44 protein-coding genes and 1 tRNA gene are annotated in these 49284 nt (G+C 62.2%); 31 read left to right on the plus strand and 14 right to left on the minus strand.

What is annotated here, in order from left to right; genetic code table 11:
- Nucleotides 1-183: 183 nt before the first annotated feature.
- The 15 genes from PG898_RS17740 (at nt 184) to PG898_RS17810 (ending at nt 15858) form a co-directional block, all read left to right on the plus strand.
- Nucleotides 184-259: transfer RNA gene (locus PG898_RS17740), tRNA-Thr, on the plus strand.
- A gap of 234 nt (nt 260-493) precedes the next feature.
- Nucleotides 494-1738, plus strand: coding sequence for a cytosine permease (gene codB, locus PG898_RS17745; RefSeq protein WP_270824751.1), 1245 nt, complete (start codon nt 494-496; stop codon nt 1736-1738).
- The gene (locus PG898_RS17750; protein ID WP_270824752.1) at nt 1732-2997 is read left to right on the plus strand and encodes a cytosine deaminase; all 1266 of its coding nucleotides are present in this window, start codon (nt 1732-1734) and stop codon (nt 2995-2997) included. The genes codB and PG898_RS17750 overlap by 7 nt, the downstream gene beginning before the upstream one ends.
- Nucleotides 2998-3091: 94 nt before the next feature.
- On the plus strand, nt 3092-3469 hold the full coding sequence (gene crcB, locus PG898_RS17755) for a fluoride efflux transporter CrcB (RefSeq protein ID WP_005328863.1): 378 nt from the start codon (nt 3092-3094) through the stop codon (nt 3467-3469).
- 65 nt (nt 3470-3534) lie between these two features.
- Complete coding sequence (gene ubiE / locus PG898_RS17760; RefSeq protein WP_043132473.1) at nt 3535-4287, plus strand: bifunctional demethylmenaquinone methyltransferase/2-methoxy-6-polyprenyl-1,4-benzoquinol methylase UbiE; 753 nt, start codon at nt 3535-3537, stop codon at nt 4285-4287.
- Nucleotides 4288-4295: 8 nt separating this feature from the next.
- Nucleotides 4296-4904, plus strand: a complete 609-nt coding sequence (locus PG898_RS17765; protein ID WP_270824753.1) for a ubiquinone biosynthesis accessory factor UbiJ — start codon at nt 4296-4298, stop codon at nt 4902-4904.
- Nucleotides 4904-6544, plus strand: coding sequence for a ubiquinone biosynthesis regulatory protein kinase UbiB (gene ubiB / locus PG898_RS17770; protein ID WP_005328868.1), 1641 nt, complete (start codon nt 4904-4906; stop codon nt 6542-6544). The genes PG898_RS17765 and ubiB overlap by 1 nt, the downstream gene beginning before the upstream one ends.
- Nucleotides 6545-6584: 40 nt before the next feature.
- Nucleotides 6585-6833 carry a Sec-independent protein translocase subunit TatA gene (tatA, locus tag PG898_RS17775; protein ID WP_025328841.1) on the plus strand — a complete coding sequence of 83 codons (249 nt, stop codon included), beginning with the start codon at nt 6585-6587 and terminating at the stop codon, nt 6831-6833.
- Between the two features lie 3 nt (nt 6834-6836).
- Nucleotides 6837-7304 carry a Sec-independent protein translocase protein TatB gene (gene tatB, locus PG898_RS17780; protein WP_218410835.1) on the plus strand — a complete coding sequence of 156 codons (468 nt, stop codon included), beginning with the start codon at nt 6837-6839 and terminating at the stop codon, nt 7302-7304.
- Entirely contained in the window at nt 7301-8056 is a 756-nt protein-coding gene (tatC, locus tag PG898_RS17785; RefSeq protein ID WP_270824754.1) for a twin-arginine translocase subunit TatC, read from the plus strand. Before tatB ends, tatC begins: the two co-directional genes overlap by 4 nt.
- A 111-nt stretch (nt 8057-8167) precedes the next feature.
- Nucleotides 8168-8953 (plus strand): TatD family hydrolase, encoded by a 786-nt coding sequence (locus tag PG898_RS17790; protein WP_161507780.1) that lies wholly within the window; start codon nt 8168-8170, stop codon nt 8951-8953.
- A 3-nt stretch (nt 8954-8956) separates the two neighbouring features.
- Nucleotides 8957-9976 (plus strand): porphobilinogen synthase, encoded by a 1020-nt coding sequence (hemB, locus tag PG898_RS17795; RefSeq protein ID WP_161507779.1) that lies wholly within the window; start codon nt 8957-8959, stop codon nt 9974-9976.
- Between the two features lie 221 nt (nt 9977-10197).
- Entirely contained in the window at nt 10198-12240 is a 2043-nt protein-coding gene (gene prlC, locus PG898_RS17800) for an oligopeptidase A (protein ID WP_270824755.1), read from the plus strand.
- Between the two features lie 240 nt (nt 12241-12480).
- Nucleotides 12481-15048 (plus strand): sensor domain-containing phosphodiesterase, encoded by a 2568-nt coding sequence (locus tag PG898_RS17805; protein ID WP_043132457.1) that lies wholly within the window; start codon nt 12481-12483, stop codon nt 15046-15048.
- A gap of 51 nt (nt 15049-15099) precedes the next feature.
- A complete protein-coding gene (locus PG898_RS17810; protein WP_408750773.1) occupies nt 15100-15858 on the plus strand; it encodes a class I SAM-dependent methyltransferase in 759 nt (252 codons plus the stop codon).
- Between the two features lie 110 nt (nt 15859-15968).
- Here the strand turns inward: PG898_RS17810 and PG898_RS17815 are convergent, their stop codons facing one another.
- The 4 genes from PG898_RS17815 to rhlB all read right to left on the minus strand — a co-directional run bounded on the left by PG898_RS17815 (nt 15969) and on the right by rhlB (nt 20194).
- Entirely contained in the window at nt 15969-16181 is a 213-nt protein-coding gene (locus PG898_RS17815) for a Rho-binding antiterminator (protein ID WP_270824756.1), read from the minus strand.
- 30 nt (nt 16182-16211) lie between these two features.
- Nucleotides 16212-17198 (minus strand): DUF4382 domain-containing protein, encoded by a 987-nt coding sequence (locus PG898_RS17820; protein WP_042648689.1) that lies wholly within the window; start codon nt 17196-17198, stop codon nt 16212-16214.
- Between the two features lie 202 nt (nt 17199-17400).
- Nucleotides 17401-18891 (minus strand): guanosine-5'-triphosphate,3'-diphosphate diphosphatase, encoded by a 1491-nt coding sequence (gene gppA, locus PG898_RS17825; protein ID WP_005328890.1) that lies wholly within the window; start codon nt 18889-18891, stop codon nt 17401-17403.
- A gap of 13 nt (nt 18892-18904) precedes the next feature.
- Nucleotides 18905-20194 carry an ATP-dependent RNA helicase RhlB gene (rhlB, locus tag PG898_RS17830; RefSeq protein WP_161507775.1) on the minus strand — a complete coding sequence of 430 codons (1290 nt, stop codon included), beginning with the start codon at nt 20192-20194 and terminating at the stop codon, nt 18905-18907.
- Nucleotides 20195-20307: 113 nt separating this feature from the next.
- Between rhlB and trxA the strand changes: the two genes are divergently transcribed.
- The 5 genes from trxA to fre all read left to right on the plus strand — a co-directional run bounded on the left by trxA (nt 20308) and on the right by fre (nt 25575).
- On the plus strand, nt 20308-20634 hold the full coding sequence (gene trxA / locus PG898_RS17835) for a thioredoxin TrxA (RefSeq protein ID WP_025328829.1): 327 nt from the start codon (nt 20308-20310) through the stop codon (nt 20632-20634).
- Between the two features lie 206 nt (nt 20635-20840).
- Nucleotides 20841-22106: a transcription termination factor Rho gene (gene rho, locus PG898_RS17840; protein WP_041206691.1), complete on the plus strand. Its 1266-nt coding sequence runs from the start codon at nt 20841-20843 to the stop codon at nt 22104-22106.
- 107 nt (nt 22107-22213) lie between these two features.
- The gene (locus tag PG898_RS17845; RefSeq protein ID WP_270824757.1) at nt 22214-23218 is read left to right on the plus strand and encodes a hypothetical protein; all 1005 of its coding nucleotides are present in this window, start codon (nt 22214-22216) and stop codon (nt 23216-23218) included.
- Between the two features lie 33 nt (nt 23219-23251).
- Nucleotides 23252-24721: a 4-hydroxy-3-polyprenylbenzoate decarboxylase gene (gene ubiD / locus PG898_RS17850; protein ID WP_005328898.1), complete on the plus strand. Its 1470-nt coding sequence runs from the start codon at nt 23252-23254 to the stop codon at nt 24719-24721.
- Between the two features lie 155 nt (nt 24722-24876).
- Nucleotides 24877-25575 (plus strand): NAD(P)H-flavin reductase, encoded by a 699-nt coding sequence (gene fre / locus PG898_RS17855; protein WP_042648685.1) that lies wholly within the window; start codon nt 24877-24879, stop codon nt 25573-25575.
- Between the two features lie 103 nt (nt 25576-25678).
- Here the strand turns inward: fre and ubiK are convergent, their stop codons facing one another.
- On the minus strand, nt 25679-25936 hold the full coding sequence (gene ubiK / locus PG898_RS17860) for a ubiquinone biosynthesis accessory factor UbiK (RefSeq protein ID WP_041206692.1): 258 nt from the start codon (nt 25934-25936) through the stop codon (nt 25679-25681).
- Between the two features lie 301 nt (nt 25937-26237).
- Here ubiK and PG898_RS17865 point away from each other — a divergent pair, with 301 nt between their 5' ends.
- Entirely contained in the window at nt 26238-28655 is a 2418-nt protein-coding gene (locus PG898_RS17865; RefSeq protein WP_270824758.1) for a VolA/Pla-1 family phospholipase, read from the plus strand.
- 199 nt (nt 28656-28854) lie between these two features.
- On the opposite strand, the gene glpG is transcribed toward PG898_RS17865, so the two are convergent.
- Both glpG and glpE read right to left on the minus strand, forming a co-directional pair.
- A complete protein-coding gene (gene glpG, locus PG898_RS17870; protein WP_270824764.1) occupies nt 28855-29688 on the minus strand; it encodes a rhomboid family intramembrane serine protease GlpG in 834 nt (277 codons plus the stop codon).
- A gap of 29 nt (nt 29689-29717) precedes the next feature.
- Nucleotides 29718-30041, minus strand: a complete 324-nt coding sequence (gene glpE, locus PG898_RS17875) for a thiosulfate sulfurtransferase GlpE (RefSeq protein WP_005330007.1) — start codon at nt 30039-30041, stop codon at nt 29718-29720.
- 167 nt (nt 30042-30208) lie between these two features.
- On the opposite strand from glpE, the gene PG898_RS17880 reads away from it, so the two are divergent.
- A complete protein-coding gene (locus tag PG898_RS17880) occupies nt 30209-30802 on the plus strand; it encodes a LysE family translocator (protein ID WP_270824759.1) in 594 nt (197 codons plus the stop codon).
- Here the strand turns inward: PG898_RS17880 and PG898_RS17885 are convergent.
- The 6 genes from PG898_RS17885 to PG898_RS17910 all read right to left on the minus strand — a co-directional run bounded on the left by PG898_RS17885 (nt 30781) and on the right by PG898_RS17910 (nt 36500).
- Nucleotides 30781-31626 carry an AraC family transcriptional regulator gene (locus PG898_RS17885; RefSeq protein ID WP_161507773.1) on the minus strand — a complete coding sequence of 282 codons (846 nt, stop codon included), beginning with the start codon at nt 31624-31626 and terminating at the stop codon, nt 30781-30783. The genes PG898_RS17880 and PG898_RS17885 overlap by 22 nt on opposite strands.
- A 2-nt stretch (nt 31627-31628) precedes the next feature.
- Complete coding sequence (locus PG898_RS17890; RefSeq protein ID WP_005330014.1) at nt 31629-32330, minus strand: ABC transporter ATP-binding protein; 702 nt, start codon at nt 32328-32330, stop codon at nt 31629-31631.
- Between the two features lie 10 nt (nt 32331-32340).
- Nucleotides 32341-33126, minus strand: a complete 786-nt coding sequence (livG, locus tag PG898_RS17895; RefSeq protein WP_043132444.1) for a high-affinity branched-chain amino acid ABC transporter ATP-binding protein LivG — start codon at nt 33124-33126, stop codon at nt 32341-32343.
- Complete coding sequence (locus PG898_RS17900) at nt 33123-34391, minus strand: high-affinity branched-chain amino acid ABC transporter permease LivM (RefSeq protein ID WP_161507772.1); 1269 nt, start codon at nt 34389-34391, stop codon at nt 33123-33125. Before PG898_RS17900 ends, livG begins: the two co-directional genes overlap by 4 nt.
- Nucleotides 34388-35314, minus strand: coding sequence for a high-affinity branched-chain amino acid ABC transporter permease LivH (gene livH, locus PG898_RS17905; RefSeq protein ID WP_005330030.1), 927 nt, complete (start codon nt 35312-35314; stop codon nt 34388-34390). Before livH ends, PG898_RS17900 begins: the two co-directional genes overlap by 4 nt.
- Before the next feature lie 64 nt (nt 35315-35378).
- Nucleotides 35379-36500, minus strand: a complete 1122-nt coding sequence (locus PG898_RS17910; protein ID WP_041206698.1) for a branched-chain amino acid ABC transporter substrate-binding protein — start codon at nt 36498-36500, stop codon at nt 35379-35381.
- A 435-nt stretch (nt 36501-36935) separates the two neighbouring features.
- Here PG898_RS17910 and PG898_RS17915 point away from each other — a divergent pair, with 435 nt between their 5' ends.
- Nucleotides 36936-37940, plus strand: coding sequence for a substrate-binding domain-containing protein (locus PG898_RS17915; protein ID WP_005330032.1), 1005 nt, complete (start codon nt 36936-36938; stop codon nt 37938-37940).
- A gap of 88 nt (nt 37941-38028) precedes the next feature.
- On the opposite strand, the gene norR is transcribed toward PG898_RS17915, so the two are convergent.
- Complete coding sequence (norR, locus tag PG898_RS17920; protein ID WP_161507771.1) at nt 38029-39552, minus strand: nitric oxide reductase transcriptional regulator NorR; 1524 nt, start codon at nt 39550-39552, stop codon at nt 38029-38031.
- 171 nt (nt 39553-39723) lie between these two features.
- Here norR and norV point away from each other — a divergent pair, with 171 nt between their 5' ends.
- From norV to PG898_RS17960, 8 genes are all read left to right on the plus strand, one after another.
- Entirely contained in the window at nt 39724-41205 is a 1482-nt protein-coding gene (gene norV, locus PG898_RS17925) for an anaerobic nitric oxide reductase flavorubredoxin (protein WP_161507770.1), read from the plus strand.
- Entirely contained in the window at nt 41202-42368 is a 1167-nt protein-coding gene (gene norW, locus PG898_RS17930) for an NADH:flavorubredoxin reductase NorW (RefSeq protein WP_161507769.1), read from the plus strand. Before norV ends, norW begins: the two co-directional genes overlap by 4 nt.
- Before the next feature lie 51 nt (nt 42369-42419).
- Nucleotides 42420-42761: a DUF1971 domain-containing protein gene (locus PG898_RS17935; RefSeq protein ID WP_005330036.1), complete on the plus strand. Its 342-nt coding sequence runs from the start codon at nt 42420-42422 to the stop codon at nt 42759-42761.
- A 117-nt stretch (nt 42762-42878) separates the two neighbouring features.
- Nucleotides 42879-44090 carry a 4Fe-4S binding protein gene (locus tag PG898_RS17940; RefSeq protein WP_161507768.1) on the plus strand — a complete coding sequence of 404 codons (1212 nt, stop codon included), beginning with the start codon at nt 42879-42881 and terminating at the stop codon, nt 44088-44090.
- A gap of 139 nt (nt 44091-44229) precedes the next feature.
- Nucleotides 44230-44337 carry a tryptophanase leader peptide gene (gene tnaC, locus PG898_RS17945; RefSeq protein ID WP_081805816.1) on the plus strand — a complete coding sequence of 36 codons (108 nt, stop codon included), beginning with the start codon at nt 44230-44232 and terminating at the stop codon, nt 44335-44337.
- A 203-nt stretch (nt 44338-44540) separates the two neighbouring features.
- Complete coding sequence (tnaA, locus tag PG898_RS17950) at nt 44541-46007, plus strand: tryptophanase (RefSeq protein ID WP_005330038.1); 1467 nt, start codon at nt 44541-44543, stop codon at nt 46005-46007.
- 70 nt (nt 46008-46077) lie between these two features.
- Nucleotides 46078-47301, plus strand: coding sequence for an aromatic amino acid transporter (locus PG898_RS17955; protein WP_270824760.1), 1224 nt, complete (start codon nt 46078-46080; stop codon nt 47299-47301).
- Between the two features lie 543 nt (nt 47302-47844).
- Entirely contained in the window at nt 47845-49068 is a 1224-nt protein-coding gene (locus PG898_RS17960) for an aromatic amino acid transporter (RefSeq protein WP_270824761.1), read from the plus strand.
- Nucleotides 49069-49284: the final 216 nt, after the last annotated feature.

Consider the following 49284-nt stretch of genomic DNA (forward strand, 5'->3'; position numbering starts at 1 on the left):
GCCGAACTCAGAAGTGAAACGCGGTAGCGCCGATGGTAGTGTGGCATTCGCCATGCGAGAGTAGGACACTGCCAGGCTTCAATTAAGCAACTACAGCGATGTGGTTGGTCGCGATACAACGTCAGGTTGTATTGGACAGAAGATTTAGATAGCGCACACAGTGCGGTCTTTACCGGTTAGTGTGCTGATATGGCTCAGTTGGTAGAGCGCATCCTTGGTAAGGATGAGGTCCCCAGTTCGACTCTGGGTATCAGCACCATGAAAGCAAAAGCCTCCCTGAAAAGGGAGGCTTTTTTGCTTCTGTCAGTTTCTTCATTTCTTATGATATTACTTGTCCCATGCTCCCTATGCTTGCAATCAGCGTTTTTTAAGCTGATGTTACTCGCTTGACTGCTATTGATATTTTTATCCAAATATTTGGCCGTGCTTGATTGACGTAAAACGTTTTACCTGTAAAATCCGGCGCGTTTTGCCTATTACGTGGAGAGAGAGCATGACGCAGGATAATGAATACTGTTTGGGGGCGGTTCCCGCCAAAGGGCGCAAAGGTGTGCTGTCGCTGATGTTGGTGATGCTAGGCTTGACGTTCTTCTCTGCCAGCATGTGGACTGGCGGGGCGCTGGGTACCGGGCTGGCGTTCGATGACTTCATCAAGGCGGTACTGATCGGCAACTTGTTGCTGGGGATCTATACCGCCTGTCTCGGTTATATCGGTGCTTCAACCGGTCTCTCTACCCACCTGCTGGCCCGTTACTCCTTTGGGGTGAAAGGTTCCTGGCTACCTTCTTTACTCCTGGGCGGCACTCAGGTCGGCTGGTTCGGTGTTGGCGTGGCGATGTTTGCGCTGCCGGTGCAGAAGGCGACCGGGATCGATGTGAACTGGCTGATCGCCATTTCGGGCATTCTGATGACGGTGACCGTCTACTTCGGTATTTCTGCCCTGATGGTACTGAGCTTTGTCGCCGTACCAGCCATTGCACTGCTTGGTGGCTACTCGGTCTGGCTGGCGGTGACCTCGACCGGTGGCATGGCGGCGTTGCAGCAAGTGCAACCAAGCAATCCCATCGAGTTCTCCACGGCGCTGACCATGGTGGTCGGTTCCTTTATCAGTGCAGGAACCTTGACCGCCGACTTTGTTCGATTTGGTCGTAAACCCTGGGGCGCCGTCATGATTACCATGGTGGCGTTTTTTTTGGGCAACACTCTGATGTTCGTCTTCGGTGCGGCTGGTGCGGCGGTGACCGGGCAGGCTGATATATCGGAAGTGATGCTGATGCAAGGGCTGCTGATCCCCGCCATTCTGGTGCTGGGTCTCAATATCTGGACCACCAACGACAACGCCCTCTACGCCTCTGGCCTCGGTTTTGCCAACATTACCGGCCTCAAGAGCAAGCCACTCAGCGTGATCAACGGGTTGATTGGTACCGCATGTGCCCTCTGGCTCTACAACAATTTTGTCGGCTGGCTGGCCTTTTTGAGTACGGCAATCCCGCCGATCGGTGGCATTATCATCATGGATTTCCTGCTCAATCGTGAACGTTATCGCCAGTTTGCCGATCAACAGTTCGAGGCGGTACGTTGGCAGGCACTGGTCGCCACGGCAGTCGGGGTGGCTGTTGGTAAATGGCTGCCAGGCATAGTGCCACTCAACGCGGTATTGGGCGCCGCCTTCATCTATTTCATTCTGGTTCGCCTCACCCAGCGACCGGTTCTGGTACAGGAAGCTAGCAAATGCTGATTCAACATATTCGTTTTGCCGATCGGGAAGGGTTGTGGCAGATCCGCTGTCAGGATGGGGTCATCACCGCCATCGAACCCCATGACGAACATGCTGTCGCCGGTCGGGTGCTGGACGGGGAGGGGGGATTGGCCATCGCGCCCTTTATCGAGCCCCATATTCACCTCGATACCACCCAGACGGCGGGCGAGCCGAGCTGGAACCTCTCCGGTACTCTGTTCGAGGGGATCGAGCGCTGGGCCGAGCGCAAGGCGCTGCTGACCCACGAAGATGTAAAGCGGCGCGCCATCCAGACGCTGAAATGGCAGATCGCCAACGGCATCCAGTTCGTCCGCACCCACGTCGATGTCTCCGACCCCAATCTGGTGGCCCTGAAAGCCATGTTGGAGGTGAAGGAGGAGATGAAGGCGTGGGTCGAACTGCAGATCGTCGCCTTCCCGCAGGAGGGGATCCTCTCCTATCCCAATGGCAAGGCCTTGCTGGAAGAGGCACTCAGGTTGGGAGCAGACGTGATCGGCGCGATCCCCCATTTCGAGTTTACTCGGGAGTATGGGATAGAAAGTCTGCATTACGTCTTCGATCTTGCCGAGAAGTATCAGGTTCTGGTCGATGTGCACTGCGACGAGATCGATGACGAGCAGTCTCGCTTCATCGAGACGCTGGCGACCCTGGCTTACGAGCGCGGTATCGGTCATAGAGTCACCGCCAGCCACACCACCGCCATGCACTCCTACAACGGAGCCTATGCCTCTCGCCTGTTCCGCCTGCTCAAGATGGCGGACATCAACTTCGTGGCCAATCCGCTGGTGAACATTCACCTGCAGGGGCGCTTCGATACCTATCCCAAGCGCCGCGGCATTACCCGGGTGAAGGAGATGCTGGAGGCGAACATCAACGTCTGTTTCGGCCACGACGATGTGTTCGATCCTTGGTATCCCATGGGCACGGCCAACATGTTGCAGGTGCTGCACATGGGACTCCATGTCTGCCAGATCATGGGTTATGAGCAGATCAATGACGGCTTGAAGCTCATCAGCAGCCACAGTGCGCGCACCCTGAACGTGCAGGATCGCTATGGCATCGAGGTGGGCAAACCGGCCAACCTGCTGATCCTGCCCGCCGACAACGGCTTCGATGCGGTGCGTCGTCAGGTGCCGGTGCGCTATTCGATCCGTCATGGCAAGGTGATCGCCCAGACCCGACCGGCCCAGACCGAAATCATGCTGGGTCAACCCGAGACGATCGATTTTCGTCGCTGAGTTTTCAATCAGGGAGTGTGGCGATTAGTTCCGCCTCTGGGCACAAGGGCTGCCATTGCGCATAATGGCGGCCTTATCCTGAGGGAGTGACTCCATGCAAACCTGGTTATTTGTTGCTGCCGGCGGAGCCATCGGCGCCTGCCTTCGTTTTGGTATCGCCGAGTTGATGGCACTGCTGCTGGGACGCCACTTTCCTTACGGGACTCTGGTGGTCAACGTGGTAGGGTCTTTCATCATGGGCATTGCTTTTGCGCTCATCAGTCAGGGCCACGTGGTGGAACACCCCATGAAACCACTGCTGATGGTGGGTATCCTCGGTGCCCTGACCACATTTTCTTCTTTTGCCCTCGATACCGTGGTGCTGGCTCAACACGGAGCCTATCTGAAGGCACTGCTCAATATCGGTCTCAATCTGTTCCTCTGTCTGGCCATGGTGATGCTGGGGATGCAGTTGGTTGCCAGCCGGGTTTAAGGTGTCCGCGGGTCACCGGCTCTGGTAAACTGGCGGCCATTCTTTGCTCTATGGGTGTTTTAGGGATGTCGGAACAGACTAATACTACGCATTTTGGCTATAAAACCGTGGCGGCGACCGAGAAGGAAACTCTGGTGGCTGGCGTCTTCCATTCGGTGGCGGCCAAGTATGATCTGATGAACGATCTGATGTCATTCGGCATTCACCGCCTGTGGAAGCGCTTCACCATCGACTGCTCCGGTGTGCGCAAGGGTCAGAAGGTGCTGGATCTGGCCGGTGGCACCGGCGACCTGACCGCCAAGTTTTCCCGCATCGTCGGCGAGTCCGGTCAGGTGGTGCTGGCGGACATCAACGACTCCATGCTCAAGGTGGGCCGCGACAAACTGCGCAACCTGGGGGTGGCGAACAACGTCTCCTACGTGCAGGCCAATGCCGAGGCACTGCCCTTCCCGGACAATCACTTCGACGTCATCACCATAGGGTTCGGCCTGCGCAACGTGACTGACAAGGACAAGGCGCTGGCCTCCATGTTCCGGGTGCTCAAGCCGGGTGGTCGCCTGCTGGTGCTGGAGTTCTCCAAGCCTTCGACCGAAGTGATCGCCAAGCTCTACGATCTCTACTCCTTCAAACTGCTGCCGAAAATGGGCGAAATCGTCGCGAACGACGGAGAAAGCTACAAGTACCTGGCGGAATCCATTCGCATGCATCCGGATCAGCAGACCCTGGCGGGCATGATGGAGCAGGTCGGCTTCGAGCAGGTGGAGTTCTACAACCTGACTCAGGGCGTGGTCGCCCTGCACCGTGGTTACAAGTTTTAAGGTCACCTATGCCGATGGATGCCATGGTCACCGCGGTGATCGAAACCAGCCTCAACCAGTTGCTGAGCCTCGACAAGCAGAGCCCGGCGCGGCTGCGCAAGCTCGTGGGCAAGGTGCTCAAGCTGGAACTGCGTGAACTCAAGCCGCTCTGGTTTGTCTTCTCCGAACGTCGACTGGACGTGCTGGCCCGCTATGAGGGGGAACCCGACGCCGTGCTGAGCCTCTCGCTGACGGCGATCGGCCTGCTGAAAGACCCTTCCGCCCTGACCCGCTATATCCGCGAGGAGAAGCTGGACTTGAGCGGCGACCCCCAACTGGTGCAAGCCTTCAGCGCCCTGCTGGGGGAGCTGGACATCGACTGGGAAGAGGAGCTGTCGCGCTATACTGGCGACGTGCTGGCTCATACCCTGTGTGGCGGCGCCCGGCAGGCCCGTCGCGTGATAGGCCGCGAGCTGTGCCGCTCCCAGCGTCAGCTGGCCGAATTCCTCACCGAGGAGGCCCGTCTCGCTCCCGGCCCGCTGGAAGTGGCCAGCTTCAACGATGACGTCGAGGTGCTGGCACAGCAGATGAAGGCGGTCGAGTTACGGCTGGCCCGCTTCGAACAGCAGGTGAGCTGATGACCCCGAAGGAGTTCAAGCGCCTCTATCGCATCGTCAGCATCCTGTTGGAGCAGGGCATCGACGAGCTGGTTCCCGCCCGCTATCAACCCTGGCCAGGACGCCTGGTGCGCCGCAGCCTGTTCTGGCTCAAGAACAAGCAACCTGAGCTGTGCCGGGGCGCCCGCATTCGCCTCGCCTTCGAGGCCCTGGGCCCCATCTTCATCAAGTTCGGCCAGATGCTGTCGACCCGCCGGGATCTGCTGCCGCCGGACATCGCCGAGGAGCTGGCCCTGCTGCAGGACAGGGTGCCCCCCTTCTGCGGACAGGAGGCCAGACGCCAGATCGAGGCGAGCCTGGGCTGCTCCATCGAAACCCTGTTTGACGACTTCGACGAGACGCCGCTGGCGTCTGCTTCCATTGCCCAGGTGCATACCGCCCGCCTGAAGGAGAATGGCCGGGAGATCGTGATCAAGGTGATCCGTCCCGACATCGAGCCCATCATCGAGGCCGACCTGCGCCTGATGCAGGCGCTGGCCCGTCTGGTGGCCCGTTTCGTGCCCCAGAGCGCACGGCTGCGCCCCGTCGAGGTGGTGGAGGAGTACCGCAAGACCATACTCGACGAGCTGAACCTGATGCGCGAAGCCGCCAACGCCATCCAGCTGAGGCGCAACTTCACCGGTTCGGAGGCACTCTATGTGCCCGAGGTGTACACGGATCACTGCCGCGAGCAGGTGCTGGTGATGGAGCGAATCTACGGCATTCCGGTCTCCGACATCGCTGCGCTGGAGGCCAACGGCACCAACATGAAGCTGCTGGCTGAGCGCGGGGTGGAGGTGTTTTTCACCCAGGTGTTCCGTGACAGCTTCTTCCATGCGGACATGCACCCCGGCAACATCTTCGTCTCCTATGAGCACCCGGAGAATCCACTCTGGATTGGCATCGACTGCGGCATCGTCGGCACCCTGAACCGGGAAGACAAGCGCTACCTGGCGGAGAACTTCCTCGCCTTCTTCAACCGTGACTATCAACGGGTGGCGCAGTTGCACGTGGAGTCCGGCTGGGTACCGCCCGACACCAAGGTGGACGAGTTCGAGTTCGCCATCCGCACCGTGCTGGAACCCATCTTCGAGAAGCCGCTCTCCGAAATTTCATTCGGTCACGTGTTGCTCAACCTGTTCAACACCGCCCGTCGCTTCAACATGCAGGTACAGCCCCAGCTGGTGTTGCTGCAGAAGACCTTGCTCTATGTAGAGGGGCTGGGGCGTCAGCTCTATCCCCAGCTAGACCTGTGGCAGACCGCCAAGCCCTACCTGGAAAGCTGGATGCACCAGCAGGTGGGCCCCAAGGCGGTGCTCAATGCGATCAGGGAGAAGGCCCCCTTCTGGGCGGAGAAGCTGCCGGAGCTGCCTGAGCTGGTCTACGAGACCCTGCGCCAGGCGCGGCATCAGCAGCACCACTTCGAGCAGATGTTCGCCGATTTTCGCCTGCACAGCCGCCGTCAGGGGCAGGCCCGCTACCTCTTAGGGGTGGGAGCCAGCCTACTGTTGGTGGGTGTATTCTTGCTGACCCAGAAACAACATATTGAGTGGGGACAAATCAGTCTCGCCGGCGCTGGGTTATGCTGGCTGCTGGGCTGGTTGAAGACCCGCATTCATTAATTAAACTGCGCCATCAGGCGCCTATCCTGGAGAGAAAGTCATGGGTGGTATCAGTATTTGGCAATTGTTGATCATCGCAGTCATTGTCGTGCTGCTGTTCGGTACCAAGAAGCTGCGCGGTATCGGTGGCGATCTGGGGGCGGCGGTGAAGGGGTTCAAGAAGGCGTTGTCCGATGATCCGGCCGATGCCAAGCCTGAGCAGAAGGATGCGGAGTTTCCGGCCAAGCAGCTGAACGAGACGGCCAGCAGTGCCGAGACCGCTAAGCAGAAAGACAAAGATCAGGCCTAAGCCATGTTCGACATCGGTTTTTGGGAACTGGTCGTCATCGGTGTCGTCGCACTGGTGGTGCTGGGGCCAGAGCGGTTGCCGGTCGCCATCCGTACCGCCAGCCACTGGATCAGGCTGATCCGCAGTACCGCCAACTCGGTCAAGACAGAGCTGGAGCAGGAGCTCAAGTTGCAAGAGCTGCACAATGATCTGAAGAAGGCCGAGCAGTTGCAGATGAACAACCTGAGTCCAGAGCTGCAGGAGTCCATCGAGCAGTTGAAGGCGGCGGCTCAGTCGGTGAACCGTCCTTATCAGCCACAGCAGGAAGCGCAGAACGAGATCCGCCCGCCACGCCCCGAGCCGGTCGCCCAGGCTGAACCCGTCGCCCCGGTGGCGCCTGCGGTGCAGCTGACCGCGGTGCCGCCGGTCAACAGCCAGCGCGAGAGCGAGCCAGTCAGCGAGTCGGCTGGCAAAGGGGAGGTGAAGCCATGAGTCAGGCCGAGCAACCCCTGATCAGTCATCTGATCGAGTTGAGAACCAGGCTGATGCGAGCCCTGGTGGCTATCCTGCTGGCGTTCGTCGCGCTCATCTATTTCTCCAACGACATCTACGATTTCGTGGCCCAGCCGCTGCTCAGCCAGTTGCCTGAAGGGACCAGCATGATAGCGACGGATGTGGCGACCCCCTTCATCACGCCCATCAAGCTGACCCTGGTGGTCTCCTTCTTCCTGGCCATCCCCTATCTGCTCTATCAGGCCTGGGCCTTCATCGCCCCTGGCCTGTACCAGCACGAACGACGCCTCGTCATGCCGCTGGTGGCTTCCAGTGCCGTGCTCTTCTATGCAGGCATGGCGTTCGCCTATTACGTGGTGTTCCCCCTGGTGTTCGGCTTCTTCACCAGCACGGCCCCCGCCGGGGTGACGGTGGCGACCGACATTGCCAGCTATCTGGACTTTGTGCTGACCCTGTTCTTCGCGTTCGGGGTGGCGTTCGAGATACCTGTGGCCACCATACTGCTGTGCTGGACCGGGGTCACCACCCCCAAGAGCCTGAAGGAGAAGCGCCCCTACGTCATCGTCGGGGTGTTCGTGGTCGGCATGCTGCTGACCCCGCCCGATGTCTTCTCCCAGACCCTGCTCGCGATCCCCATGTGGGCCCTGTGGGAGATAGGTCTGTTCTTCGCCCGCTTCTATGTGAAGAAAGAGGACGAGGAGGAGCAGGAACAACCGGAAGAGGGGAGCTGAGGCTCCCTTCCTCTTTTCATGCATCCGTTCGAGGCGTATGGTAAGGCCCCATTGAGTAGATGGTTTTCAAATACCTGATATGTCTTCCTTTTATTCGGACCCGCTAACCTCATGATCGACATCGGTGTAAACCTGACCAGCAGCCAGTTTGCAGGCGAACAGGCCGACCTGGTGGCCCGCGCCCGCGCCGCCGGGGTGGAGGCGCTGATCCTGACCGGCACCGATCTGGCCGGCAGCCGTGAGAGCGCGGAGCAGGCCGCCGAATGGCCCGGTTACTGTTTCTCCACCGCCGGGGTTCATCCTCACGATGCCAAGAGCGTGGATGAACAGACCCTGCCCGCCTTGCGCGCGCTGGCGGCGCTGCCGCAGGTGGTGGCCATCGGTGAGTGCGGTCTCGACTACAACCGCGACTTCTCCCCCCGTCCGGTGCAGGATGCGGTATTCGACGCCCAGCTGGCGCTGGCGGCCGAGCTCGGGATGCCGGTGTTTCTCCACTGCCGTGATGCCCATGCCCGTTTCATCGAGATCCTCCGTCCCTGGTTGCCCAGGCTGTCGGGAGCTGTGCTGCACTGCTTCACTGGGTCGGATGAGGAGCTGGACGAGTGTCTGGCGCTGGGACTGCATATAGGGGTGACCGGCTGGCTGTGCGACGAGCGCCGCGGCCAGTTGCTGCGCGAGCAGGTGGCGCGCATTCCCGCCGGTCGGCTGATGATCGAGACCGATGCTCCCTATCTGGTGCCACGGGATCTGAAACCCAGACCGAAACGCAACGAACCCGCTTTTTTGCCGCACATCGCCCAGGTGGTGGCGGCCTGCCGTGGTGAAGCGCCCGAGGCCTTGCTGGCCCATACCCGGGCCACCTCCGCCGCATTTTTCCAACTTCCTCTTTTGGAGTGATTCATGGCCATAACTCTTCCGGGCGCCTTTCCGGGTCGCCGCCTGCGCCGGGTGCGCAAACATGATTTCAGCCGTCGTCTGGTGCGCGAGAACCAGCTGACCGTCAACGATCTCATCTATCCGGTGTTCGTGCTGGAGGGGGAGGGTCAGCGTGAGGCCGTCGCTTCCATGCCGGGGGTGGACAGGCTATCCATCGATCTGCTGCTGGTGGAAGCCGAAGAGCTGGTGGCCCTTGGCGTTCCCGCCATCGCCTTGTTCCCGGTGACGCCGTTGGAGCAGAAGAGTCTGCTGGCGGAAGAGGCCTACAACCCGGACGGGCTGGCCCAGCGGGCCACCCGAGCCCTCAAGGCCCGCTTCCCGGAGCTGGGTGTCATCACCGACGTGGCGCTGGATCCCTTCACCACCCACGGTCAGGACGGCATCATCGATGACGAAGGCTATGTGCAGAACGACATCACCACCGAGATCCTGGTAAAGCAGGCGCTCTCCCACGCCGCCGCCGGGGCCGACATAGTGGCGCCGTCCGACATGATGGATGGCCGCATCGGGGCGATCCGTGCCGCACTGGAAGAGAACGGCTTCGTCAACGTCCAGATCATGGCCTACTCCGCCAAGTACGCCTCCAGCTACTACGGCCCGTTCCGCGATGCGGTAGGCTCCGCCGCCAATCTCGGCAAGAGCAACAAGGCGACCTACCAGATGGATCCGGCCAACGGCAACGAGGCGTTGCACGAGGTGGCGCTGGACATCGCCGAAGGGGCCGACAGCGTCATGGTCAAGCCGGGCATGCCCTACCTGGACGTGATCCGTCAGGTGAAGGATCAGTTCGGGGTACCGACCTTCGCCTACCAGGTGAGCGGCGAGTACGCCATGCACATGGCGGCGATCCAGAATGGCTGGCTGAAGGAGCGGGAGTGCGTGCTGGAGTCCCTGCTCTGCTTCAAGCGGGCCGGTGCCGACGGCATCCTCACCTACTTCGCCAAGCGGGTTGCCCAGTGGTTGAAAGAGGACGCCCAACGCTGAGGCGGGTAGCGTCCATGCCCACACAATGCCGGCCAAAGTGCCGGCATTGTCGTCTCCGGACGCCGAATTGCTGCATTAATGAGCAGGTTTTTGCGAAATGTGGGCAGCTAGCCCGGCTCTCGGCGGCAAAGGCTTGATAAATGGGGTTTCTGCCTACATCTTAGATGGTCCAAGCAGGCTTCTGGACGGCAGGGGCTGCAGAGCATTTAGAGGTACCGCAGATGACTAACCCTTTGCTGACAATGGACTCGCTGCCCCCTTTCAGCCAGATCCAGCCCGATCAGGTGCAAGCTGCCGTGACGCAGGCCATCGCCGATTGCAAACAGAAGATTGAGGATGTGCTGACTCAGCGGGATCCCCACACCTGGGACAGCCTGATCGCCCCGCTGGAAGAGGTCAACGACCGGCTGTCTCGAGTCTGGTCGCCGGTCAGCCACCTCAACGCCGTGCTCAACAGCGAGGCGCTGCGCGCCGCCCATGACGCCTGCCTGCCGCTGCTGTCCGAATTCCAGACCTATGTCGGTCAGCATGAAGGCCTCTATCAGGCCTACCTGACGCTCTCCGAGAGCGACGATTTCCCCTTGTTGAGTGGTGCCCAGCGCAAGGAGATCCTGAATACCCTGCGCGACTTCCGCCTGTCCGGTATCGGTCTGCCCACCGAGGCGCAGCAGCGCTACGGCGAGATCCAGGCCCGCCTCTCCGAACTGGCCTCCCGCTTCAGCAACAATGTGCTGGACGCGACCCAGGGCTGGAGCAAGCTGGTGACCGACGGGGCCGAGCTGGCCGGTCTGCCGCAGAGTGCGCAGGCCGCCGCCCGCCAGCTGGCGGAGCAGAAGGGTCAGCAGGGCTGGCTGTTCACCCTGGATATTCCCTCCTACCTGCCGGTGATGATGTATGCCGACAACCGTGCATTGCGCGCCGAACTGTATGAGGCCTTCACTACCCGCGCCTCGGATCAGGGCCCCAATGCCGGCAAGTGGGACAACTCCGCCATCATGAGCGAGCTGCTCACCCTGCGTCGCGAGCTGGCCCAGCTGCTCGGCTTTGCCAACTACGCCGAGCTCTCCTTGGCCACCAAGATGGCGGACAAGCCCGAGCAGGTGGTGAACTTCCTCACCGATCTGGCGGCCAAGTCCCTGCCGCAGGGCAAGGCCGAGCTCGAAGAGATCCGCGCCTTCGCCGCCGAGCAACACGGTCAAAACGAGCTGGCGGCTTGGGATCTCGCTTACTACGCCGAGAAGCTCAAGCAGCACAAGTTCTCCATCTCCGACGAGCAACTGCGCCCCTACTTCCCCGCCAACAAGGTGGTGAAGGGGCTGTTCGAGGTGGTGAGACGGGTATTTGGCATCAAGGTGCGCGAGCGCCTCGGTATCGACACCTGGCACCCGGACGTGCGCTTCTACGACATCTTCGATGCCGAGGACGAGCTGCGCGGCAGCTTCTACCTCGACCTCTATGCCCGCGAACACAAGCAGGGCGGCGCCTGGATGGATGTCTGCCTCGGCCGTCGCTACCGTCAAGATGGCTCCCTGCAAAAGCCAGTGGCCTACCTGACCTGCAACTTCAACGGCCCGGTGGACGGCAAACCCGCCCTGTTCACCCACAACGAGGTGGTCACCCTGTTCCACGAGTTCGGCCACGGCATTCACCACATGCTGACCCGCATCGACGTGGCTGGTGTCGCCGGCATCAACGGCGTGGCCTGGGACGCAGTGGAACTGCCGAGCCAGTTCCTGGAGAACTGGTGCTGGGAGTCCGAGGCGCTGGCCTTCATCTCCGGCCATCACGAGACCGGCGAGCCGCTGCCTGCGGATCTGCTGGAGAAGATGCTGACTGCCCGCAACTTCCAGGCGGCGATGCAGATGCTGCGCCAGCTGGAGTTCGCCCTGTTCGACTTCCGCCTGCACCGGGAGTTTGACCCGGCCAATCCGGAGCAGATCCCGGCCTTGCTGAGCGAAGTGCGCAGCCAGGTGGCGGTGATGACGCCGCCGGCGTTCAACCGCTTCCAGCACAGCTTCTCCCACATCTTCGCCGGGGGTTATGCGGCGGGCTACTACAGCTACAAGTGGGCCGAGGTGCTCTCCGCAGATGCCTTCTCCCGCTTCGAGGAGGAGGGGATCTTCAATCCGGCCACCGGCCAATCCTTCCTGAAAAACATTCTCGAGAAGGGTGGCTCGAAAGAGCCGATGGAGCTGTTCCGTGCCTTCCGCGGTCGCGAGCCCAAGGTGGATGCCTTGCTGCGCCACAGCGGGATCGCCGCGTGAGGCGCCGTCTATGCTGCGGGCGAGAGCCCCAACTGGATGTTTTACCGTTCGATGGCGAGAGCTTCAAGCAGGTACACATTTGCGGCATAGTGGGATCGAAACGTGATTTTTGAGAGAAAAAGGGACCTTTTGGTCCCTTTTTTCAAGGCTTTTTAATATCTTGCGGAGTGCATGTTTGCACTGTCCCCGCCTCTTCAGTAGAGTCGGGTTCTACCTTCTTGGGAGAGAAAGAACCTTGCCATGAGGCGAGCACTCGAGTCTGTCTATCAAATCATCTCAAGCCTGTCTCATTCGAGTGGTCAGGGATATTTCGATACCTTTGTGAGTGAAATCGCCAACGCGGTCGGGGCTGACTTCGTCCTGATTTCAGGCAAGGATCAGGCCGGGCTCTTCTTTACCGTGCATGCCGCCTATCCCGCCTCCCTCGACATCAACTCCTACAGTTTCCCTCTCGCGGATACCCCGGGTGAGATCGTCATGCAACAGGGGGAAGCCTGGTTCAGCGATCGCACCCGAGAGCTGTTCCCCCATGCAGCCGTGCTGGAGCGCTGCCAGGTCAGGAGTTATGCCGGCGTTGCACTGAAGAGCGCCGAGGGCGAGACGCTGGGGTTGTGCAGCGTCATGTTCAAGCGGGCCACCCCCAGAATGGACAAGATCATGGGGTTGCTGCGCCTGTTGGCGCCGCTCGCCGGCCGTGAACTGGCCCTGATGTATCAGCAGCAGTTGCTGGCGCCGTCACCAGCTCAGCCGGAATATCCCCACTTCCTGGACACCATGATGTCCCATGCGCCGGTCGGCATCGGCAAACTCGACCTGAACGGCAGGATCCTCTGGGTCAATCCGGCCATCGAAAAGATGCTGGGTTACAGCCAGCAGGAGCTGCAGCAGCTCACTGTCGCCGAGCTCAACCACCCCGACGACTGGCTGACCAGCATCCCTCTCTACGATGGGCTCAAGCGGGGAGAGCGCCCCGCCTTTACCCAGGAGAAGCGCTACCTGCACCGGGATGGCTCCGTGCTGTGGGGCCGGGTGACGGTGACCCTGATCCGCAACGAGCAGATGCATCCCGACTACCTGATGGTGGTGCTGGAGAATATCGACCCCATCAAGCGCCATGCGGAACAGCTCAAGCTCTCCCACCGGGTCTATGACAACCTCTCCGAGGCGATCCTAGTGTGCGACGCCGACAGCCGCATCATCTCGGTGAATCCGGCGTTCGAGAAGATCACCGGCTACAGCGAGGAGGAGGCCTGCGGCCAGCGCCCCAGCATGCTCAAGTCCGGGCTGCACGATCAGACCTTCTACGCCGACATGTATCACGCCCTCGAGCGCGTAGGGATCTGGCGTGGTGAAGTGTGGAACAAGCGCAAGAACGGCAAACTCTATCCTCAGCAGCTGATGATCAGCGCCTTGCGCGAGGGGGGGCGGATCAGCCAGTACATCGCCATCTTCAGCGATCTCTCCCAGACCAAGCTGGCGGAGCAGAAGATCGCGGCCCAGGCGAACTACGACAACCTCACCGGATTGCCGAACCGCTGGTTGTTTGGTCGCTGCCTCACCCGCTTCTGCGAGCGGGGGGAGCGCTTCGCCCTGATGGTGCTGGATCTCAACAACTTCAAGGCGGTCAACAACAGCATGGATCACCATGTGGGCGACGCCCTGTTGCGCGAGGTGTCGGATCGGCTGGTGAGCCGGGTGCGCACCGAAGATCTGGTGGCCCGCATCGGCGGCGACGAGTTTGCCTTTCTGGTGCCAGGCATCGTCAACCGGCGCCAGGCCGAGGTGTTCGCCAAGCAGGTGATCGGCGGCTTTGCCCGGCCCTTCATGCTGGCGAACCAGCATCTCTATGTGACGGCGACCATGGGCATCACCCTCTGTCCCTATGACGGCGGTGATGGTGACGAGCTGCTGCGCAACGCCGAGCAGGCGCTGTTCGTTGCCAAGCGGCAGGGACGCTCCCTCGGTACCTACAGCGCCTCCATGCGCGAAGAGGTGAGCCAGCGCCACCAGATGCAGCAGGATCTGGCGGAGGCCATCAAGCTGGCGCAGCTGACCATGGCCTATCAGCCCATCTGGGACAATCGCAGTGGTCGGGTCGCCAAGCTGGAGGCCCTGGTGCGCTGGTATCACCCTCACTGGGGGCAGGTCTCACCGGCGGACTTCATTCCGCTGGCGGAGGAGGCGGGGCTCATCCAGGGATTGGGGGCGCTGGTGCTCTGGCAGTCGTGCCGGGATCTGGCCCGGCTGCAGAAGTCCGGCTTCCCTGATCTGCAGATGTCCATCAACCGCTCCACCCTGGAGTTCCAGACAATTGATCCCGAGGCGAACGAGTGGCTCAGGGTGATCCGTCACTTCGACCTGGACCCGGCGGACATCATCATAGAGATCACCGAGTCCCTGTTGATGGAGAGCAGCGATCAGCACAGGGTGCGGATCGATGCCCTGCGCGAGGCGGGCTGCAAGCTGGCAATCGACGACTTCGGCACCGGCTACTCGGCGCTCAACTACCTGCGCACCTTCCCGGTGGATCTGGTCAAGATCGATCGCTCCTTCGTGCGCCACATCCCCTTCAACGAGCAGGACAGGTTGCTGCTGGACGGCATCATCAACATAGTGCACAACCTCGGCATGCAGGTGGTGATCGAGGGGGTGGAGACCCGGGAGCAGCTCAACTTCCTGTGTCAGAAGGGCTGTGCCTTCACCCAGGGCTATCTGCTCAGCCGCCCGCTGCCCTATGACGATCTGGTGGAATACCTGACCCTCAACCGCCAGGGGATGAACCTGGCCAACCTGACCACGGTGAGCTGATCCCCTGCTTCTGCTATCATGCCCGCTTCCGTGCCGCCATGAGTCTTCGTTATGCCCCATATCCAGGTTTTCAGTGAAGTGCCCGCCCGCGATGGCGAGCTGGACGCCCTGCGACTGCGTCTGGCCGAGGTGGAGTTTCCCGCCCCTTTTGCGCTGGTGCTGACTGACGCGCGGCTGGAGCTGCGCAAGCTGGACGAACCCAAGCTTGGCGCCGTCTATGTGGACTTCGTGGAAGGGGCCGTGGCCCACAGGCGCAAGTTCGGTGGTGGCCGCGGCCAATCCATCGCCAAGGCGGTGGGGCTGAAATCCGGAGCCATGCCGACCGTGGTGGATGCCACCGCCGGGCTCGGCCGCGATGCTTTCGTGCTGGCCTCTCTCGGCTGCAAGGTGACCCTGATCGAGCGCAGCCCCGTGGTGGGGGCCCTGTTGCAGGACGGCCTGGCGCGGGCGGCGCAGGATCCCGAGATAGGCTCCTGGGTCAGCGAGCGCATGCATCTCCTGCAGGGGCCTGCGGTAGACAACCTGCTGGCGTTGCCCGAGCGGCCCGAGGTCATCTACCTGGACCCCATGTTCCCCCACAAGCAGAAGTCGGCGCTGGTGAAAAAGGAGATGCGGGTGTTCCAGTCCCTGGTGGGGCCGGATCTTGATGCGGATGCCCTGCTGCCGGCGGCACTGCAGATGGCGGACAAGCGGGTGGTGGTGAAGCGGCCGGACTACGCGGGCTGGCTCAACGAGCACAAACCCAGCATGGCCATCGAGACCAAGAGCAACCGCTTCGACGTCTATGTGATGGCGGCGCTGGCGGGTTAAGGCCAGCCGGGGTCGAGATACAAAAAAGGAGGGCCAACATCATGTTGGCCCTCCTTTTTACCTTGAGGTCAGCTGGTGGGGGCGAAGCGGATATGCCGCGCTTCCCCCTGTCAGACGAGATCCAGGGTCGCCAGATCGACGAGGCTGAAGCGCTCACCGCTCTCCAGCAGCAGATACTCGACGCCGTCACTGGCCTCTATGGTGCGAACCCTGTCATCCCACCTGCGACCGTCGCGGCTGGCGAGGGTCACCGGCAGTTGCCAGCGGGCGGCGATCTCGAGCCAGTCGTAGAGGTCACAGCTGATGGGTTGATAGTCAGCCATGATGCTTCTCGCTCCTGATCCCCTGGCCCGTTACTGGAAGTTGATGCTGGTGGTGGGAGCCACCACCGCCTGAGCCTTCAGCACCTGCTCCAGTTGCAGCGGGTCGCCGGCCAGTTCCGGATCATCCTCGTCGCCGTTGCAGACCAGCGTCATGTCGTAATTGCCGAGGTTCACGAAGCCCAGCTCGTAGCCGTAGCCACCACCAGCCAGGGGCAGTACGGGGGCGCTAGCATAGAAGCCGTTGTCGAGGTCGGCCATGTCGGGATAGGCATCATCCCCCACCGGCCGCAACTCGTCGTAGAAGTAGACGAAGGCCTTGTCGGTCAGCAGACCACCGCAGAGCCCCTCGGCCACAGTGCCACTGACGGTCGCTACCTCGGTATTGTTCACCAGACGCACGCCTCTGGGTTTGAGCTTGTAATACTCCTCATGGCCCGGCAATACCATGGAGTGACGCAGGTCGAACTCGGTGGTGAAGGCGCTGAGACCGTTGGCGGCAATGGTGAAGGCATCCAGCTTCAGTTCATTGCTGGGGACCTCCAGCGGCTTGATCACACCATCATCCTGCCTGACGTAGGAGTAGGGGGTGCCATCCAGAAACTGGTTGCCCGCATCCCGGCCATCCAGGACCCGCAGCCGCATCTGGCTGTATTCGCCGGGAACCACGCTCTGGCTGGCCAGCAGGGGGCGGCTGGCGGAGCCCGGGTATTTCAGCAGGTCGATGTAGGTAAACAACGGGTGTCCCGAGCTGTCGAGGGGGATGAGTTCCCCTGCCGGCGTGCAGCCATCGTCCTGGGCCGAGGTCAGGAAGCTGGCGGTGCTCCATGCCTGCTCTGTGCCTGAGACGGGATGGATGCTGATGTTGGAAACGGCGATGCAGACCTTGCTGACCGAATCCACCGGGGCGTCGGAGAAGGCCAGGGACATCTGGGCGTTCTGTGGGTTGTCGTTGCTGTCGCTGCCGCCACCACAGGCGGTCAGCAGGGCGGTCAGGCCGATCAGGGTCAAATGTTTCATGGTTTCCGTTCCTATGGGAGAGACAATCCAACTCTAGCCGAGCTGGCGATAGAGGCTAGATGGCTGGAGGGAACGGAGATCCGGGGTTTGGTTAAAAATTAAATAAAATCAAAGGAAAGGCCTTGAATGGTGCCGAACCTGGCTGCGAAAGAGATTGTCGGAACAGATGGGAAAAGGAGCAGAGTGGGCGCGTGGCGCCCAATCAGGCTTCCTGCACGCGGGTGGGCCAGCCCATCTTCTGCTGGCGTTCCATTTCGAGTCGCAGTTCGCTGGCGCGCAGGTAATGTTCGTCCATCCATCCCTTGGGCAGAGTCAGAGTCAGTGACTCCTCCTCGGCCTGCAGGGTGAAGCTGGGCACAGTGCCCTGGGTGCGGCGCATGCAGAGGATCAGCGCGATGCGCAGGATGCGGGCCAGCCGGATCGCCTGGCGACCGGTGACTGCGCCCTGTTTTTCCAGGGTATCCAGCTTGAAGTCGTCCCGCTGGTTGAACAGCAGGGCCGACAGCAGCTTCTTCTGCGCGGGGGTGAAGCCCGGCATGTCGATGTTGTCGATGATGTAGGCAGCGTGTTGCGGCGCCTTCTTGTACTCGATGCAGAGGCCGATCTCGTGCAGCAGAGCCGCATAACGCAGGATCGGGCGTCCGTAACGCTTGGAGAGACGCCAGGCCGGCTGTAACTGGGTGAAAGCCAGGACGGCGGTATCGCGTACCCGCTCGGCGTGCTCTTTATCCAGCTGATAGCGGCTGATCAGGCTGTCGGCGGTTCTGTCCCGGGCATCACAGTCGTGATTGTTGCCGAGCAGACCGTAGATCAGGCCTTCCCGCAGGGCGCCGCCCGCCAGGGTCATGCTCTCTATCCCCAAGGTCTCGAAGATGGCGATCAGGATGGCGAGGCCGGAGGGGAACACGGTCAGCCGCTCGGCCGCCAGCCCTTCCAGCTGAAGTTGATCCAGCTTGCCACAGGCGATGGCCTGACCCATCAGCTCCTGCAACTTCGGCAGGGTGACCCGCTCGCTCTTCCCTTGCGCCAGCATGATCTCCTGCAGCGCTTGCACCGTGCCTGAGGCGCCGACGCAGGTGCGCCAGCCGAGGGCACGGTAATCTTCCGCCACCTTCTCCAGCACCGCCTTGGCGGCGGCAATGGCCTGCTGGAAACGGGCCTCGGAGAGCTCACCGTCACCGAAATGATTGTTGAGCCAGGTGACGCAGCCCATGTGCAGGCTGTTGAGCAGTTTTGCTTCGCTGTGCTCGCCGATCACCAGTTCGGTACTGGCGCCGCCGATGTCGATCACCAGCCGGTTGCCTTCCCCTGCAGAGGTCCAGGAGACCCCTTCATAGATGGTCTTGGCCTCTTCCTCGCCCGAGATGATCTCGATGCTGTGGTTGAGTACCCGTTCCGCTTCGCTGAGGAACTCATCGACGTTGGTGGCGAGGCGCAAGGTGGCGGTACCCACCACCCGGATGTTGTCAGACGGAATGTCCTGCAACTGCTCGGAGAACAGGCGCAGACAGTCCCAGCCCCGCTCCATGGCGGCACGGCTGAGACGAAATTCCGGATCGAGACCGGCGGCGAGGCGAACCTTGCGCTTGACCTTGGTGACGGTGCGCAGGGCACCGGCGACCTCGCGCACCACCAGCATGTGAAAGCTGTTGGAGCCGAGGTCGATGGCGGCATAGAGAGGCGAGTTGTGCAACTGGGCCAGTCCCTCAGTTCTTGCGTGGCGGACGGCGGCGGTTGTTGCTGTTGCCACCACCCTGGCGATCCCGCATGTTGCGGTTCACCGGCTGGCGGTTGCGGAACACCCGTTTCGGGGCGGTTACGTCATCCAGCAGGGATTCACGATCGTACTTGCTGACCGGGATGGGGTGGTGGATGTACTCCTCGATGGCCGGCAGGTTGAAGGCATAGTCTTCACAGGCCAGGCTGATGGAGTGACCGCTCTTGCCGGCACGACCGGTACGACCGATGCGGTGTACATAGTCTTCGGCGTCGTCGGGCAGGTCATAGTTGAAGACATGGGTCACGTCGGGGATGTGCAGACCACGGGCGGCCACGTCGGTGGCGACCAGGATGTCCAGCGTTCCCTTGGTGAAGTCTTCCAGGATCTTCATCCGCTTCTTCTGCGGCACGTCACCAGTCAGCAGGCCGACGCGGTGGCCGTCGTTCTCCAGCCACGCATGCACGTCTTCGCAGACATGCTTGGTGTTGGCGAAGACGATGGCTTTTTCCGGCCACTCCTCTTCCATCAGGGAGAGCAACAGCAGCATCTTGTCTTCGTTGGAAGGGTAGAACAGCTCCTCCTTGATCCGCACGCCCGTCATCTGCTCCGGCTCTATCTGCACGTGTTCCGGGTGGTTCATGTGCTCGTAGGCCAGCTCCTGCACCCGCAGGGAGAGGGTGGCGGAGAACAGCATGCTCAGACGCTCGGTGGCGGGCGGCATGCGGCGGAACAGGAAGCGGATGTCCTTGATGAAGCCGAGATCGAACATGCGATCCGCTTCATCCAGCACCACGACCTGGATGTTGCCCAGATCGATCACATTGGACTTGAAGTAGTCGATGATGCGGCCCGTGGTGCCGATCAGGATGTCGACACCCTGTTCCAGCACGGCCAGCTGCTTGTCATAGCCTTCGCCACCATAGGCGAGGCCGAGCTTGAGCCCGGTAGAGGCGGACATGCCTTCTGCATCGTTGTAGATCTGGACCGCCAGCTCCCGGGTCGGGGCCATGATGATGGCGCGGGGCTGGTTGACGAGGCGCGGCCTGGTCAGCGGATGGGTCAATAGATAGTTGAAGGTCGCGGCCAGGAAGGCAAGGGTTTTGCCGGTCCCCGTCTGGGCCTGACCGGCGAGGTCATGGCCTTCTACCAGCAGCGGCAGAGACAGTGCCTGGATGGGCGTACAATAGTGAAATCCCTTTGATTCCAGACCAGCCAGAACTTCGGGTTCGAGGCCCATATGGGCGAATTTTTCGGTCGTTAGATGTGTTTTGCTCATGGCGGTAGGTTATCAGGTTAGGCTTGCAATAATAAACAGGATCATTTCAAATAGGGCAACTATTGCCTTTGTTGAACCATCAATAAAGCCTTAATTACTGACTGGAGTTGGAGATGAGTGACAAGATTGTTCAGCTGAGCGATGCCAGCTTCGAGGCCGATGTAATCAAAGCCGACAGCCCCGTTCTGGTCGATTTCTGGGCTGAATGGTGCGGTCCGTGCAAGATGATTGCCCCGATCCTGAACGAAGTCGCCCAAGAATATGCCGGTCGCGTGACCGTGGCGAAATTGAACATCGATCATAACGCCGACACTCCGCCCAAGTATGGCATTCGCGGTATCCCGACCCTCTTGCTGTTCAAGAATGGCGAAGTGGCAGCGACCAAGGTCGGCGCCCTGTCCAAGACTCAGCTGAAAGAGTTCCTGGACGGTAACCTGTAATAATCAAGAAGGAGCGCATTGCAATAATGCGCTCCTTGTGTTTTATCACCTAGACGCTCATCCCGATTGGTGCTAGTTTATCGCTCGTTTGCTAACCTTTTTGCCTGACTCCTTGCTTAACAGCAGCCTGGCAAGTCAAATCCGATCAGCATCAATCCAGCAGACTGTCTCCTCATTTCAATCCTTGCTTACAGACTCTCACCACTATGAATCTGACTGAACTAAAGAACACTCCTGTGTCTGAGCTGGTACAGCTTGGCGAATCCATGGGGTTGGAAAATCTGGCTCGGGCGCACAAGAAAGACATCATCTTCGCGATCCTCAAGGCGCACGCCAAGGGTGGCGAGGATATCTTTGGCGACGGTGTGCTGGAAATCCTGACCGACGGTTTTGGCTTCCTGCGCAGTGCAGACGGCTCCTATCTGGCCGGCCCGGATGACATCTATGTCTCCCCGAGCCAGATCCGCCGTTTCAACCTGCGAACCGGCGATACCGTTTCCGGCAAGATCCGGCCACCGAAAGAGGGCGAACGTTATTTCGCGCTGCTCAAGGTCAACGAGGTCAACTACGACCGCCCGGAAAACGTCCGCAACAAGATCCTGTTCGAGAACCTGACCCCCCTGCACGCCAACGAGCGTCTGCGCATGGAGCGCGGTAACGGCTCGACCGAAGACATCACTGCCCGCGTGCTGGACCTGGCTGCCCCCATAGGTAAAGGCCAGCGTGGCCTGATCGTGGCGCCGCCCAAGGCCGGTAAGACAATGCTGCTGCAGAACATCGCCCAGAGCATCGCCTACAACCACCCGGACTGTGAACTGATTGTGCTGCTCATCGACGAGCGCCCGGAAGAAGTGACCGAGATGCAGCGCATGGTGAAGGGTGAAGTGATCGCCTCCACCTTCGACGAACCCGCTTCGCGCCACGTTCAGGTTGCCGACATGGTGATCGAGAAGGCCAAGCGTCTGGTCGAGCACAAGAAGGACGTGGTGATCCTGCTGGACTCCATCACCCGTCTGGCGCGCGCCTACAACACCGTCATCCCCTCATCCGGCAAGGTACTGACCGGTGGTGTGGATGCCAACGCCCTGCACAGGCCCAAGCGCTTCTTCGGCGCCGCCCGCAACGTTGAGGAGGGCGGCAGCCTGACCATCATAGCGACCGCGCTGGTCGACACCGGTTCCAAGATGGACGAGGTGATCTACGAAGAGTTCAAGGGTACCGGCAACATGGAACTGCACCTCTCGCGCAAGATTGCCGAGAAGCGCGTCTATCCGGCTATCGACATCACCCGCTCCGGCACCCGCAAGGAAGAGCTGCTGACCGCGCCGGACGAGCTGCAGAAGATGTGGATACTGCGCAAGATCATTCACCCCATGGGCGAGATCGACAGCATCGAGTTCCTCATCGACAAGCTGGCAGCCACCAAGACCAACGACGAATTCTTCGACTCCATGAAGCGTCAGCAGAAATAACTGCATCTTGGAATGACAGAACCGCGGCCCAGGTCGCGGTTTTTGTTTATCTATTTCACGGCTGGCTTAGTAGTATGTAGCCTCGATGTCACAAGGAAAGGGACGTCATGAAGCTGGTATTTCTCATCGGACTCTGCTGGATGCTGGCTGCCCCTGTGCATGCCGATACCCCGCCGCAGCTGCAGACACCTCTGGTGGCGGACGAGGGATTGGAGGGTCACCGGGCGTACCTGGATAGCCGCATGGCATTGGGGCAGTTTGATGCCATGGACTCGCTGCTCGAGACCCTGTCAGTGGGGCAGCGGGAGTATTTGCTGCATCAGCTGCTGAGCGGGCTCAAGTCATCGGATGCCCCCAGCCCCGCCCTGCTGGCTTGGGTACGGGAACAGGCCGCCAAGGCGCCGCAATGGCTGGTGGAGGGGGAGGTGGACGGTTTCCTGGTCCAGCTGCCCGCCTATGATTTTGCCGCCGAGGCCAGGCTGGTGCTCAGCCACTGGCAGCAACTGGCCTGGCAGGACAACTACCGCCAACTGCTGGAGCAGAACCGCTTCGACTACAAGCAGCTCTACTACAGCCGCAACCCTGAGCTGGCCCGGCAGCAACAGGCGCTGCTGGCCGTGCTCGATGACCAGCCCGCCCCAGTGCTGCGACGCGAGGCCGACCGGCTCGCCTCCCTCAATCTCTTCCTGCCTGACAACCAGTTGCTGCTGCATCTCATCGAGCGGACCGGTGACACCGCACTGTATCTGAAGCTGTGGCGCCAGCCCGTGGATCACGACAGCCTGACGGCCCTGCACTCCATTTCCTGCTTCCATACCGGCCAGGAGGCGAGCGATCTGCTGATCGCCGCCAGCCGCAACGGGCGGCTGATGATCCCCGCCTTGCAGCAGCTCAGCCGGCTTTCACCGCTGCCGGACGGTGCCCAGCAATATCTGCTGGCGGAGCTCGGCAAGCATCAATATGGCGGCCTGGTGGCCGGTCTCTTGTTGCAGATGGACGAGCCCAGGTTGCTGGGCCAGCTGGCAGACAGGCTTACCCGGCAGGAGCGACGTCACACCTCGTCCGTGATGCTGCCCGATACGGGTACACCGGATGCGCGGCCAGGGTTATAATGCGGAACCTCCTGATCCCGCTAGGGTACCTGCATGAAATACAAGGACTTGCGTGATTTCATCGCGCAGCTGGAACAAACCGGACAGCTCAAGCGCATCAGCCGCGAGATAGACCCCTATCTGGAGATGACCGAGATCAGCGACCGCACCCTGCGTGCGGGCGGCCCGGCCCTGCTGTTTGAGAATCCCAAAGGTTACTCCATGCCGGTGCTGACCAACCTGTTCGGCACCCCGGATCGGGTCGCCATGGGCATGGGCCAACCCAACGTCGGTGCCTTGCGCCAGGTCGGGGTGTGGCTCTCTTACCTGAAAGAGCCCGAGCCGCCCCGCGGCCTCAAGGAGCTGATGGAGAAGCTGCCCATCTTCAAGCAGGTGCTCAACATGCCGACCAAGCGGCTCTCCTCCGCCCCCTGTCAGCAGGTGGTGCTGGAGGGAGACGCGGTGGATCTGGACCAGATCCCGATCCAGCACTGCTGGCCAGGTGACGTGGCCCCCCTGGTGACCTGGGGGCTGACCATCACTCGTGGCCCCTACAAGAAGCGCCAGAACCTCGGCATCTACCGTCAGCAGAAGATCGGCAAGAACAAGCTGATCATGCGTTGGCTGGATCACCGCGGCGGCGCCATCGATTTTCGCGAGTGGCAGGAGGCCCACCCAGGGGAGCGTTTCCCGGTGGCGGTGGCGCTCGGCGCCGACCCTGCGACCATACTCGGCGCGGTGACGCCGGTGCCTGATTCCCTCTCCGAATATGCGTTTGCCGGCCTGCTGCGCGGCAGCCGCACCGAGGTAGTGAAGGCCCTGAGCTGCGAGCTCGAGGTGCCCGCCAGCGCCGAAATCGTGCTGGAGGGCTATCTGGAGCCCGGCGAGATGGCGCCCGAGGGCCCCTATGGGGATCACACCGGCTACTACAACGAAGTGGACGAGTTCCCGGTGTTCACCATCACCCACATGACCATGCGTCGCGACGCCATCTATCACAGCACCTACACCGGCCGTCCACCCGATGAGCCTGCCGTGCTCGGAGTGGCATTGAACGAGGTGTTCGTGCCGCTGCTGCAGAAGCAGTTCCCCGAAATCGTGGACTTTTACCTGCCGCCGGAAGGCTGTTCCTACCGGATGGCGGTGGTGACCATCAAGAAGCGTTATCCCGGTCATGCCAAGCGGGTGATGCTGGGGGTCTGGTCATTCCTGCGCCAGTTCATGTACACCAAGTTCGTGATCGTCTGCGACGACGACATCAATGCCCGGGACTGGAAGGACGTGATCTGGGCCATCACCACCCGGATGGACCCGGCACGGGACACCACCCTGATCGAACACACCCCCATCGACTACCTGGACTTCGCCTCGCCGGTCTCGGGGCTTGGCTCCAAGATGGGGCTGGATGCCACCAACAAGTGGCCGGGGGAGAGCAACCGGGAGTGGGGTCAGCCCATCGTCCAGGACGAGGCGGTGAAGCAGAAGATCGACGGGATCTGGGACGAGTTGAAGATCCTCGACTGAGCGACCCACCCGGGCTGGCGGCCATACCGACGCAAAAGTGCGGTATTGCCGTGCCGAATTGGGTATGCTCGACTGACTTGACCACCTACTGGTCGCCATAAAAACAGTGAAACCATGAGCGAAGCGGGCCGGGCAGGCCCCTCACAAGGACAAGAATGCAACGTATCAAGTGCCGCGTAGAGGAACTGCGCGAATATGTCGACACCATCTGGCACGTGGCCCTGACGCCGCAGCAAGCGGTGAGCTTCAAGCCTGGCCAGTATCTGCTGGTGGTGATGAGCGATTCGGACAAGCGCCCCTTCTCCATCGCCAACTCGCCGACCCGCTCCGGTGTGCTGGAGCTGCAGATCGGTGCCACCCCGGAAAATGCCTACGCCGGTCAGGTGCTGGCCCGCATGCGCGAGCAGGGAGAGATCGAGATCGAACTGGCGGCGGGCAAGGCGTTCCTGCGTGACGAATCGCCACGCCCCCTGATCCTGATGGCAGGCGGCACCGGCTTCTCCTACGCCCGTGCCATCCTGGAGTATCTGATCGATACCGGCAGCAAGCGCCCTGTGTTCCTCTACTGGGGCGTGCGCCAGGCGCACTGGCTCTATGAGCAGGGGCAGATGCAGCAGTGGGAACGCGATTATGCGCCGCTGACCTTCATCCCCGTGGTACAGGAGCCACAAGCGGACTGGACCGGCAAGACCGGCCTGGTGCACAAAGCCATCATGGATGACTTCGTCAGTCTGCATGACTACGACATCTATGTGGCCGGTCGCTTCGAGATGGCGGGTGCCGCTCGCGAGGAGTTCAAGGTGCTGGGTGCCGAGCCCGAGCGTATCTTCGGCGACGCCTACGAATTTATCTGAGCGCTAGCCGAGGGCGATTCACCAGTCTCTTCGGTGAGCCAGAAACAACAAACCCCAGCCAGGCTGGGGTTTGTCTTATGTGCCGACGGGACGTCGAGCCGGATTACTCGCCCTTGGCGCCGAGCTGCTGCTCGAGCTGGGCCAGCTTGGCCTCGAGGGCGGCCAGCTTCTCCCGGGTGCGCAGCAGCACCTTGGTCTGCACGTCGAACTCCTCGCGGCTGACCAGATCCAGCTTGCCCAGCTGGGCCTGCAGCACTTGACGGGTCTTCTTCTCCACCTCTTCACCCATGCTGCGAATGCCGGGCGGCAGGGCGTTGTGTATCTGTTTGGCGATCTCTTCCAATTTTTTCGGGTCGATCATGGGGTTCTCCTTGAGCAATGGCGCCATTCTACCGACAAATCCCTCTCTTTGCCGAGATCGGGGCGGCTTTTTGCGCCACTGGCCCTGAAAGGCTCTGGTCGGGTCTGGCGATAACAGTAAGGCTGCTACCCTTTCTCGTCGGGGTTCAATTCCAGTTCCTTGATGTTGTACACAAAAAAATCAGATCAGATGACCGACCAGAGGCTTATTAATTGTTGCGTTGCTGTTAATATGATTCGGTCGGGTTTGGACCCTACCCCGTCAGGCTCATCATGGATAACAACATAAAAGAGATAAGGATATGAAAAAAAAGCTAATTTATGCGGCCGTCGTCAGTGCGCTGCTGAGCGGTTGTGGTGGCAGTGACGACAACAAAGGCGATACCTCAAGCTATCTCGATTATCTGCTGAGCGGCACCAATGCGGCGCGCCCCAGCGCCCTGGCCGCCCGTGCCAGTGACGGCACCCTGAAGTTCTCGACCGAAACGGCCGATCTCTCCAATCCAGTCTCCGCCCTCTCCACCCTGGATGGCTGGTCCACAACCCAGGCGATCCAGATAGTGCCCGTGACTGCCTCGGGCATCACCGTCAAGGCGCCGGCCGCCGGCGAATTCGGTGCTTCCGTGGCCCCGCTCTACCTGCTGGAGCTGGAATTCGACAGCGCCGCCCTGCGCCCGAGTGGCGTGAAGAAGGTGCTGGCCTACGGGGTAGACTTCGTGGTCGCCGAGTCGGCGGGCAAGCTGAACCTGGTGCCGCTCAAGCCGCTCAATCCTTCTTCCTACTACATGATAGTGGCGACCGATTCGCTCAAGGACAGCAGCGGCAACCCCCTGCGGGCGGGCAGCGACTATAGCAACTACAAGAGCACTACCGGCAGCAATGCCCAGGAGCAGACCATCAGCGGCCTGATCGCGCTGCAGGAAGGGCTGTTCAAGGCGGCTACCGGCATCACCAGCGACCACGTGATCTTCTCCGACTGGTTCGGTACCCAGTCCGGCGCCGACGTGCTGGTGGCGGTGAAGGGTGCGGCCGCCTCCGTGCTGAAGAGCCCGACCCTGGACGCTGCCGCCCTGTGGAAGCAGGATGCCCTGGGCAACACCAGCCTGCCGGGTACCTACACCCTGGCGGTGAGCGGCGGCAATCCCTTCCTGACCCAGCTGGACGCCGAGCCCTTCCTGCCGCAAGAGCAGAAGGATGCGTTGGCCGCCGCCTTTGGTACCGGCACCCCGCTCAACGGCCTGGCCCAGATGACCACGGTCTATACCGGCACCGTCAAGCTGCCGTACTTCCTCTCCTCGCCAGCCACCGCCGGCTCCTGGGACAAGGCCAGGACCCAGTCCTGGCACGGTGCCATCCCCAGCCTCTATGCCATCGCCAATGCCCTGAAAGCGCAGGATGCCGAGGTGATCGGCGGCCTGGTGGGCGCCGGTGTGGATCCGGCCCTGCTGGGCGAGCTCATCGCCGATCCGAGCCGTCAGGCCGAGCTGCTGGCGGAGGCGAGCAAGCTGATCGGAGTGACCCTCACCTCCGGCGGCAAGCCGCTGGATCCCGAGATGAACGTGGGCCGCTTCAACCCGCTGCCGGCGCTGGAAGAGGTGCAGTCCGTGCCGATGCGGATCTTTGCCGCCGCGCCGCTGGCGAACATCACCGACGTGATCATCTATCAGCACGGCGTCACCTCGGTGAAGGAGAACGCCTACGCCCTGGCATTGGGCCAGATTGGCGCCGGCGCTCAGGCGAGCAAGAACGTGGCCGTGGTGGTGATCGATCATCCGCTGCACGGTGAGCGCGGCTTCGCCCTGACCGGCAGCATGGACTCGGTGACTACCTCCGACAACCCGACCCCCTATCTGAACCTGAGCTACCTGACGGTGGCGCGCGACAACCTGAAACAGAGCGTGGCGGATCTGCTGGGCCTGCGTCTGGCGGTGGGGCTGGCCAATGCCAAGGGAGCCATCGGCACCGCAGGCAGCCTCAAGGTGCACTTCCTGGGTCACTCCCTGGGTGCCATCGCGGGGGCCAACCTGCTGGCGGTGGCCAACCAGTCCATCGGCAATCTCCAGGCCGATGCTCTGTTCAAGTTCGACACCGGCGGCCTGGCGATGCCGGGGGGCGGCATCGCCCCGCTGCTGCTGAACTCGCCGACCTTTGGCCCGACGATCCAGATGAGCGTGCTCACCGGTAGCAGTGCCGCCCTGAAGACGGCCTTCACCGCCTATGCGCCGAACTGCAAGACCGCGGTGCCGACCTGCTTCGTCAACGAGTTCCTGCCGAGCCTGGATGCAACCACTCAGGCGAGCGCGGCCGGTACCCTGCAGAGCTACAGCTTTGCAGCTCAGTCGGTGCTGGATTCGGCGGATCCGATCAACCTCGGTCGCGGCATAGCGGCGGACTTCCCGCTGTTTGCCACGGAAGTCGTCGGCGATGGCGCCCTGAGCCTGTCGGATCGGGTGATCCCGAACAGCATCGCCACCGCGCCCCTGGGTGGCACCGAGCCGCTGTTCAAGGTACTGGCCCTGCAACCCCTGAGCGCGACCGGTGCGGCCAACCACCACGCCACCCGCTTCGTGGCTGGGGGACACAGCTCGCTGCTGGCACCGGACGAGAACTTCGATCCGACCGGCGCCGTCACCACCGAGATGCAGACCCAGTTCGGCAGCTTCTTCGCGAGCGATGGCGCCATGGTCAAGGTGTCCGACACCAGCCTGCTCAAGCAGTAAGCCTGTCGGCCAATAACAACGCCGCCCCTAGGGGCGGCGTTTTAGTTTCTGGCAATGGGTACAGGGATCGTCAAGCTGGCCTGTGATGCCTGTCCAGCCAGCCTTGCAGCAGGCCGACCAGCAGACCCACCAGATGGGCCATATTGGCGGTCGCTCTGGCTGCCGAGCAGATTGCAGCCGCCTCGATGACTACAACAACTCAGGTGGGTCTGTGGTGCCTGTCCAGCCAGCCTTGCAGCAGGCCGACCAGCAAACCCACCAGATGGGCCATATTGGCGGTGGGGGTGCCGAGCATGTCGAAGAAGCCGAGCACCAGCCAGACCAGCATGAAGCCCATCAGGGCTGGCGGCATGGTGAGGCCGCAGGCGGGCTGCAGTCTGGCACGCAGCCAGCTGTAGCCGAGCAGGGCATAGACCACCCCGGAGAGGCCGCCAAAGCGCGGGCCACTCACGAAAAACTCGGCGATATTGGGCAATGCAGCTCCGACGATGAGCAGGATGAACAGCTTGCCGCTGCCGAGCCGCTGCTCGATTTGGCCGCCGAGATACCACCACCACAGCAGGTTGAACACCAGGTGCAGCACCGAGAAGTGGATGAAGGCCGGGGTGACGTAGCGCCAGGCCTGCCAGTCGGTGAACTGGGCCAGGGTCGGGTGGAACGCCAGCTCATCGAAGATGGGCAGGCCTATGGCATCCAGGGCATAGATGGCCAGGCAGGCGATGATGACCACCAGGGTCAGGGGGCCCGCCTGATGCAGAAAATCGGTGACCGGATCCGTCATCCCCTTGCTGTAGTCGATGCGGGCATCCGCCCGGCCGGACTGCCAGGAGGCCTCCATGTAGCGGGGGTGATTGGGCTCGGCGAGGAAGCGCTTCACCTCCTGCTGGGCCTGGGCGAGGCGCCGCTCGTCCGCCAGCCAGACCGAGACGCCGAGCTCGGACTGGGTCAGCTCGCACGGGATGCCGAGGGTCGCGAGGTAGTCCACCAGCGCCTGGGCCATGCGGGTGTCCCCCAGCACCAGCAGCTGGATCATGCCGGCCGGGGAGGAGTGGCCCCCCCCTGTCATGCGTCGCCTGCCTGGATCGGGAACTCCCTGCGCCAGGCCTCGAAGCCACCGTCCAGGCTGTAGACGGCGTCATAGCCCTGTTGCAGCAGGTATTGGGCCGCCCCCTGGCTGCTGTTGCCGTGATAGCACATCACGATCACCGGGGTGTCGAAGTCCACCTCGTTCATGAAGCGAACCAGGGTGCCGTTGGTGAGGTGGAAGGCGCCGACCGCGTGGGCCGTCTCGAAGGATTGGGGATCGCGAATGTCCACGAGACGGGCCTCACCGGCCTCCAGCTTCTGGTGGGCATCCTGGGCGCTGATATGGGCAAACTGGTCCATTGAGATGTCCTGCAAATAGATGATTGAGGGCCAGTTTACCGCAAGCCGTGGCTTGCGCTAAGTCCGCAATGTGCCTTGCCATGTGCCGCGGGATCGCAATTTCCTTCAATATCGGCCTGGGTGGGCCGGATAGGCTGGTGGCTCAATCCTTTGCGTGAGCATCATCCATGGAAATCAGTCTGTTGTTGTCCATGTCCGGGTTTGCCCTGGCCATGTCCATCTCCCCCGGCCCGGTCAACCTGGTCGCCCTCGGCACCGGCGCCCGTTACGGCTTCCCGGCCAGCCTGCGCCACGTGGTGGGGGCGACCCTCGGCTTCATTTTCCTGCTCTTGCTGATGGGGTTGGGCCTCGGCGGCGCCCTGTCCCAGTGGCCCGTGGCGGCGGGCGCCATCCACTGGGGCGGCGTGCTCTTTCTCTGCTACATGGCCTGGCAACTGCTGGTGGACAGGGGGCAACTGGAGCGGGTCGACGGGGCGCCGCCTGCCTTCTGGTACGGGGCCCTGATGCAGTGGCTCAATCCCAAGGCCTGGCTGGCGGCCAGCATGGGCATGGGGGCCTATGGGGTTGCGGGCGGGGTGGAGCAGATCGCCCTGTTTACCGCTATTTATCTGGTGATCTGCCTCGGCTCCATCGCCTGCTGGGCCTATGCCGGCAGTTGCATGCAAGGGCTGCTGCTCGTGCCTCGCCGACTGCGCTGGTTCAACCGGGCCATGGCGCTCTTGTTGCTGCTCAGCGCCGCCTATCTGGTGCGTTCAGCCTGATGGGTGAGCTGGGTCCTGTACTGGCCCGGGGTGGCGGCGACCCGACGTTTGAACTGGCGCTGGAAGTGGGCCTGATCCGCGAAGCCGCTGGCCAGGGCGACCTCGACCAGGGGCTGCCCCTGCCTGAGCAGGGTGCGGGCGTGGCGGATGCGTCTATCCAGCAGATAGGCGTGGGGGGTCATGCCGTAATGGTGGCTGAAGGCGCGCACGAAATGGGAGGGGGTGAGCCCGGCCACCGCGCTCAGTTCGGCAAGGCTGAGGGGGCTGGCGCTGTCGTCCTGCATCAGCTCGGCAGCCCGTTGCAGGTGTTGCGGCGGGCGATCGTCCCAGCTGGCCGGGGTGAGCCTGGCCAGCAACTGGCGACTGAACAGGTGGCAGGCCACCTCGCGGGCCAGGGGATCCGGCCCTTGCACCAGCTGGTGATGGAGGTGCTGCAAACCCTGGTAGAGCAGGGGATCCCGGCTTGCCGTCATGTCGAAGGGCCTGAACTCGCTGCCAAGTCCCGCTTCCTCCTGCTGGCTGCGCAGCCAGTCGGTATCGAGGTAGAACATCAGATAGGACCAGGGCTGAGCCGCGATGGGATTGCAGGCGTGCACCTCTTCCGGGTTCATCAGCACCAGGGAGCCCGGGCCGACCTCCTGCCTGCTGCGCTGATTGAGGTAGTGGCTGTGGCCGCCGGTGATGGCGCCGATGGAGAAGTGGGGGTGGCTGTGCTTGTCGTAGCAGACGTAGCGGCCATCCTGCACCGCCCGCGCCTCGATGAAAGGCAGGGCAGGGTCGTGCCAGAAGCTGTGTCTGTCCGGCGCTTTCTCTGCCCTGCTCATGGTCAGCCGCCGAGATAGGCCTGGCGCACTGCCGGGTTGGCGAGCAGGGCCGCTCCCGTGTCCTGCAGCACCACCCGGCCGTTTTCCAGCACATAGCCGCGATCCGCCAGTTTGAGCGCCTGGTTCGCGTTCTGCTCCACCAGGAAGATGGTCATCCCCTTCTGGCGCAGCTGCTCTATGGTGTCGAAGATCTGCTGGATGATGATGGGGGCCAACCCCAGGGAGGGCTCGTCCAGCAGCAGCAGGCGCGGCTTGCTCATCAGGGCGCGGCCGATGGCCAGCATCTGCTGCTCGCCGCCGGACATGGTGCCAGCGCGCTGCTCCAGCCGCTCGTGCAGGCGCGGGAACAGGGTGAATACCTGATCCAGCAGGCCGTGTTGCTCGGCCTTGTCGACGAAGAAGGCACCCATCAGCAGGTTCTCCTGCACCGTCAGACGGGCGAAGATGCGGCGCCCCTCCGGCACCACGGCGATGTCCTTGCGCATGATGCGGGCCGTGCTGAGAGTGTTGATCTGTTCCCCCTCGAACCAGATGCTGCCGCTGCTGGGCTTGGGTTCGCCGCACAGTGTCATCAGCAAGGTGGTCTTGCCGGCGCCGTTGGCGCCGATCAGGGTGACGATTTCCCCCTCTTTTACTTCGACGCTGACGTCGTGCAGCGCCTGGATCTTGCCGTAGTGGGTCGATACGTTGCGAAGTTCTAACATCTTTTTGTCCTTACGACTCGCCCAGATAGGCCTTGATCACGGCCGGATTGTTGCGGATTTCATCCGGCTTGCCGTGGGCCAGCGGGGTGCCCTGGTTCACCACGAAGATGCGGTTGGAGATCTCCATCACCAGCTTCATGTCGTGCTCGATGAGCAACACCGAGACGCCAAACTCGTCCCTCAGGTTGGAGATGAGTTCGTTGAGCTCGTCGGTCTCGTGCGGGTTGAGACCGGCGGCTGGCTCGTCCAGCATCAGCAGCTCGGGCCGGGTCGCCATGCAGCGGGCGATCTCGAGACGGCGCTGCTGGCCGTAGGCCAGGTTGCCGGCGGCGCGGTTCGCGAGATCCTTGAGGCCCACCTTCTCCAGCCAGAAGGCGGACTGCTCCAGCCCCTCCCGCTCGGCACGGCGGAAGGCCGGGGTCTTGAACAGGCCGGCGATGAAGCCGGTATTGAGATGCCTGTGCTGGGCCACCAGCAGGTTCTCCACCGCCGTCATCTCCTTGAACAGGCGCACATGCTGGAAGGTGCGCACTATGCCCTTGCGGGCGATGAGATGGCCGGGCAATCCCTGGATCTCCTCGCCACGGTAGCGGATGGTGCCGCCGGTCGGGCGATAGAAACCGGTCAGGCAGTTGAAGATGGTGGTCTTGCCCGCCCCGTTGGGGCCGATGATGGAGATCACCTCGCCCTTGTCCACATCCAGCTTGACGCCGTTGACCGCCAGCAAGCCGCCGAAGCGCATCGACAGATCGGAGACATCGAGCAATTTGTTGTTGGTATTGTTCAGCTTGCTCATTTGTGCAGCTCCATATGGGGTCGGCTCATGGGCAGCAGTCCCTGCGGCCGCCAAATCATCATGAACACCATCAAGAGGCCGAACATCAGCATGCGGTACTCGTTGAACTCACGGGCCAGCTCAGGCAGCACCGTCATGACGATGGCTGCCAGTACCACCCCGATCTGGGAGCCCATGCCGCCCAGCACCACAATCGCAAGGACGATGGCCGACTCGATGAAGACGAAGGACTCCGGACTGATGAAGCCCTGGCGCGAGGCGAAGAAGCTGCCGGCGAAGCCCGCGAAGCAGGCGCCTATGGTGAAGGCGGTCAGCTTGATGATGGTGGGGTTGAGCCCCAGTGACTTGCAGGCGATCTCGTCTTCCCGCAGCGCCTCCCAGGCACGGCCGAGCGGCATGCGCAGCAGGCGGTTGATGACGAACAGGGTCGCCACCACCAGCACCAGCGCCATCAGGTAGAGGAAGATCACCTTGTGGTTCGCGTTGTAGGCGATGCCGAAGAACTCGTGGAAGGTCTCGAAGCCCCCGTCCTTGACGGTACGGTTGAACTCCAGGCCGCCCAGGGTCGGCTTGGGAATGCCGGAGATCCCGTTCGGGCCGCCGGTCAGCGTGGTCATGTTGTTGAGCAGGATGCGGATGATCTCGCCAAAGCCCAGGGTGACGATGGCCAGATAGTCCCCCCGCAGCCGCAACACAGGGAAGCCGAGCAGGAAGCCGAAGGTGGCCGCCATCAGGCCGGCGATGGGCAGGCACTCCCAGAAGCTCAGGCCGAAGTAGGTATTGAGCAGGGCGTAGCTGTAGGCGCCGACCGCGTAGAAGCCGACGTAACCGAGATCCAGCAGGCCGGCGAGGCCCACCACCACGTTCAGCCCCAGGCCCAGCATGATGTAGATGAGGGCCAGGGTGGCCAGATCGATGGCACCGCGCGAGGCCATGAAGGGCCAGCTGACCGCAAACAGCAGCACCAGGATGGCGGTGATGTTATAGAGCTTGGGCGCCTCCTCCGGGCTCGGCAGCACCAGCTTGGTGAAGCCGACGGAGAAGCCGCTGATGGAGGCCTGGAACAGGCGACTGATTTGGCCGCGCATCAGCTGGAACCAGAACACCAGGGCGGCGCCCCCCAGCAGCCAGGCCAGGGAGACATCGAGCCGGCTCACCACCAGCAGGCGGGAGCCATCGGTCTCCAGCTTGAAGCCGAGCAGCCAGAAGGAGAGCACCAGCAGCATCAGGCTGGCGATGCAGGCATGGATAAATTGTTTTTTCATACCTTCTCGACCTCCGGACGACCCAGGATGCCGGTGGGCATAAAGAGGAGCACGAAGATGAGCAGGGCGAAGGCCATCACATCCTTGTATTCGGTGCTGAGGTAACCGGCGGTGAGCGCCTCGACCACGCCGAGCAGCAGGCCGCCGATCACGGCGCCAGGAATGCTGCCGATGCCGCCCAATACCGCTGCCGTAAACGCCTTAAGACCGGCCATAAAGCCGAGGTAGGGGTTGATGACACCGTAATACATGCCGAGCAGCACGCCCGCGACGGCGGCCAGGGCCGCCCCCAGCACGAAGGTGATGGAGATGACCACATGGGTATCTATGCCCAGCAGATTGGCCATCTTGATGTCTTCCGAACAGGCGCGGCAGGCGCGGCCCATGCGGGATCGGTTGATGAACTGGGTCAGCGCCAGCATGGTGATGAAGGTCACCACGAAGATGATGAGCTGCATGTAGGAGAGACTGGCCTGGAAGCCGTCCTCACCACCCAGGGTCCAGCCCCCGGAGATCAGGGTGGGCATGGCGATATCGCGCGAGCCCTGTGCCATCCGCATCATGTTCTGCAGGAAGATCGACATGCCGATGGCGGAGATGAGGGGGATGAGGCGGTTGCCGCCCCGCAGTGGACGATAGGCCACCCGCTCTATGGACCAGCCATAGCTGCCGGTGATGATGATGCTCACCAGGAAGGCGCCGCCCAGCAGCAGCACAGTGCTGTCGATGCCCATCATCGTGAGCCCCGCCATCACCATGAAGGCGACATAGGAACCGATCATGTAGACCTCGCCGTGGGCGAAGTTGATCATGCCGATGATGCCGTAGACCATGGTGTAGCCGATGGCGATCAACGCATAGGTGCTGCCTATGGTCAATCCGTTCAGCAACTGCTGAACCAGATAAAGAAGGTGTTCGGACATACCGCGTTCCCTGTACTTGCCCGCAAAGAAAGGAGGGGTGACTCATGTCACCCCGACCGGCAGATTATTTGACTTGAGTGGAGGTACCGTCGGCGTGCCACTGGAAGACACCGAATTCGAAGCCCTTGAGGTCACCGTTCGGCGCCCAGCTCAGGGGGCCCATGACGGTGTCGACCGGTGCTGCCTTGATGGCGGCAGCCACGGCAGCCGGATCATCCTCGCCCGCCTTGGCGATGCCGGCCGCCAGGGTCTGTACCGCTGCATAGGTGGTCCAGACGAAGGGACCTGAAGAGTCCTGACCCTTGGCCTTGAACGCTTCCACGATGGAGGCGTTGGCAGGCAGCAGATCGTACTTGTTCGGCAGGGTGACCAGCAGGCCTTCGGACGCCGGACCACCGATGGCGGAGATGTCCTTGTTACCCACCCCTTCCGGACCCATGAACTTGGCCTTCAGACCCTTCTCGCCGGCCTGGCGCAGGATCAGCCCCAGTTCCGGGTGGTAGCCGCCGTAGTAGACGAAATCGACGTTCTCTTTCTGCAGCTTGGCGATCAGGGCGGAGAAGTCCTTGTCCCCGGCGGTGATGCCTTCAAAGGCCACTACCTTGACGCCCGCCTTGTCCAGCGCTGCCTTGACGCTGGAGGCGATGCCTTCACCGTACTGCTTCTTGTCGTGGATGACGGCCACGCGCTGGGGTTTGACCTGCTCGATGATGTACTTGGCGGCGGTCGGGCCCTGGTCGCTGTCCAGACCGATGGTGCGCATGGTCAGCTGGTAGCCACGCTCGGTGATCTTGGGGTTGGTGGACGCCGGGGTCACCATCAGCACGCCTTCATCTTCATAGATGTCGGAGGCGGGCAGGGTGTTGTCTGAGCAGAGGTGGCCGACCACGAACTTGACGCCGTCGTTGATCACCTTGTTGGCGATGGCCACGGCCTGCTTGGGATCGCAGGCGTCGTCATAGATGACGGCTTCGATCTGCTTGCCCTTGATGCCGCCCGCCTTGTTGATCTGCTCGACCGCCATCTTGCCACCGGTGAACTGCATGTCACCGTACTGGGCGACCGGGCCGGTCAGGGGGCCGGCGATGCCGATCTTGATGGTATCGGCCGCATTGGCCATGGAGACTGATCCAAACAGAGCCAAAGAAACCGCTGCCCTGACTGCCATTTTGCTCAAGTTATTCATTGATTCGTCCCTTAATCAGTGGATTGTTTCATTTTCCGTGTGTCATTCCGAGCCTGTGTCCCGCCAGCCCGGCAATAGATAAGGTTCTATCATTCCTCGCCGTGCAATAACAAGATGTTAAAGATACTAACCATGCGGGGGTGGCAAGCCATTTTATGAAACAAATGCCCTGTCGTTTCACTATTGGTAGAGTTTAATTTTGTTTTTGTCGGTTAACATCTTCACAACAAGAGGTGTGTGCGGAAAAAATCAGAGTAAAAAACTGACGATATTTCATTCTGCGCCCGCTCTCATTTTGACCAAATTCCGTTTGCGCAAAAAGAAATGACCGCCTAGATTAGCCAAGATTGACAATTCACTGGCAGCTCTCGTTAAAACCAAGCCTTTATTCGGGAAATCTGCTACTGTTCCGCCTTTGTTATTCAGGAGACAGAGATGGCCACTATCAAGGATGTCGCCTCCCGGGCAGGCGTATCCATCTCCACCGTCTCACATGTACTCAATCACACCCGTCGGGTCAGCGAAGATGCAACCCAGAAAGTGCTTGAGGCGGTGGCAGAACTCAACTACGCGCCCAATTCGGTAGCGCGCAGCCTCAAGATCAATTCAACCAAGACCATTGGCATGCTGGTCACCACCAGTGCCAACCCCTTCTTCGCGGAAGTGGTGCAAGGGGTGGAAGCCTACTGCTTCGAGCAGGGTTATAGCCTGATCCTGTGCAACACCGAGAACCAGCCCCCCCGTCAGCAGCATTATCTGCGCATGTTGATGGAGAAGCGGGTCGACGGCTTGCTGGTGCTGGGGACCGACATCGACACCCCGCTGCGCGACATGCTGCGCATCCACAAGAACGTGCCTCAAGTGGTGCTGGACTGGGGAACCGAGTGTGATTTTGCCAACGTCATCAACGACAACGCCCGCATCGGTGCGCGCCTGGCCGTGCGCCATCTGCTGGAGCAAGGTCACACCAGCATCGTCTGCATCACGGGCCAGATCGACAAGCCGACCACCCAGCAACGGCTGGACGGGGTGCGTGACGCCCTGGGCGAGCAGGGGCTGACCCTGAAGGATGAGCAGATCTTCGAAGGGGATTACGAGAGCCAGAGCGGCTACGATGCCATGCAGCGGATCCTGGCCCTCACGCCTCGCCCGACGGCGGTGTTTGCCTTTGACGATCCCATGGCCATCGGTGCCATCTGCGCCGCCTGGGAAGCCGGAGTCAAGGTACCTGACGACATCTCCATGATCGGCTACGACGACGTGGAGATGGCGCGCTTCTCCAGCCCGCCGCTCACCACCATTCGCCACCCCAAGGCAGAGCTCGGCCTGCTGGCGGTGCAGCAACTGGTGAGCCGGATCCGCAACAAGGCGCTGGAAGTCGAGTCCATGACGGTCCAGCCCGAGCTGATCGTTCGCCGCTCGGTCAAGTCCCTGCGCTGACCGTCACTCCGGTTGCCCCCAAACCCCCTCCCTCGCGAGGGGGTTTTTGTTTATGGGGCTCGGCTCAGTACCTCAGTACCTCAGTGCCTCAGGGCTTGAGGCCGAGCCGTTTGGCGAGCCGGTGCAGGTTGCCGCCGTCCAGCTCCAGTGCCCGGGCGGTGGCGGCCCAGTTGCCCTGGTGGGCCACCAGGGTCTGCTCGATCAGCGCGAGCTGGAAGGCGTCGGTGGCGGCCCGCAGGCCAGGGCCGCCGGGCAAGGGGGCAACTGGCGCGATGGCGGGGCTGGTAGAGGGGGGCAGAGGACCGGTCGCCAGGTTGAAGTGATGGCTGGCGAGGGTCGGGGCCTGGCTGCCCTGTTCGGCCCGCGCCAGCACGGCGGCGCGGTGGATGGCGTGCTCCAGCTCGCGCACGTTGCCCGGCCAGTCGTGGCGTTCGAGTAGTTGCAGTACACCGGGCAGGATGCGCAGCCGCTCCAGCCCCAGGCTGACCCGGCAGCGTTCGCAAAAATAGCCGGCCAGCAAGGGGATGTCGCCGGGGCGCTCGCGCAGCGCCGGGGCCTGGATCGGGAACACGCTCAGGCGGTGGTAGAGATCGGCCCTGAACTGCCCCTCCACCACCGCCTGCTTCAGATCCCGGTTGGTGGCGGCCAGGATGCGCACATTGACCTTGAGGGGGGTGTCGTCACCGATGCGTTGCAGATCGCCGTATTGCAGCACCCGCAGCAGCTTGGCCTGCAGCGGCAGAGAGAGCTCGCCGATCTCGTCGAGAAACAGGGTGCCCTTGTCCGCCAGCTCGAACTTGCCCGCCCTGTGGTGAATGGCGCCGGTGAAGGCCCCCTTCACGTGGCCGAACAGCTCGCTCTCCGCCACCGATTCCGGCAGGGCGGCGCAGTTGAGGTAGACCAGGGGCGCGCCGGCGCGGGGTGAGCCCTGATGCACCGCCTTGGCGATCAGCTCCTTGCCGACCCCGGTCTCCCCCAAAATCAGCACGTTCAGCTCCGAGCTCGCCACCACGTTTATCTCGTGGCGCAGCCGTGCCATGGCGGGGGAGCGGCCTATCATCTCCGGCTGGCCCTCGGCATGGGGGGTCGAGGCGAGCGGCTCGCTGCTCTGGCGGGCGAGCCGCTCCAGCAGCAGGGCGTTGCTGAGGGCGGCGGCGGCCAGGGCGCCCACCAGCCGCAGCTCCTCGTCGCTGATGCCGTCGAACTGGGCCGGATTCATGCCGTCTATGGTCAGGGCGCCGATCAGCGTCTGATCCGAGAACAGCGGCAGGCCGACGCAGGCGTGCACCTTGAAGTCGTCGTGATCCGGCAGCAGGCCGTCATAGGGGTCGGGCAGGCTGCTGTCGGCGGGGAAGCGCACCACGTCGCCAGCGCGGGCGATGGCCTCCATGCGCGGGTGATCCCGCAAGGCGAAGCGGCGACCCAGCACGTCCTGCATCAGGCCGTCGATGGCCAGTGGAATGAACTGGCCCCCCTCGTAGCGCAGCAGGGCCGAGGCGTCCGAGTGCAGCAGGCTGCGCACGCTCTGGATCAGGCGGTGGAATCTGTCCTGATGGGAGATGCCAAGTTGCAGGTCGAGGGCGATGCGCGCCAGGCGGTCGGTCGAGATCACGATGATTGTCCAAATGACAGTTTGTTTGTGAATATGACTATATAGAGTGGCTGTCCAAATGACAATTTTGGTTTTTTGTTCCCATTAGAAACAATAGGTTACGAGTTGGCACGTCCGCTGCAATAGGAAATTCAGTCACACATTCACTATTGCCTGCTGAGGAACTGCCTGATGAGCATTCACGTCAAAAACAACATCCACTGGGTCGGCCAACGGGACTGGGAGGTACGCGACTTCCACGGTACCGAGTACAAGACCCACAAGGGCACCAGCTACAACAGCTACCTCATACGTGAAGGGAAGAACGTGCTGATCGACACCGTCGATCACAAGTTCAGCCGCGAGTTCGTGCAGAACCTGGCGGCAGAGATCGATCTCGCCGCCATCGACTTTGTGGTGATCAACCACGCCGAGGAGGATCACGCCGGCGCCCTGACCGAGCTGATGGCCCGCATCCCCGGCACCCCTATCTACTGCACCCACAACGCCATCGACTCCATCACCGGCCACCACCACCACCCTGAGTGGAACTTCCAGCCGGTCAAGACCGGCGACAGCCTGGACATCGGCAACGGCAAGCAGCTGGTATTCATCGAAACTCCCATGCTGCACTGGCCCGACAGCATGATGACCTACATGACCGAGGATGCGGTGCTGTTCTCCAACGACGCCTTCGGCCAGCACTATTGCGACGAACACCTGTTCAACGACGAGGTGGATCAGACCGAGTTGATGGAGCAGTGCCAGCGTTACTACGCCAACATCCTCACCCCTTTCAGCCCGCTGGTGACCGCCAAGATCAAGGAAGTGCTGGGCTTCAACCTGCCGGTGAGCATGGTGGCCACCTCCCACGGCATCGTCTGGCGCGAGGATCCCACCCAGATCATCCTCAAATACCTGGAGTGGGCCGATCACTATCAGGAGGATCGCATCACCTTGTTCTACGACTCCATGTCCAACAACACCCGCATGATGGCCGACGCCATCGCCCAGGGCATCCACGAGGTGGATCCGGGCGTGGCGGTGAAGATCTTCAACGTGGCACGCCACGACAAGAACGAGATCCTGACCCAGGTGTTCCGCTCCAAGGGGATACTGGTGGGCTCCTCCACCATGAACAACGTCATGATGCCCAAGGTGGCTGGCATGCTCGAAGAGATTACCGGCCTGCGTTTTCGCAACAAGCGCGCCGCCGCTTTCGGCAGCTACGGCTGGACCGGCGGCGCGGTGGATCGCATCCAGACCCGGCTGATGGACGCGGGCTTTGACATCAGCCTCTCCCTCAAGGCCAAGTGGCGCCCGGATGGTTCGGCGCTGGCCGAGTGCCGCGATCACGGTCGCCAGCTCGCCCGTCAGTGGGCACTGCATCCGCTTGAGACATCCCGCCCGATCACCACAACCCAGACGGCGGTGACGCCTGCCCCGGTGATCGCCAAGGCGCCGCAAGCCGCACCGGCCGCCGGTGAATGGGACGACGACCAGCCCATGCTCTGCACCGTCTGCCAGTGGATCTATGACCCGGATCTCGGCGAGCCGGATCAGTTGGTGGCACCTGGCACCCCCTGGGCCCAGGTACCTGACAGCTTCCTCTGCCCGGGCTGCGGCATCGGCAAGGAGGTATTTGAACCCTGTGGGGCGGAGGCCTGTGTATGAATGCAGCAACCCTGAGTGACGCCGGTGCCAGCCGGGAGATCGTGGTGATCGGCAGCGGCTTTGCCGCCCAGCAGCTGGTCAAGAGTTTGCGCAAGCTGGATGGGGAGCAGCCCATCCGTCTCATCACCGCCGACAGCGGTGACGAGTACAACAAGCCGGATCTCAGCCACGTGGTGAGCCGGGGCTGCGCCGCCGCCGCCATGACCCGCCAGAGCGGCAGCGACTTTGCCGAGCAGCAGCGCGTCACGCTGCTGCCCCACTGCCCGGTACTGGGCATAGATCCCGCCCGGCGGGTGGTGCTGACCGGACAGGGAGAGTTCCCTTACGGCCAGCTGGTGCTGGCCACCGGTGCCAGCGCGGCGCGACCCGACCTGCCGGGCAGCGAGCATCTGGTCACCCTCAACAGCCAGCAGGAGTATGCCGCCGCCGAGGGAGCAATCCAGCATGCCCGCAGCATCCTGGTACTGGGGGCCGGCCTCATTGGCTGCGAGCTGGCGATGGACATGGCGAGCGATGGCCGCGAGGTCACCCTGCTGGATCTGGCCGACAGCCCGCTCAGTACCCTGCTGCCCGCCACTCTGACCCAGCCGCTGCAACAGGCGCTGCGCTGCCAGGGCGTCACTCTGCAGCTCGGGCTGGGCATCGCCAGGATAGACGCCCAGCCCGGCGATGGCTGGCGCGTCACCCTGACCGATGGCCGCGTCAGCGAACAGGATCTGGTGATCGCCGCGATTGGCCTTAGGCCGAACCTGACCCTGGCCCGGGGGGCCGGGCTGGAGGTGGAGCGCGGCATCCTGGTCGACGACAGGCTGCAGACCAGCGATCCCCATATCTTCGCACTGGGGGATTGCGTGCAGTGGCGAGGCCAGCTGCTCCCCTTCCTGCAACCCATAGTGCTGGGAGCCAATGCGCTGGCGCGTACCCTGCTCGGCACGCCGACCCCCCTGGCCCTGCCGCCCATGCTGGTGAAGGTGAAGACCCCGCGCTACCCGTTGCAACTGGCGGGCCGCACCCGGGGTGAGGATCTCGCCTGGCAGTGCCGCTGGAACAGCCACGGCATGGTGGCCGAGGCGCACGATGAAGCCGGCGAGCTGTGCGGCTTCGTGGTGGGGGGCGATCAGATGAGCGCCGCCTTCCCGCTGCTGCGTCAGCTGCCCCGTTAACCCCTTTCATTGCACCGGCCGGGTCGACCCGGCCACTCGAGGAGAACTGATATGGCCATGCAACTGATCCCGTCTCACTGGGTGGTGCGTCGTTCCACCCCCTTCTTTACCCGCGAGAATGTGCCCCAGGCCCTGCTCACCCACCACAACACCGCGGCCGGCGTGTTCGGCCAGCTCTGCGTGATGGAGGGGTCCGTGACCTACCACGGTTTTGCCGACGAACAGGCCGAGGAGCCGGAGCTGAGCCTGGTGATCCGGGCCGGGGAGTTTGCCACCAGCCCGCCCCGGTACTGGCACAGGGTCGAGCTGTCGGAGGACGCTCGCTTCAACATCCACTTCTGGGCCGAGCAGGCCGAGTCCGACCAGCCGCTGTTCAACAGCCGCAAAGGATGAGCGCCGGCGGGGGACAATCCTGTGGAATGCCCCCTCTGCCCATGCAGATCAAAACAATCAACTCAGATGTTCGTTATCCTGCCCCCCTTATCCGAATGAGTTCCATGAGGGAGAGGCATGAGCCTGATTGAAGCCATGACCATGGCCGCCGGCCTGGTCTATCTGGTGCTGCTGGCGTGGCAGGCGCGATCCGGTTGGCCGTGGCGCCTCGCCCTGTTGTTCCTGCTCTGGCTGGTGGCGACGGACAGCCTGCTCTGGCTCGCGTTGGGGCTGGTGGTCGTCCCCCTCGCCCTGTGGCACAGATACAGACCGCAACCGGCACTCGGTGAGCTCGGCAGCCAGCCGCTGCGGGCCTGGGCCCGCCATCTGCTGCTGCTCTGCTGGGGGCTGGTGGCGGTGCAATATGGTCTGCATGTCTGGCAGCTGGGTCAGGGGACGAGTCCCTGGTTGGTGCGCCCGGACGTGGTGGACGGCTTCCTGCCCATCGCCGGCGGGCTCGGGCTGCGGGCCTGGATTGGGCAGGGGCTGGTGGATCCGCACCATCCGGCGGCCACTATTACGGTGCTGGTGCTCAGTCTGTCGGCCCTGCTGCTGGGGCGGGCGTTTTGCGCCTGGTTCTGCCCCCTGGGGGTGGTGGGGGAGTGGCTGCACGGCCTGCGCAACCGCCTGCTGCCGGGGGAGTGGACGCCGCCGCGCTGGCTGGATTGGCTGCTGCGGGCCCAGAAATTCCTGGTGCTCGGCTTTTTGCTCTTCATCATATTGCTGGCGGTGCCCGCCGCAGCCCTGCCCGGCTATCTCGCCAGCCCTTACCATCAGGCCGCAGACATGAAGATGGGGGCCTTCTTCTTCAACCTGTCCCTGGTCTCCGGCCTCTGCCTTGGCTGGGTGCTGCTGCTCACCGCTACCTTCCGCCAGGGCTTCTGCCGTTATCTCTGTCCCTATGGCGCCTGGCTCGCTCTGCTCGGTCTGCTGACGCCCCTGCGCATTCGCCGTGACCCGGTCCGCTGCCTGCGAAGTTCCGGCCACGACTGCGACAAGTGCAGCCGGGCCTGCCCGTCACGCATCCAGGTGCACCAGCTCATCACGGTGCGAAGCCTGGAGTGCACCAGTTGTCTGAGCTGCGTCGCCGCCTGCCCCAGGCGGGCCGATGCACTGCACCTTGGCACACCACACCGCCGGCTCAGCCCCCGGTGGTTGCTGGGGCTGCTCTGCCTGTTGCTGCTGGTGTTGCCGCTGCTCTCCTACGGCCTGCTGGATATCTGGGTCAGCCAGACACCGCTGGCCGACCGTCATGACTTGCTGCAGAGGCTGCCCTGGCTGAATCATTGAGCCATCGGCCAGGGAGAGTGCGCGTCAGGGGACGCGAGTCGGGGTGTATAAAAATCCCCCGTCAAACTGTTAGCGCCATCCCAAATTGCTCATGTTGCAATTGATCATATACAAGGGCTCACCATAATGGACCCTGTTAATGGGCGTTGTTAATTCCAACCAGATGAGCAACAACATGCATATCAAGGTCAGCTATCCCAAGTGGTTTACCCTGGACCATAAAATCGCGTTCTTCTTCCCGCTGTAATATCCCCCGCGGTGCTTGTGCATTTATCTGGATGCAACGAGTCCGTCTGAATACCTAATCTGAAATAATCTGCACCTTCATTCACCTTGTTTATTGGCGAGGCGATGTCGTGCACCCGATCTCATTATTTGCTACCTGCCAACTGCTTATTGATGGCGGGTGATGAGATTCATCCTGAATATTTAAAGCAAGGGTGTCTATCCATGGAAAACTTCAAGCATCTTCCCGAACCGTTCCGCATTCGTGTCATCGAGCCGGTCAAGCGTACCACCCGTGCCTACCGGGAGGAGGCCATCGTCCGGGCGGGCATGAACCCCTTCCTGCTGGACAGTGAAGACGTCTTCATCGACCTGCTGACCGACAGTGGCACCGGCGCCATCACCCAGGACATGCAGGCTGCCATGCTGCGCGGCGACGAGGCCTACAGCGGCAGCCGCAGCTACTACGCCCTGCAGCGGGCGGTGCAGGAGATCTTCGGTTATTCCCTTACCATCCCGACCCACCAGGGACGCGGTGCCGAGCAGATCTACATCCCGGTGCTGATCAAGAAGCGGGAGCAGGAGAAGGGGCTGGATCGCAAGAAGATGGTGGCACTCTCCAACTACTTCTTTGACACCACCCAGGGTCACACCCAGATCAACTGCTGCGTGGCGAAGAACGTCTACACCAAGGAGGCGTTCGACACCTCGGTCACCGCCGACTTCAAGGGCAACTTCGATCTGGTCAAGCTGGAGGAGGCCATCCTGGAGGCGGGTCCCGCCAACGTGCCCTACATCGTCAGCACCATCACCTGCAACTCCGCCGGTGGCCAGCCGGTCTCCATCGCCAACCTGAAGGCGGTGTACGCCATCGCCCGCAAGTACGACATTCCGGTCATCATGGACTCGGCCCGCTTCGCCGAGAACGCCTACTTCATCCAGCAGCGCGAGCCCGGCTACGCCGACTGGAGCATAGAGGCGATCACCCTGGAGTCCTACAAGTACGCCGACGGCCTTGCCATGTCGGCGAAGAAGGATGCCATGGTGCAGATGGGGGGGCTGCTCTGCTTCAAGGACGACAGCATGCTGGACGTCTACACCGAGTGCCGCACCCTGTGCGTGGTGCAGGAGGGCTTCCCGACCTACGGCGGTCTGGAGGGCGGCGCCATGGAACGGCTCGCGGTGGGCTTGCGGGACGGCATGCGCCAGGACTGGCTGGCCTATCGCATCGGTCAGGTGCAGTACCTGGTGGATGGTCTCGAGGCCATCGGCGTGGTGTGTCAGCAGGCGGGCGGCCACGCGGCCTTCGTGGATGCGGGCAAGCTGCTGCCCCATATCCCGGCGGATCAGTTCCCGGCCCACGCCCTGGCGTGCGAGCTCTACAAGGTGGCGGGCATCCGGGCGGTTGAGATTGGCTCCTTGCTGCTGGGACGGGATCCCGCCACCGGCAAACAGCACCCCTGCCCGGCGGAGCTGCTGCGTCTCACCATACCGCGTGCCACCTATACCCAGACCCACATGGACTTCGTCATCGAGGCCTTCGGCGAGGTGAAGAAGAACGCCAGGAACGTGAAGGGGCTCGACTTCATTTATGAGCCGGCGGTACTGCGCCATTTCACCGCCAGACTGAAAGAGGTCGACAATAACAAGCAAGCGACCAGCAACAAGAATGAAAAATTAATAGAAGCATAACGAGTCAGGGGCACTTTATCGGGTGCCCCTTTTTTTTCGCAGCTCTGTGAAATTTCGGGAGTGACAACACATGACATCGAAACCATCCGTGACGGGAGGGGCCTGCATTATTGCCAGCGTCTGTGTCGGCGCCGGCATGCTGGGATTGCCGAGTGCGGGGGCGGGCGCCTGGACCAGCTGGTCATCGCTGGCCATTATTCTCATCATGATCATCATGATCATCATGACGGTCTCCGGCTGGATGTTGCTGGAAGCCTTCAAGCCCTATGAATTGACCGCCTCTTTTAATTCGGTGACCAAGGATCTGCTCGGTCACAAAATAAATGTCTTCAACAATCTGACTGTCTATTTCGTCGGTGGCATTCTGCTGTACGCCTATATCACCTCCTCGGGTCTGATCCTGAGCGGCCTGCTCGGCATCAATAGCCAGTTCGCCTCCGTGCTGTTCGTGCTGGTGTTCTCCTGCTTCGTCTGGCATTCGACCCGGGCGGTGGATCGCATCTCCGTGGTGCTGATCGCCTTTATGGTGCTGAGCTTCGTGTTCGGGGTATCGGGCCTTGCCGCCAACATAGACGCGACCAGGCTGTTCCACTCCCTCACCGAGGAGCTGGGTCAGGCACCCTATGCCCTGGCCATGTTGCCGGTGGCGCTGACGTCCTTCGGCTACCACCACTCGGTGGCGTCGATGCGGGCCTATTACGGCGAGGAGCAGAAGGCCAAGCAGGCGATCCTGGGGGGCACCCTGATAGCCCTGGCACTCTACCTGCTGTGGCTGCTGAGCATCTTCGGCAACCTGCCCCGCAGTGCCTTCGGCCCCGTTATCGCCAAGGGGGGCGACGTCGATGTGCTGCTCGGGGCGCTGGCCTCGGTGATCGAATCCAAGCGGGTATCCAACGCCATCAACCTCTTCTCCATGGCGGCCATCCTCTCCTCCTTCATTGGGGTCGGGCTCGGGGTATTCGACTATCTGGCGGATCTGTTCAAGTTCGACAACAGCCGCGCCGGCCGTGCCAAGTCCTGGGGTGTGACCTTCCTGCCACCGCTGCTGCTCTCCTTGCTGTTCCCCTTCGGTTTCGTGGTGGCCATCGGTTATGCCGGGGCCGCGGCGACCGTCTGGGCCTGCATCATTCCTGCCCTGCTGGCGAAGAAGTCCCGGGAGCTGGCGCCACAAGGGGGCGGTTTCAAGGCGCCCGGCGGCCAGCCCATGGTGGTGGCCGTCATCGTCTTCGGGGTGCTGACGGCCGTCTTCCATCTGATGGCGATGGCGGGCATGTTGCCCATCTATACGGGATAACCTGGATCCTCCGGGAAACCGACACGGGGCGCCTGCGGGCGCCCTTGTCGTGTCCGGGGCCTGAGACGCCCCGAACTTGGGGTTAACGGCCGGACATCGCCCCCATTTCCCGTCAATTCGCCCCCGGATTTGATACCTGAGGGGGAGCAGGGTAAAGTCACACCCCCAACATGGCCGCCCTGCTGCCATGTTGGGATCGGTAGCTAGCCTCAGCCACGTCTTGCCTCGCTGACGCAGAAGCAAGCGGCTGGGCGTCGATAGCACAGCTTCTGCCGCAGATGCAGCAGCAAGCGGCTGGGCGTCGATAGCACAGCTTCTGCCGCAGATGCAGCAGCAAGCGGCCAGGGCGTCGATAGCACAGCTTCTGCCGCCGATGCAGCAGCAAGCGGCTGGGCGTCGATAGCACAGCTTCTGCCGCCGATGCAGCAGCAAGCGGCTAGGCACCGATAGCACAGATGAGCGCGATCTTACGATGACAACCGGCGTAGCAGATGCAACGGTCCGCGGTCGCGACCAGATCAACAATCGTCTTTGGGGAAGTAAATGGAACATAAACCATCGTTGGTGGGCGGGGCATGCATCATTGCCGGCGTCTGTGTGGGGGCTGGCATGCTGGGCCTGCCGAGTGCGGGCGCGGGGGCCTGGAGCCTCTGGTCCATGCTCGCGGTGGCGTTGACCATGGTGGTGATGACGATCTCTGGCTGGATGCTGCTCGAATCCTACAAGGGTTATCCGCTGCGCGTCTCCTTCGATACCGTTACCCGGGATCTGCTGGGGGAGAAGGTCAATGCCCTCAACAATCTCAGCGTCTATTTCGTCGGCGGCATCCTGCTCTACGCCTACATCACCTCGGCCGGTCTCATCATAGATGGCATGACGGGGATGGGCAGCCACTGGTCCTCGGTGCTGTTCACCCTGGTCTTCTCGGTGCTGGTGTGGCACTCCACCCGGGCGGTAGACCGCATCTCGGTGCTGCTGGTGATCCTGATGGGATTGAGCTTTGTTTTTGGCATCTCCGGCCTGTCGATGAATATTCGCCTCGACCTGCTGCTCGATCGAGTCGGCAGTGAGACCCACTACGCCCAATATGCCCTGGTGATGCTGCCGGTGGCGCTCACCTCGTTCGGCTATCACCACTCGGTGTCGTCCATGCGGGCCTACTATGGCGAGGAGCGCCGCGCCAGCCGCGCCATCCTGGGGGGGACCGTCATCGCCCTGACCTTCTACCTCATCTGGCTGGCCAGCGTGTTCGGCAACCTGCCGCGCAGCGAGTTCGGCCCGGTGATCGCAGAGGGGGGCAATGTGGATGCCCTGCTCAAGGCCCTGGGCTCGGTGATCGAATCCCAGGCGGTGGCCAATGCCCTCAACGCCTTCTCCATGGCGGCCATTCTCTCCTCCTTCATCGGGGTTGGCCTGGGGGTGTTCGACTACCTGGCGGATCTGTTCAAGTTCGACAACAGCCGGGCCGGTCGCGCCAAGTCCTGGGGCGTCACCTTCCTGCCGCCTCTGGTACTCTCCTTGTTGTTCCCGTTCGGCTTCCTGATGGCCATCGGCTATGCGGGCGCAGTGGCCACCCTGTGGACCTGCATCATACCGCCCCTGCTGGCCTGGAAGGTGCGCAAGGCGGCGCGTAATGGCAACCAGGGCGAGGGCTTCCGTGCGCCCGGCGGTATCTTGATGATCGTCTTGGTGATCCTGTTCGGCGTGCTGACCGCCGCCTTCCATCTGCTCAACATGGCGGGGTTGCTGCCCGCCTACAAGGGCTGACAAGCCCGCTGATGCAGCGAAAAACGGCGCCCTCGGGCGCCGTTCTCTTTTGGGCGTCACGGGCAGACGGGATGGACACTTCGCCCGCCATCGAAGCGTTGTCCCGGCCATGGCTGTACTCTGCGGACTCGAGTCACCAAGGGAAGGTGCGAACAAGTCCCTGATATGAGATCATGTTTGTCATCTGGAGCCATGGAACAGGGTTCATCATGAGTC

Origin of the sequence: Aeromonas sp. QDB31, from assembly GCF_027707605.1 — a bacterium.
GTDB classification, from domain to species: Bacteria; Pseudomonadota; Gammaproteobacteria; order Enterobacterales; family Aeromonadaceae; genus Aeromonas; species Aeromonas media.

Coding starts and splice junctions, on each gene's coding strand:
- norV (WP_161507770.1), top strand. CDS start 39,724: ATGAGCATTCACGTCAAAAACAACATCCACTGGGTCGGCCAACGGGAC.
- PG898_RS17820 (WP_042648689.1), bottom strand. CDS start 17,198: ATGAAACATTTGACCCTGATCGGCCTGACCGCCCTGCTGACCGCCTGT.
- PG898_RS17900 (WP_161507772.1), bottom strand. CDS start 34,391: ATGAAAAAACAATTTATCCATGCCTGCATCGCCAGCCTGATGCTGCTG.
- rho (WP_041206691.1), top strand. CDS start 20,841: ATGAATCTGACTGAACTAAAGAACACTCCTGTGTCTGAGCTGGTACAG.
- trxA (WP_025328829.1), top strand. CDS start 20,308: ATGAGTGACAAGATTGTTCAGCTGAGCGATGCCAGCTTCGAGGCCGAT.
- livH (WP_005330030.1), bottom strand. CDS start 35,314: ATGTCCGAACACCTTCTTTATCTGGTTCAGCAGTTGCTGAACGGATTG.
- PG898_RS17915 (WP_005330032.1), top strand. CDS start 36,936: ATGGCCACTATCAAGGATGTCGCCTCCCGGGCAGGCGTATCCATCTCC.
- codB (WP_270824751.1), top strand. CDS start 494: ATGACGCAGGATAATGAATACTGTTTGGGGGCGGTTCCCGCCAAAGGG.
- PG898_RS17960 (WP_270824761.1), top strand. CDS start 47,845: ATGGAACATAAACCATCGTTGGTGGGCGGGGCATGCATCATTGCCGGC.
- PG898_RS17885 (WP_161507773.1), bottom strand. CDS start 31,626: ATGAGCAGGGCAGAGAAAGCGCCGGACAGACACAGCTTCTGGCACGAC.
- PG898_RS17880 (WP_270824759.1), top strand. CDS start 30,209: ATGGAAATCAGTCTGTTGTTGTCCATGTCCGGGTTTGCCCTGGCCATG.
- PG898_RS17765 (WP_270824753.1), top strand. CDS start 4,296: ATGCCGATGGATGCCATGGTCACCGCGGTGATCGAAACCAGCCTCAAC.
- PG898_RS17955 (WP_270824760.1), top strand. CDS start 46,078: ATGACATCGAAACCATCCGTGACGGGAGGGGCCTGCATTATTGCCAGC.
- fre (WP_042648685.1), top strand. CDS start 24,877: ATGCAACGTATCAAGTGCCGCGTAGAGGAACTGCGCGAATATGTCGAC.
- tnaC (WP_081805816.1), top strand. CDS start 44,230: ATGGGCGTTGTTAATTCCAACCAGATGAGCAACAACATGCATATCAAG.
- PG898_RS17890 (WP_005330014.1), bottom strand. CDS start 32,330: ATGTTAGAACTTCGCAACGTATCGACCCACTACGGCAAGATCCAGGCG.
- tatA (WP_025328841.1), top strand. CDS start 6,585: ATGGGTGGTATCAGTATTTGGCAATTGTTGATCATCGCAGTCATTGTC.
- hemB (WP_161507779.1), top strand. CDS start 8,957: ATGGCCATAACTCTTCCGGGCGCCTTTCCGGGTCGCCGCCTGCGCCGG.
- glpG (WP_270824764.1), bottom strand. CDS start 29,688: ATGATCCAGCTGCTGGTGCTGGGGGACACCCGCATGGCCCAGGCGCTG.
- tatB (WP_218410835.1), top strand. CDS start 6,837: ATGTTCGACATCGGTTTTTGGGAACTGGTCGTCATCGGTGTCGTCGCA.
- PG898_RS17935 (WP_005330036.1), top strand. CDS start 42,420: ATGGCCATGCAACTGATCCCGTCTCACTGGGTGGTGCGTCGTTCCACC.
- PG898_RS17910 (WP_041206698.1), bottom strand. CDS start 36,500: ATGAATAACTTGAGCAAAATGGCAGTCAGGGCAGCGGTTTCTTTGGCT.
- tatC (WP_270824754.1), top strand. CDS start 7,301: ATGAGTCAGGCCGAGCAACCCCTGATCAGTCATCTGATCGAGTTGAGA.
- norW (WP_161507769.1), top strand. CDS start 41,202: ATGAATGCAGCAACCCTGAGTGACGCCGGTGCCAGCCGGGAGATCGTG.
- PG898_RS17790 (WP_161507780.1), top strand. CDS start 8,168: ATGATCGACATCGGTGTAAACCTGACCAGCAGCCAGTTTGCAGGCGAA.
- crcB (WP_005328863.1), top strand. CDS start 3,092: ATGCAAACCTGGTTATTTGTTGCTGCCGGCGGAGCCATCGGCGCCTGC.
- ubiD (WP_005328898.1), top strand. CDS start 23,252: ATGAAATACAAGGACTTGCGTGATTTCATCGCGCAGCTGGAACAAACC.
- rhlB (WP_161507775.1), bottom strand. CDS start 20,194: ATGAGCAAAACACATCTAACGACCGAAAAATTCGCCCATATGGGCCTC.
- PG898_RS17865 (WP_270824758.1), top strand. CDS start 26,238: ATGAAAAAAAAGCTAATTTATGCGGCCGTCGTCAGTGCGCTGCTGAGC.
- PG898_RS17810 (WP_408750773.1), top strand. CDS start 15,100: ATGCCCCATATCCAGGTTTTCAGTGAAGTGCCCGCCCGCGATGGCGAG.
- PG898_RS17805 (WP_043132457.1), top strand. CDS start 12,481: ATGAGGCGAGCACTCGAGTCTGTCTATCAAATCATCTCAAGCCTGTCT.
- glpE (WP_005330007.1), bottom strand. CDS start 30,041: ATGGACCAGTTTGCCCATATCAGCGCCCAGGATGCCCACCAGAAGCTG.
- tnaA (WP_005330038.1), top strand. CDS start 44,541: ATGGAAAACTTCAAGCATCTTCCCGAACCGTTCCGCATTCGTGTCATC.
- ubiE (WP_043132473.1), top strand. CDS start 3,535: ATGTCGGAACAGACTAATACTACGCATTTTGGCTATAAAACCGTGGCG.
- PG898_RS17845 (WP_270824757.1), top strand. CDS start 22,214: ATGAAGCTGGTATTTCTCATCGGACTCTGCTGGATGCTGGCTGCCCCT.
- PG898_RS17940 (WP_161507768.1), top strand. CDS start 42,879: ATGAGCCTGATTGAAGCCATGACCATGGCCGCCGGCCTGGTCTATCTG.
- PG898_RS17815 (WP_270824756.1), bottom strand. CDS start 16,181: ATGGCTGACTATCAACCCATCAGCTGTGACCTCTACGACTGGCTCGAG.
- ubiK (WP_041206692.1), bottom strand. CDS start 25,936: ATGATCGACCCGAAAAAATTGGAAGAGATCGCCAAACAGATACACAAC.
- prlC (WP_270824755.1), top strand. CDS start 10,198: ATGACTAACCCTTTGCTGACAATGGACTCGCTGCCCCCTTTCAGCCAG.
- livG (WP_043132444.1), bottom strand. CDS start 33,126: ATGAGCAAGCTGAACAATACCAACAACAAATTGCTCGATGTCTCCGAT.
- ubiB (WP_005328868.1), top strand. CDS start 4,904: ATGACCCCGAAGGAGTTCAAGCGCCTCTATCGCATCGTCAGCATCCTG.
- PG898_RS17750 (WP_270824752.1), top strand. CDS start 1,732: ATGCTGATTCAACATATTCGTTTTGCCGATCGGGAAGGGTTGTGGCAG.